At 42.8% G+C, this 56553-nt stretch carries 51 protein-coding genes and 2 tRNA genes; 17 read left to right on the top strand and 36 right to left on the bottom strand.

Annotation, left to right across the window (positions count from 1 at the left end; translation table 11 throughout):
• Nucleotides 1-115: 115 nt before the first annotated feature.
• The 3 genes from A136_RS14165 to orn all read right to left on the bottom strand — a co-directional run bounded on the left by A136_RS14165 (nucleotide 116) and on the right by orn (nucleotide 1046).
• A tRNA-Gly gene (locus tag A136_RS14165) sits at nucleotides 116-191 on the bottom strand.
• Nucleotides 192-244: 53 nt separating this feature from the next.
• Nucleotides 245-320: transfer RNA gene (locus A136_RS14160), tRNA-Gly, on the bottom strand.
• A gap of 180 nt (nucleotides 321-500) precedes the next feature.
• Nucleotides 501-1046 (bottom strand): oligoribonuclease, encoded by a 546-nt coding sequence (gene orn, locus A136_RS14155; RefSeq protein WP_010434065.1) that lies wholly within the window; start codon nucleotides 1044-1046, stop codon nucleotides 501-503.
• 150 nt (nucleotides 1047-1196) lie between these two features.
• Between orn and rsgA the strand changes: the two genes are divergently transcribed.
• The 4 genes from rsgA to A136_RS14130 all read left to right on the top strand — a co-directional run bounded on the left by rsgA (nucleotide 1197) and on the right by A136_RS14130 (nucleotide 6023).
• Nucleotides 1197-2252 (top strand): small ribosomal subunit biogenesis GTPase RsgA, encoded by a 1056-nt coding sequence (gene rsgA, locus A136_RS14150; protein ID WP_017063173.1) that lies wholly within the window; start codon nucleotides 1197-1199, stop codon nucleotides 2250-2252.
• A 125-nt stretch (nucleotides 2253-2377) separates the two neighbouring features.
• On the top strand, nucleotides 2378-3298 hold the full coding sequence (gene asd, locus A136_RS14145; protein WP_017063172.1) for an archaetidylserine decarboxylase: 921 nt from the start codon (nucleotides 2378-2380) through the stop codon (nucleotides 3296-3298).
• A gap of 308 nt (nucleotides 3299-3606) precedes the next feature.
• Nucleotides 3607-5022: an SLC13 family permease gene (locus A136_RS14135; RefSeq protein WP_017061303.1), complete on the top strand. Its 1416-nt coding sequence runs from the start codon at nucleotides 3607-3609 to the stop codon at nucleotides 5020-5022.
• Nucleotides 5023-5135: 113 nt separating this feature from the next.
• Entirely contained in the window at nucleotides 5136-6023 is an 888-nt protein-coding gene (locus A136_RS14130) for a DMT family transporter (RefSeq protein ID WP_017063171.1), read from the top strand.
• A 58-nt stretch (nucleotides 6024-6081) separates the two neighbouring features.
• Here the strand turns inward: A136_RS14130 and epmA are convergent, their stop codons facing one another.
• Complete coding sequence (gene epmA / locus A136_RS14125; RefSeq protein WP_017063170.1) at nucleotides 6082-7053, bottom strand: elongation factor P--(R)-beta-lysine ligase; 972 nt, start codon at nucleotides 7051-7053, stop codon at nucleotides 6082-6084.
• Nucleotides 7054-7503: 450 nt separating this feature from the next.
• Between epmA and frdA the strand changes: the two genes are divergently transcribed.
• The 4 genes from frdA to frdD are packed head-to-tail and all read left to right on the top strand — an operon-like array spanning nucleotide 7504 to nucleotide 10893.
• Nucleotides 7504-9345 carry a fumarate reductase (quinol) flavoprotein subunit gene (gene frdA / locus A136_RS14120; protein WP_017063169.1) on the top strand — a complete coding sequence of 614 codons (1842 nt, stop codon included), beginning with the start codon at nucleotides 7504-7506 and terminating at the stop codon, nucleotides 9343-9345.
• Nucleotides 9345-10109, top strand: a complete 765-nt coding sequence (locus A136_RS14115) for a succinate dehydrogenase/fumarate reductase iron-sulfur subunit (RefSeq protein ID WP_009847917.1) — start codon at nucleotides 9345-9347, stop codon at nucleotides 10107-10109. The genes frdA and A136_RS14115 overlap by 1 nt, the downstream gene beginning before the upstream one ends.
• 1 nt (nucleotide 10110) lies before the next feature.
• Entirely contained in the window at nucleotides 10111-10494 is a 384-nt protein-coding gene (gene frdC / locus A136_RS14110; RefSeq protein ID WP_017063168.1) for a fumarate reductase subunit FrdC, read from the top strand.
• A 12-nt stretch (nucleotides 10495-10506) separates the two neighbouring features.
• On the top strand, nucleotides 10507-10893 hold the full coding sequence (gene frdD / locus A136_RS14105) for a fumarate reductase subunit FrdD (RefSeq protein WP_017063167.1): 387 nt from the start codon (nucleotides 10507-10509) through the stop codon (nucleotides 10891-10893).
• 281 nt (nucleotides 10894-11174) lie between these two features.
• Here the strand turns inward: frdD and efp are convergent, their stop codons facing one another.
• Complete coding sequence (gene efp, locus A136_RS14100; protein ID WP_017063166.1) at nucleotides 11175-11741, bottom strand: elongation factor P; 567 nt, start codon at nucleotides 11739-11741, stop codon at nucleotides 11175-11177.
• A gap of 33 nt (nucleotides 11742-11774) precedes the next feature.
• Here efp and epmB point away from each other — a divergent pair, with 33 nt between their 5' ends.
• Both epmB and A136_RS14090 read left to right on the top strand, forming a co-directional pair.
• Nucleotides 11775-12797, top strand: a complete 1023-nt coding sequence (gene epmB, locus A136_RS14095) for an EF-P beta-lysylation protein EpmB (protein WP_017063165.1) — start codon at nucleotides 11775-11777, stop codon at nucleotides 12795-12797.
• A 203-nt stretch (nucleotides 12798-13000) separates the two neighbouring features.
• Nucleotides 13001-13489, top strand: coding sequence for an MgtC/SapB family protein (locus A136_RS14090; RefSeq protein ID WP_017063164.1), 489 nt, complete (start codon nucleotides 13001-13003; stop codon nucleotides 13487-13489).
• Nucleotides 13490-13575: 86 nt separating this feature from the next.
• Here A136_RS14090 and A136_RS14085 read toward each other — a convergent pair whose 3' ends face one another.
• Both A136_RS14085 and A136_RS14080 read right to left on the bottom strand, forming a co-directional pair.
• Nucleotides 13576-15054, bottom strand: a complete 1479-nt coding sequence (locus A136_RS14085) for a sensor domain-containing diguanylate cyclase (RefSeq protein WP_017063163.1) — start codon at nucleotides 15052-15054, stop codon at nucleotides 13576-13578.
• Between the two features lie 237 nt (nucleotides 15055-15291).
• Nucleotides 15292-15849, bottom strand: coding sequence for a VC2662 family protein (locus tag A136_RS14080; protein ID WP_017063162.1), 558 nt, complete (start codon nucleotides 15847-15849; stop codon nucleotides 15292-15294).
• 441 nt (nucleotides 15850-16290) lie between these two features.
• Here A136_RS14080 and A136_RS14070 point away from each other — a divergent pair, with 441 nt between their 5' ends.
• Nucleotides 16291-18711: a hybrid sensor histidine kinase/response regulator gene (locus A136_RS14070; protein WP_017063161.1), complete on the top strand. Its 2421-nt coding sequence runs from the start codon at nucleotides 16291-16293 to the stop codon at nucleotides 18709-18711.
• 152 nt (nucleotides 18712-18863) lie between these two features.
• Here the strand turns inward: A136_RS14070 and groL are convergent, their stop codons facing one another.
• Together groL and A136_RS14060 are read right to left on the bottom strand one after the other, a co-directional pair.
• On the bottom strand, nucleotides 18864-20510 hold the full coding sequence (groL, locus tag A136_RS14065; RefSeq protein ID WP_017061290.1) for a chaperonin GroEL: 1647 nt from the start codon (nucleotides 20508-20510) through the stop codon (nucleotides 18864-18866).
• Nucleotides 20511-20716: 206 nt separating this feature from the next.
• On the bottom strand, nucleotides 20717-21007 hold the full coding sequence (locus A136_RS14060; protein ID WP_010433998.1) for a co-chaperone GroES: 291 nt from the start codon (nucleotides 21005-21007) through the stop codon (nucleotides 20717-20719).
• A 218-nt stretch (nucleotides 21008-21225) separates the two neighbouring features.
• Here A136_RS14060 and A136_RS14055 point away from each other — a divergent pair, with 218 nt between their 5' ends.
• The 3 genes from A136_RS14055 (at nucleotide 21226) to A136_RS14045 (ending at nucleotide 23499) form a co-directional block, all read left to right on the top strand.
• Complete coding sequence (locus tag A136_RS14055) at nucleotides 21226-22575, top strand: MATE family efflux transporter (protein ID WP_017063160.1); 1350 nt, start codon at nucleotides 21226-21228, stop codon at nucleotides 22573-22575.
• A 141-nt stretch (nucleotides 22576-22716) separates the two neighbouring features.
• Entirely contained in the window at nucleotides 22717-23202 is a 486-nt protein-coding gene (locus A136_RS14050) for a methylated-DNA--[protein]-cysteine S-methyltransferase (protein WP_017063159.1), read from the top strand.
• A 108-nt stretch (nucleotides 23203-23310) separates the two neighbouring features.
• On the top strand, nucleotides 23311-23499 hold the full coding sequence (locus A136_RS14045) for a hypothetical protein (RefSeq protein ID WP_017063158.1): 189 nt from the start codon (nucleotides 23311-23313) through the stop codon (nucleotides 23497-23499).
• Nucleotides 23500-23514: 15 nt separating this feature from the next.
• On the opposite strand, the gene A136_RS14040 is transcribed toward A136_RS14045, so the two are convergent.
• The 21 genes from A136_RS14040 to A136_RS13940 all read right to left on the bottom strand — a co-directional run bounded on the left by A136_RS14040 (nucleotide 23515) and on the right by A136_RS13940 (nucleotide 45518).
• Nucleotides 23515-23838, bottom strand: coding sequence for a nucleotidyltransferase family protein (locus A136_RS14040; RefSeq protein ID WP_017063157.1), 324 nt, complete (start codon nucleotides 23836-23838; stop codon nucleotides 23515-23517).
• Nucleotides 23828-24274, bottom strand: coding sequence for an HI0074 family nucleotidyltransferase substrate-binding subunit (locus A136_RS14035; protein ID WP_017063156.1), 447 nt, complete (start codon nucleotides 24272-24274; stop codon nucleotides 23828-23830). The genes A136_RS14040 and A136_RS14035 overlap by 11 nt, the downstream gene beginning before the upstream one ends.
• Nucleotides 24275-24634: 360 nt before the next feature.
• Nucleotides 24635-26167 (bottom strand): 2,3-bisphosphoglycerate-independent phosphoglycerate mutase, encoded by a 1533-nt coding sequence (gene gpmM / locus A136_RS14030; protein WP_017063155.1) that lies wholly within the window; start codon nucleotides 26165-26167, stop codon nucleotides 24635-24637.
• Between the two features lie 226 nt (nucleotides 26168-26393).
• A complete protein-coding gene (locus A136_RS14025; RefSeq protein ID WP_017063154.1) occupies nucleotides 26394-26576 on the bottom strand; it encodes a hypothetical protein in 183 nt (60 codons plus the stop codon).
• 130 nt (nucleotides 26577-26706) lie between these two features.
• Nucleotides 26707-28644: a polysaccharide biosynthesis protein gene (locus A136_RS14020; protein WP_017063153.1), complete on the bottom strand. Its 1938-nt coding sequence runs from the start codon at nucleotides 28642-28644 to the stop codon at nucleotides 26707-26709.
• Between the two features lie 133 nt (nucleotides 28645-28777).
• Complete coding sequence (locus tag A136_RS14015) at nucleotides 28778-29944, bottom strand: nucleotide sugar dehydrogenase (protein WP_017063152.1); 1167 nt, start codon at nucleotides 29942-29944, stop codon at nucleotides 28778-28780.
• An 85-nt stretch (nucleotides 29945-30029) separates the two neighbouring features.
• Nucleotides 30030-31448, bottom strand: coding sequence for a phosphomannomutase (locus A136_RS14010; RefSeq protein ID WP_017063151.1), 1419 nt, complete (start codon nucleotides 31446-31448; stop codon nucleotides 30030-30032).
• A 77-nt stretch (nucleotides 31449-31525) separates the two neighbouring features.
• A complete protein-coding gene (locus A136_RS14005) occupies nucleotides 31526-32287 on the bottom strand; it encodes an IS5 family transposase (RefSeq protein ID WP_026028612.1) in 762 nt (253 codons plus the stop codon).
• A 128-nt stretch (nucleotides 32288-32415) separates the two neighbouring features.
• Complete coding sequence (locus tag A136_RS14000) at nucleotides 32416-33852, bottom strand: mannose-1-phosphate guanylyltransferase/mannose-6-phosphate isomerase (RefSeq protein WP_029235111.1); 1437 nt, start codon at nucleotides 33850-33852, stop codon at nucleotides 32416-32418.
• A 64-nt stretch (nucleotides 33853-33916) separates the two neighbouring features.
• Nucleotides 33917-34516, bottom strand: coding sequence for a sugar transferase (locus A136_RS13995; protein WP_017063148.1), 600 nt, complete (start codon nucleotides 34514-34516; stop codon nucleotides 33917-33919).
• Entirely contained in the window at nucleotides 34509-35672 is a 1164-nt protein-coding gene (locus A136_RS13990; protein WP_132744615.1) for a DegT/DnrJ/EryC1/StrS family aminotransferase, read from the bottom strand. The genes A136_RS13995 and A136_RS13990 overlap by 8 nt, the downstream gene beginning before the upstream one ends.
• Before the next feature lie 43 nt (nucleotides 35673-35715).
• Entirely contained in the window at nucleotides 35716-36933 is a 1218-nt protein-coding gene (locus tag A136_RS13985; protein ID WP_017063146.1) for an oligosaccharide repeat unit polymerase, read from the bottom strand.
• A complete protein-coding gene (locus A136_RS13980; protein WP_017063145.1) occupies nucleotides 36930-37496 on the bottom strand; it encodes a hypothetical protein in 567 nt (188 codons plus the stop codon). The genes A136_RS13985 and A136_RS13980 overlap by 4 nt, the downstream gene beginning before the upstream one ends.
• Nucleotides 37474-38646 (bottom strand): hypothetical protein, encoded by a 1173-nt coding sequence (locus A136_RS13975; RefSeq protein WP_017063144.1) that lies wholly within the window; start codon nucleotides 38644-38646, stop codon nucleotides 37474-37476. The genes A136_RS13980 and A136_RS13975 overlap by 23 nt, the downstream gene beginning before the upstream one ends.
• Nucleotides 38643-39488 (bottom strand): hypothetical protein, encoded by an 846-nt coding sequence (locus A136_RS13970; RefSeq protein WP_017063143.1) that lies wholly within the window; start codon nucleotides 39486-39488, stop codon nucleotides 38643-38645. The genes A136_RS13975 and A136_RS13970 overlap by 4 nt, the downstream gene beginning before the upstream one ends.
• Nucleotides 39472-40692, bottom strand: coding sequence for a hypothetical protein (locus A136_RS13965; protein ID WP_017063142.1), 1221 nt, complete (start codon nucleotides 40690-40692; stop codon nucleotides 39472-39474). Before A136_RS13965 ends, A136_RS13970 begins: the two co-directional genes overlap by 17 nt.
• 26 nt (nucleotides 40693-40718) lie before the next feature.
• Entirely contained in the window at nucleotides 40719-41465 is a 747-nt protein-coding gene (locus A136_RS13960) for a glycosyltransferase family 2 protein (protein WP_017063141.1), read from the bottom strand.
• Between the two features lie 4 nt (nucleotides 41466-41469).
• Entirely contained in the window at nucleotides 41470-42483 is a 1014-nt protein-coding gene (locus tag A136_RS13955; protein WP_017063140.1) for a hypothetical protein, read from the bottom strand.
• A gap of 61 nt (nucleotides 42484-42544) precedes the next feature.
• A complete protein-coding gene (gene wecB / locus A136_RS13950; RefSeq protein WP_029235109.1) occupies nucleotides 42545-43669 on the bottom strand; it encodes a non-hydrolyzing UDP-N-acetylglucosamine 2-epimerase in 1125 nt (374 codons plus the stop codon).
• Nucleotides 43670-44066: 397 nt separating this feature from the next.
• Nucleotides 44067-44387 carry a hypothetical protein gene (locus A136_RS13945; RefSeq protein WP_017063138.1) on the bottom strand — a complete coding sequence of 107 codons (321 nt, stop codon included), beginning with the start codon at nucleotides 44385-44387 and terminating at the stop codon, nucleotides 44067-44069.
• 123 nt (nucleotides 44388-44510) lie between these two features.
• Nucleotides 44511-45518 carry a helix-turn-helix domain-containing protein gene (locus tag A136_RS13940; RefSeq protein WP_017063137.1) on the bottom strand — a complete coding sequence of 336 codons (1008 nt, stop codon included), beginning with the start codon at nucleotides 45516-45518 and terminating at the stop codon, nucleotides 44511-44513.
• A gap of 286 nt (nucleotides 45519-45804) precedes the next feature.
• Between A136_RS13940 and A136_RS13935 the strand changes: the two genes are divergently transcribed.
• The 3 genes from A136_RS13935 to A136_RS13925 all read left to right on the top strand — a co-directional run bounded on the left by A136_RS13935 (nucleotide 45805) and on the right by A136_RS13925 (nucleotide 47379).
• A complete protein-coding gene (locus tag A136_RS13935) occupies nucleotides 45805-46278 on the top strand; it encodes a hypothetical protein (protein ID WP_017063136.1) in 474 nt (157 codons plus the stop codon).
• Nucleotides 46230-46835: an N-acetylmuramoyl-L-alanine amidase gene (locus tag A136_RS13930; protein WP_029235108.1), complete on the top strand. Its 606-nt coding sequence runs from the start codon at nucleotides 46230-46232 to the stop codon at nucleotides 46833-46835. The genes A136_RS13935 and A136_RS13930 overlap by 49 nt, the downstream gene beginning before the upstream one ends.
• A 208-nt stretch (nucleotides 46836-47043) precedes the next feature.
• Nucleotides 47044-47379, top strand: coding sequence for a hypothetical protein (locus A136_RS13925; RefSeq protein ID WP_017063134.1), 336 nt, complete (start codon nucleotides 47044-47046; stop codon nucleotides 47377-47379).
• Between the two features lie 365 nt (nucleotides 47380-47744).
• On the opposite strand, the gene A136_RS13920 is transcribed toward A136_RS13925, so the two are convergent.
• The 6 genes from A136_RS13920 to A136_RS13895 all read right to left on the bottom strand — a co-directional run bounded on the left by A136_RS13920 (nucleotide 47745) and on the right by A136_RS13895 (nucleotide 56440).
• Complete coding sequence (locus A136_RS13920; RefSeq protein WP_017063133.1) at nucleotides 47745-49916, bottom strand: polysaccharide biosynthesis tyrosine autokinase; 2172 nt, start codon at nucleotides 49914-49916, stop codon at nucleotides 47745-47747.
• 164 nt (nucleotides 49917-50080) lie between these two features.
• A complete protein-coding gene (locus A136_RS13915; protein ID WP_017063132.1) occupies nucleotides 50081-50521 on the bottom strand; it encodes a low molecular weight protein-tyrosine-phosphatase in 441 nt (146 codons plus the stop codon).
• Nucleotides 50522-50637: 116 nt separating this feature from the next.
• A complete protein-coding gene (locus A136_RS13910; RefSeq protein WP_017063131.1) occupies nucleotides 50638-51771 on the bottom strand; it encodes a polysaccharide export protein in 1134 nt (377 codons plus the stop codon).
• A gap of 725 nt (nucleotides 51772-52496) precedes the next feature.
• Nucleotides 52497-54764 carry a YjbH domain-containing protein gene (locus A136_RS13905; protein WP_017063130.1) on the bottom strand — a complete coding sequence of 756 codons (2268 nt, stop codon included), beginning with the start codon at nucleotides 54762-54764 and terminating at the stop codon, nucleotides 52497-52499.
• A complete protein-coding gene (locus A136_RS13900) occupies nucleotides 54764-55711 on the bottom strand; it encodes a capsule biosynthesis GfcC family protein (RefSeq protein ID WP_198929248.1) in 948 nt (315 codons plus the stop codon). The genes A136_RS13905 and A136_RS13900 overlap by 1 nt, the downstream gene beginning before the upstream one ends.
• 24 nt (nucleotides 55712-55735) lie before the next feature.
• Nucleotides 55736-56440 (bottom strand): YjbF family lipoprotein, encoded by a 705-nt coding sequence (locus A136_RS13895; RefSeq protein WP_017063128.1) that lies wholly within the window; start codon nucleotides 56438-56440, stop codon nucleotides 55736-55738.
• Between the last annotated feature and the right edge of the window lie 113 nt (nucleotides 56441-56553).

The raw sequence follows: 56553 nt of genomic DNA, 5'->3' as shown, positions 1-56553 counted from the left end.
TTCGGGTTATGAGCCCGACGAGCTACCAAACTGCTCCATCCCGCGTCCGGATGCATTGTTTAAGACAATGAGACTAAACCATTTTCATCTTCAGCATAAAGCGTGAGAGAGAATTTGGAGCGATACATCGGGTTCGAACCGATGACCTCAACCTTGGCAAGGTTGCGCTCTACCAACTGAGCTAGTATCGCATTATAAAAGGTCTTTCACCTTTCGATTACCGCTTTCGCCGTAACCTACAAATTGGAGCGATACATCGGGTTCGAACCGATGACCTCAACCTTGGCAAGGTTGCGCTCTACCAACTGAGCTAGTATCGCAATCTGAAAACGTCTTTCTCCGTTCAGGGCTGCGAATTATAAGAGCATTTTTTTGTGATGCAAGTCCTTAATGCAAAATTACGAAACTTTTTACTCAACTGCTGTAAAAGCACACAGATTTGCAAAAAAAACGGCTCTTATGTCCCTGAAAAGTTAGATAAACGTGATCATTTTATTCGACTAGATGTTAATAATCGTTTTTCGGTAGTACTGCAGCTCGGCGATCGACTCTCGAATATCGTCTAACGCAAGGTGACTTCCCGACTTAGAAAAACCATCTAACACTTCAGGTTTCCAACGACGAGTCAGCTCTTTCAGAGTGCTTACGTCAACATAGCGGTAGTGGAAGTACTCTTCTAACTCTGGCATGTGCTTGTATAGGAAACGACGGTCTTGACCAATGCTGTTGCCACAAATTGGTGACTTACCTTTTGGTACCCATTTTTCAAGAAACTCAATGGTTTGTTGGATGGCATCTTGCTCTGAAACCGTGCTTTCTTGAATTCGCTTCACGAGGCCGCTGCCAGTGTGAGTCGTTGTACACCACTCGTCCATCTTGTCCAATTCACTCTGAGGTTGGTGAATAGCCAAAACAGGTCCTTCAGCCAGGATGTTAAGCTCACTATCAGTAACGATAGTAGCAATTTCAATGATTTTATGAGTTTCAGGATCAAGTCCTGTCATCTCTAGATCAACCCAAATAAGGTTCTGATCGCTAAAGGACATAAGGCGTCGCCTATTTGTTTATGTGTAAAAGAGGTACTATACCCAAATAACTATACTCAAACTAGCTTTAGGACCATCGAAATCACGTGGTACCAGCAACATCCTGTTTGAGTCCCCAATCATCAAGTTAGATGTGTTAAGTGAAAAATTGTGGCTAAAAAAAAGAAGTTAACCAAAGGTCAAGTACGTCGTGTACGTAGCAACCAGAACAAGCGACTCAAGAAAGAAGATTCTATCCAATGGGATGAGAACATGCTTGGCGGAACCAAAAGCGGACTCGTGATTACGCGCTTTGGCCAACATGCTGATATCGAAGATCTTGAAACTAACGAAGTTCATCGTTGTAACTTACGCCGTAGTATCGAGACTTTAGTTTCTGGTGACCGAGTGACTTGGCGCGCAGGCTTAGAATCAATGGCCGGTATTTCTGGCGTTGTGGAAGCGGTTGAGCCGAGAACTTCAATGCTGACTCGCCCTGATTACTACGATGGCCTAAAGCCAGTAGCTGCGAACGTCGACCAAATGGTTATCGTATCGGCTGTGCTACCAGAGCTATCACTTAATATTATCGACCGTTACCTAATTGCTTCAGAAACGGTAAACATCGCGCCGCTTGTTGTACTGAACAAGGTCGATCTACTGGCTGATGAGCAGATTGCTGAATACCGTGAAACACTTAAAGAGTACGAGAAGATCGGCTATAAAGTGATGTTCGTGAGTAAAGAGTCTGGCTACGGCATCAAAGAGCTGGAAGCTGAACTCAAAGACCGTATCAACATCTTTGTTGGTCAATCGGGTGTGGGTAAATCAAGCCTAGTGAATGCATTAATGCCTACGCTAGACATTGAAGAAGGCGAAGTCTCTGAGAACTCAGGTCTTGGTCAGCACACAACCACGGCAGCTCGTTTATACCACTTCCCTTCTGGTGGTGATCTGATTGATTCACCAGGAGTGCGTGAATTCGGCCTATGGCACCTAGAGGCCGACGAAATCACTGAAGCCTTTATCGAGTTCAAGCCTTACCTTGGCGGTTGTAAGTTCCGTGACTGTAAACACATTGATGACCCAGGCTGCATCCTGCGCGAAGCGGTAGAAAACGGAAAGATCAGTCGATTACGTTTCGACAACTACCACCGCATCATTGAAAGCATGGCGAGTAACAAAGATAACCGTCAGTATTCACGCAACAAAAAAGCCGATCTCTAATCGCGTTTTTGTGAACAAATGTGTGCATTTACTGACAATTGGCGCGAATTTAAGTAACATCTCGCGCCCTAAACCGTCATCGACAGATTTAATTGAAAAACAATTAGCATTGGAAAATTAATACAATGGATAAGATTAAAGTTGGATTGCAGTACTGGATTCCACAACATGGATTAACTCGCCTAGTCGGCAAACTTGCGTCTGCTAAAGCGGGCGGCTTAACGACAGCGATCATCAACTGGTTCATCAAGCAATACAAAGTGAACATGGATGAAGCTCTGCATAGCGATCCAAAACACTTTAAAACATTCAATGAATTCTTCGTGCGTGAATTGAAAGAAGGCATGCGTCCTATCGCTGAAGGTGAGTCTGTTATTGTTCACCCTGCAGATGCACGTGTGAGCCAATTTGGCCCAATTACTGACGGTCAACTGATTCAAGCGAAAGGCCATAACTACTCAGCTCGCGAGCTATTGGGTGGTGATGCTGCGCTAGCGGATGAATTTAAAGACGGTGAATTCGCAACGCTTTACCTGTCTCCAAGTGATTACCACCGCGTGCACATGCCATGCGACGGCACACTGCGCCAGATGATCTACGTTCCAGGTGACCTTTTCTCAGTTAACCCGTTAACGGCAGAAAACGTTCCAAACCTATTCGCACGTAATGAGCGTGTCGTTTGTATCTTCGATACGGAATTTGGCCCAATGGCACAAGTGCTGGTTGGCGCAACGATCGTAGGTAGCATCGAGCAAGTATGGGCAGGTACCATCACCCCACCTCGTGGTAACTCGGTTTACAAATGGGATTACCCTGCACAAGGTGACAAAGCAATCATCTTGAAGAAAGGCGAAGAGATGGGCCGCTTTAAGCTTGGTTCAACCGTTATCAACCTGTTCGCTAAAGATGCGATCAAGTTTGACGACACTATGCAAAATGGCGAGAAAACGGTTCTTGGTACACCTTTCGCGCACATTGCTGGCAAAGAAGCGCAAGCAAATGACGATGTTGTTACCGATTCTGCTGAGAACACTGACCAAGCTTAACAATTTGAGTTAACTCATTTAAGCTTTCAAGGCGCGTTACTTTTTCTATTTCAGAGAAGAACGCGCCTTTTTCTTAACTCTACCGATTCATTTGCTACTCAAGCTCTAACAACTCAATCTTTCAAACCCTGCCCAGCCACCTGCTGCTTCTCACTCTTGTCTCTAATTGCCCAGATAAAAGATTGACCAAAAACAAAACAACTGTCGAAACCTTAAACAACTTTTTGATTTTCCAACCCGTCTCCAAGTACCAGAAATCCAGATAACTTACTCTATTTGAAGATATTTTATTTATAGGGTCTTTGTACATGCCTAAACTCAATGTTGGCGTTCTGGTCAAGCTGTTGATTTGTTTTGCGATTCCCTTAGGCGTGTTATTCATGCCGATAGATTCAATACCAATCGATGATCTCACGCTGATTCAACACCGCCTGTTGGCGATATTCTTATTAGCAGCCCTGCTGTGGGTGCTTGAACCTGTTCCGGTATTCGCCACTTCCATTTTGATCATTGCGCTTGAACTGGTGATGATATCTGACAAAGGTTTACACCTATTTAGAAATCCACCAGCGGGGCACGATCTCGGTGAGTTAATCAAATATACCGACATCTTCGGTGCATTTTCATCACCAATCATCATCCTTTTCATGGGTGGCTTTGCTCTTGCGATATCCGCATCCAAGTACGAACTCGATAACAACCTAGCTCGAGTGCTTCTCAAACCATTTGGTACAGAGCCGCGCTTCATTATGCTCGGCTTAATGCTGATCACCGCCGTGTTCTCAATGTTCATGTCAAATACCGCAACGACGGTAATGATGCTTGCGCTGCTCGGCCCTATCGTGGCATCTGCACCAAAAGGCGATATGGGTATCAAAGCGCTCGTGTTGTGTATTCCAATTGCTGCCAATACTGGCGGTATCGCAACCCCAATCGGTACACCGCCCAATGCCATCGCGCTGCAATACCTAACGGGTGAAAATACCATCGACTTCCTCAGCTGGATGATGATGGGCTTACCCTTTGTGATCATCCAACTCACCATCGCTTGGTTTCTTCTACAAAAACTCTTCCCTTCTAAAGAAAGAAACATGGTGCTCAAGCTTGATGGACAATTTAGAAAGAGCTGGCGAGCGATTGTGGTTTACATCACCTTCGCTGCGACAATCTTATTGTGGATGACCACCAAACTGCACGGCATGAACACCTATGTCGTGTCTATCATTCCACTGGCTGTGTTTACGCTCACTGGCATCATGGGCAAAGAAGAACTCAAGCTGATTAACTGGGATGTGTTGTGGCTGGTCGCAGGTGGTATTGCGATTGGTATTGGCTTAGATAAAACAGGCTTAGCCGCTGCACTCGCACACGCAATTGACTATGAATCGCTGTCACCTGCAGCTGTGGTACTGACATTGTCTATCGTGTGTTGGTTAATGGCGAACTTCATGTCAAACACTGCGACGGCCAACTTGCTGATGCCGATAGCCGCTGCAATTGGTGCTTCCATGGAAAGCCTAGTTGCGATTGGTGGTCTGCAAGGCTTGCTGGTTGTGGTCGCCTTCTCTGCGTCACTTGGCATGATTCTGCCAGTATCGACACCACCAAACTCACTGGCCTACTCGACCGGGCTTATCGAAAGCAAAGACATGGCGAAGATGGGCATCATCTTAGGTATTGTGGGCTTGCTGATGGTTTACCTCGCCCTGTTTATCATCACCTAGCACGTTAATCCCTACTAATGCCCTTCCAGATAGTAATCACGTCTTTGCTATCTGGAAGGTTTAGTGCATATTGAATCACCCACTTCTACATTTTGACACGGACGTACACTTCAATGGGATTCGAATGGTTGGCTCTTGCTGCCGCTTTTCTTTGGGCTATCGCGAGCCTGATGTCAGTAAAGCCTGCTCAACACTTAGGTTCTTTCGCCTATAGCCGCTGGCGCATGGGTTGCACCGCTATCATCTTATCGAGCATGGCTTGGTTTACTGGTGGCTGGTCAACTGTCGAAGCAGACCTAGTCACGCCGATGATGCTATCTGGGCTAATTGGCATCTTCATTGGTGATACCGCCCTATTTGCTTGTTTGAACAGAATGGGACCGCGCCAAGCAGGTTTGCTGTTCTCTTGTCACGCCGTGTTCTCGGCAATTCTTGGTTACTTCCTATTTAGCGAAAGCATGACTTCGGTGGAGCTGATTGGCTCGGCTTTGGTGTTCAGTGGCGTTTTAACCGCGATATTCTTTGGTCGTCGAGGACAAGCCAACAACCAACTCGAAACCATCAAGGGCACCGTGTGGATTGGTGTAGCTCTCGGAATCACTGCCGCTATTTGCCAAGCCTTGGGCGGTATTATTGCAAAACCCGTGATGCAAACCAGCATAGACCCTGTTGCCGCTTCAGCGATTCGTATGATTACCGCTTTTGTTGCTCACTCCGCATTTCGTCTAACTGGCGCTAAGCTCTCACGCGCAATCAACCCGATGAATGGTCAAATATTTGCGATTACCGCAGTGAACGGATTTTTAGCGATGGCGGTGGGAATGACGCTGATCTTGTATGCGCTTCAGGAAGGCAATGTCGGCATGGTTGCTCTGTTATCTTCAACCACACCAATCATGTTGTTACCAATACTTTGGCTGTACACCAAACAGAGACCAAATGCCTACGCTTGGATCGGTGCCATTGTTGCCGTTATTGGCACTGGTATCCTAGTAAGATAGTGGCACTGGGATTCTGGTCAGTTAGCCAAACAGTAAGTAAGACTAACTGAATAGAGAGCTAAGAGCGCAGGAACGGAAAAGCCGTCACGTCATCGATGTGGTCATAACCTAACGCCAGCATGATCAGACGATCAATACCTAAAGCAACACCCGCACAGTCTGGTAAGCCCGCTTTTAATGCCTCAATCAAGTGATGGTCAATCGGTTGAGGCGATAAGCCCATCTCAATACGTTTGGCATTGTCATCTTCAAAGCGCTTGAGCTGCTCTTGTGGCTTATCTAATTCATGGAAGCCGTTTGCCAATTCAATCCCTTTAAAGTACACCTCAAAGCGATCCGCCACTCGCGGGTCCTCAGGGTTAATCTTGGCTAATGCAGCTTGTGAAGCCGGAAAGTCATAAACAAACGCAGGCACTTGTTGCCCTATCTTCGCTTCCACCCCAATACTAAACAGCAACTGCAGCAAGGTGTCACGGTCTTGTTCTGGATCTGCAATGTCGCTGAGCCCAAGTTTTGCTGCGGCTTGCTTTAGCGTAGCCATCGAATCTTCCAGTGGACACACACCTAACACGTCAATAAAGGCTTGTTGGTAAGTCATTCGCTCTGCTGAGCCCGATTTAAGTACCTGCTGTAACAGCAAATCCATTTCATCCATCAGGTCATGGTGATCAAAGCCAACGCGATACCACTCCAACATGGTGAACTCAGGGTTGTGGTAACGGCCATTTTCTTCGTTACGGAAAGACTTACAAATTTGGTAAATACAGCCACTGCCCGCCGCTAATAGACGTTTCATATGAAACTCAGGGCTAGTCATAAAGAACAGAGGCTGACCGTGCGCATAACCCGGCCCTACGAATTCAGTTTTGAAAGTATGCAAATGCACGTCCGTCACCGTGGCGTGGCTCATCGCAGGCGTATCCACTTCCATCACGTTTCGCTCAGCAAAGAACTGACGAATTTGATTAAGGATATCAGCACGTTGCTTTAACTGTTTAATGGTTGCGGCCGGTTGCCATGTAGAGTGCATTATTGAGTTCCATATTACTGAATTCTAGGCGACGAAAATTACCACCTTTCATCGCTTTTGTAAGCTTCTATCTTTCTATAGATGGAAGCAAAATGTTGCTTTAATGAAGCCAGAAAATTACGTTCTACAATACAATTATCAATACAGCTTTCACATCCACATTGATAACAAAAATCATACTCAACAAGCCGTTAACACAAGTCTTGTGGGTTAATCGTTATCAACAATTCATTGCCGTGATTGCAGTCACATAACCTATAATTTCTATGCCTCCATATGCACTACCGACCTAAAAACCCAAATGCATCAACTTTTCGAATACCTTCCTCTCTTACACTGAACCTACCACTTAAGGCTTAGGGGTGATAAACGGTTGATGCCGTTTAAGTACTCTCTAAATGCTTTTTATAATAACAAGCGGAATACTCCGCATCACACTGGAGAATAACTGTGAAGACAATTACCACAGATATCGCAGTCATCGGCGCAGGCGGCGCTGGTCTTCGTACAGCTATTGCTGCGGCTGAAGCTAATCCTGAACTGGAAGTAGCACTGATTTCTAAAGTTTACCCAATGCGTTCGCACACGGTAGCGGCAGAAGGCGGTTCAGCAGCGGTAATTAAAGACGAAGATAGCCTAGATAACCACTTCAACGATACTGTTGGCGGTGGCGACTGGCTATGTGAACAGGATGTTGTTGAATACTTTGTTGAAAACTCGACTCGCGAAATGATCCAAATGGAACAATGGGGCTGCCCATGGAGTCGTAAAGAAAACGGTGAAGTAAACGTACGCCGATTCGGCGGTATGAAGGTAGAGAGAACGTGGTTCGCAGCGGATAAAACCGGCTTCCACATGCTTCATACTCTGTTCCAGACTTCGATGAAGTACGACACAATCAAACGATTTGATGAGTACTTTGTGGTGGACCTTCTCGTAGAAAACCAGAGCGGCGTTGAAGATGGCGAAGTACAAGGCCTAATCGCGATTCACATGTCTGAAGGTGAGCTTGTTACCATCAAAGCAAAATCTGTTGTTCTAGCAACCGGCGGCGCAGGTCGTGTTTACCACTGTAATACCAACGGCGGCATCGTAACTGGCGACGGTATGGCAATGGCTTATCGCCACGGTGTACCACTGCGTGATATGGAGTTCGTTCAATACCACCCAACAGGCCTACCGGGCACTGGCATCTTGATGACCGAAGGTTGTCGTGGTGAAGGCGGTATCATCGTCAACAAGAACGGCTACCGTTACCTGCAAGATTACGGCATGGGCCCTGAAACTCCAGTGGGCGAGCCGAAAAACAAATACATGGAACTGGGTCCACGTGACAAAGTTTCTCAAGCATTCTGGCACGAGCAGCAGAAAGGCAACACCATCAAGCACCCACTTGGTGATGTCGTACACCTTGACCTTCGCCACCTTGGTGAAGAGTACCTGCAAGAGCGTCTACCGTTCATCTGTGAGCTAGCAAAAGCGTACGTAAACGTAGACCCAGCAAAAGAGCCGATCCCAATACGTCCAACCGTTCACTACACCATGGGTGGTATTGAAACTAACGGTACCTGTGAAACTCGTATTAAAGGCCTATTCGCCGTTGGTGAATGTGCTTCAGTTGGCCTACACGGTGCAAACCGCCTAGGTTCTAACTCACTGGCTGAGTTCGTGGTATTTGGCCGCGTTGCTGGTGAAGAAGCGGTGAAACGCGCTGCTGAATTCAAAGGCTGGAACGAAGAGTCTATCGCTAAGCAAGTGAAAGCGGTTGAAGAGCGCATCGCAGGTCTACTAAACCAAGAAGGCGACGAGAACTGGGCTGACATCCGTACTGAAATGGGTCACACCATGGAAGCGGGTTGTGGTATCTACCGTCAAGAAGACTTGATGCAAAAGACCATCGACAAAATCACTGAACTGAAAGCTCGCTACAAGAAGATCAGCATTAAAGACAAAGGCAAAGTGTTCAACACTGACCTACTTTACGCTATCGAAGTGGGTTACGGCCTTGAAGTTGCAGAAGCGATGGTTCACTCAGCGATTCTTCGTAAAGAGTCTCGCGGTGCACACCAACGTCTAGACGACAACTGCACAGAACGTGATGACGTGAACTTCCTGAAACACTCTCTATCTTTCTACAACGAAGATGCAGCACCAACCATCGACTACAGCGGCGTTAAGATCACCAAATCTCAACCTAAAGCTCGTCTGTACGGTGAAGCTGCAGAGAAAGCCGCTGCCGCTGAAAAAGCAGCAGAAGAGAATGCTAAGAAGAGCGAAGAGGAGCAAGCATAATGTCAGCGAATCGAATCCAAAAAATTGAAATCCTGCGTTATGACCCTGAGCACGATGCAGAACCTCACTTTCAAACCTTTGAAGTACCATTTGATGAAACCATGTCGGTACTTGATGCGATTGGTTACATCAAAGATAACCTAGATAAAGACCTGTCTTACCGTTGGTCTTGTCGTATGGCGATTTGTGGTTCTTGCGGCATCATGGTTGATGGCGTGCCAAAACTGGCGTGTAAGAGCTTCTTACGTGACTACCCGAATGGCTTCAAGATTGAGCCTTTAGCTAACTTCCCAATCGAAAAAGATTTGATTGTCGACATGACGCCGTTCATCGAGCGCCTTGAAGCGATCAAGCCTTACATCATTGGTAACGACCGTAAGCCAGAAGACGGCACGAACATCCAAACTCCAGAGCAAATGGCGAAATACAAGCAGTTCGCTGGCTGCATCAACTGTGGTTTGTGTTACGCAGCATGTCCTCAGTTTGGTCTAAACCCTGAGTTCATCGGCCCTGCGGCACTTGCTCTTGCTCACCGATACAACCTAGATAGCCGTGACAATGGTAAAGCTGAGCGCATGAAGCTTATCAATGGCGACAACGGCGCTTGGGGCTGTACGTTTGTAGGTTACTGTTCTGACGTTTGTCCGAAGAAAGTAGACCCAGCGGCTGCAGTAAACCAAGGTAAAGTTGAGTCTTCAATGGACTTCGTTATCTCGATGTTCAAGCCAGACGGATCGCAAGTAAAAACAGCAGAGGAGGCATAATATGAGCAATCGTAAGCCTTATGTTCGTGAGATGAAGAGAACGTGGTGGAGCAACCATCCGTTCTACCGCTTCTACATGCTACGTGAAGCGACTGTACTGCCTTTGATTCTATTCACTCTGTTCCTAACCTTCGGTTTGGGTGCACTAGTGAAAGGGCCTGAAGCTTGGGCTAGTTGGTTGAGCTTTATGGCTAACCCTATCGTTGTTGGTATCAACATCGTGGCACTGCTAGGCAGCTTGCTGCACGCTCAAACCTTCTTCAGCATGATGCCTCAAGTAATGCCAATCCGTCTTAAAGGCAAATTGGTTGATAAAAAAATCATCGTACTGACCCAGTGGGCAGCGGTGGCTTTTATTTCTTTAATCGTTCTTGTTGTGGTGTAAGGAGCTTTCGTTATGAACACAAATTACAAAGTAAAACCTGTTAACCACAACCCACAACGCTCTGATGAGCCAATCTGGTGGGGCCTATTTGGCGCTGGCGGTACTTGGTTTGCGATGATCACACCAATCACGGTTCTAGTGTTAGGTATCTTAGTGCCAATGGGCATCATTGATGCTGACGCAATGAGCTACGAGCGTGTGTCTGAATTCGCCACCAGCATTATCGGTGCGCTATTCATCATCGGTACGCTAGCACTGCCAATGTGGCACGCAATGCACCGTCTTCACCACGGCATGCACGACCTTAAGTTCCATGTCGGTGTTGCGGGTAAAGTTGGCTGCTACTTCGTTGCAGGCCTAATCAGCGCGCTATCTGTTATTTTCATCTTTATGATCTAAAAGCAGATACGGGATTCGAGTAATCGAGTATCGAAGAGCTTAAGAGCAGAAAAACGAAAGCAGAGCTAGGTTATCCAGCTCTGCTTTTTTGTTATTTGTTGAATATCTTATCTCTCTGACTCGGCTCTGATCTTCCTGCTTTTCGTATCTCGCATCTCGTTCACACATATCTGCTCTTCCAGCTCTTCGTATCTCGCATCCCGCATCTCGTTTACGCGAATCTGATCTTGGGATACAAAAAAAGGCCGCCTAAGCGACCTTTTTCAGATACTTGAAGTCAATTACTTCACACGACCAACGTATTCGCCAGTACGAGTATCAACTTTAACAATTTCACCGATTGCGATGAATAGAGGTACGCGAACTACCGCGCCAGTTGCTAGAGTTGCAGGCTTACCGCCAGTACCTTGTGTGTCGCCTTTAAGGCCAGGATCGGTTTCTGTTACTGCGATCTCAACAAAGTTTGGTGGAGTTACTGTGATAGGGTTATCATTCCACAACGTTAGAGTACATACGTCGTTTTCAACTAACCATTTAGAAGTCTCGCCTACTGCTTTTGCATCAGCAGCGATTTGCTCGAATGTTTCGTTGTTCATGAAGTGGTAGAATTCGCCATCGCTGTATAGGTAGCCTAGTTCAACGTCTACAACGTCCGCTAGTTCTACTGTATCGCCTGACTTAAATGTTTTCTCTAACACTTTGCCTGACAGCAGTTTACGAAGTTTAACACGGTTAAACGCTTGGCCTTTACCTGGCTTAACGTATTCATTTTCGATAATTGAGCAAGGCTCGTTATCCATCATGAATTTTAAACCGCCTTTGAATTCATTGGTGCTTACTGACGCCATGATTTTCTCTTCCACATCTTTGAGTTAATTTCAATGCCGCATATCATAACCCGAAAAGTCGAATCTGTTGAGCAAAACTGGCTCAAACAACTATCGAATGCGATCTCTGACCCGACAAAACTGCTTGAGGCATTGGAAATAGACCCAACACCATGGCAAGCAGGCTTCGCTGCTCGTGAGTTATTTGCACTTCGGGTACCTCTTAGCTTTGTCGAACGAATGGAAAAAGGCAACCCACACGATCCATTGCTACGACAGGTTTTACCGCTAAGCGAAGAGTTTGAGGTACACCAAGGCTATTCCGCTGATCCACTGGAAGAGCAAGACAACGCCATTCCTGGGCTACTGCACAAATACAAGAACCGTGCACTGATGATTGTGAAAGGCGGTTGTGCGATTAACTGCCGCTACTGCTTCCGTCGTCACTTCCCTTACCAAGATAACAAGGGCTCGAAGTCTGTTTGGCAAACCAGTCTCGACTATGTGGCTGCTCACCCAGAGATCAACGAAGTTATCTTGTCGGGTGGCGATCCACTGATGGCAAAAGACAGCGAACTAGAGTGGCTAATTCATGCTATCGCACAAATTCCACATGTGAAAACAGTTCGAATTCATAGCCGATTACCGGTTGTGATTCCAGCGCGAGTGACTGACGAACTCTGCCAAACATTGACTAACACTCGCCTTAATGTAGTGATGGTGAGCCACATTAACCATGCTAACGAAATCAACTTAGAGCTCAAACAAGCCTTCCACAAGCTTAAGTTAAGTGGTGCTACTCTGCTCAACCAAGGCGTGATGCTTAAAGGCGTAAACAACAACGCTAACTCATTGAAAGAATTAAGCGAAAAGCTATTCGACGCCGGTATTTTACCTTACTATATGCATGTACTTGATAAGGTTCAGGGCGCAGCGCACTTCTATATTTCAGATGAAGAGGCGAAGCATCACTTTAAAGGATTAATCTCTGAGGTTTCTGGCTACCTAGTACCTAAGTTAACCCGTGAGATTGGCGGCCGCACTAGTAAGACACCACTCGACCTACATATTGAATAACTCTATCTAGAGCAATGGTCGCTTCTTATCGTATTGAGTACCAAGAAGCGACAGAGACCACGACACCAGCCTTCACCTTAACAACAAGCGGCTGCTAGGTTTTAAGTAATCTTTATCAATCGTTAAGACAAAAAGTTTTTGTTCGATCGTCCGGTCTATTATTAGCATACTCGGCTCTATTCTAAATTTTTAGGAGGGGTGATATGTCAAAATTTATAGAACAAACTCTCAACCTTGCCCCCTTTAGCTGGGCAGGCCTCGCTGCATGCATGCTGTGTGGTTCTTTAATCGGAATCGAAAGGCAAACACGCGGTAAACCCGTCGGAATCCGAACGTCGATTCTGATCATCAGTGGTACCTATTTCTTCCTCACCATGGCGATCAGCCTATCCCCTAACACACTCGATCAAGCTCGTGTGCTTGGTCAGATAATTACGGGTGTTGGATTTCTTGGGGCTGGTGTAATGATGACACTGGATGGCAAGATTCATGGCGTGACTTCAGCCGCAATTATCTGGGTACTCGCAGCATTAGGTATGATGATCGCACTAGGGCATCTTTCCCAATCGGTCATTATCACGCTAATGGCGCTAGTGATTCTGCTTGGTGTCGATAAAGTGGAAAACAGCTTCCAGAGCCTGCGTCGTGGTGTGCATCAGAAGTGGATGAGAAAAGGCCGCGTGAAGAAATAGCGCAGCACTTGATAGCCTTAGTGGTAATGCCAATGATACAAAGAAGCCTAGTCAAACGACTAGGCTTCGCATTATTTTGGGAGAACTTAATACACCTGAATACACACCTGATTCTTACCCGCAGCCTTTGCCTTATAGAGCTGCTCATCAGACGAACGAATACTCTGGTTTTCCCACAAGTGCCCTACGCTGTCGAACTTATACAAAGAGTAAAGCGTCGCGCCACCAGACACTGAGATACTAATCTTGTCACCCGTAGGGCATCGATAACTCTGTAGGCTAATGTCGTTTTGAATTCGCTCAAAGATCGATGAAAGCAACTCAGACGATTCACCCGTAATCGCGACAACAAACTCTTCGCCACCAAATCGAGCCACGATATCTTGCTGTCTAACGCTGTTCAGCATCAACCGAGCAACATGGCAAATCACCTCGTCCCCCACTTTATGGCCATGCTGATCATTAACGACTTTGAAATCATCGATATCAAACACGCCAACACCAATAATCGGCTCTTCATCTTGCGCCAGTAATCGAGCCTCAAAACCACGTCGATTCAGCAAGCCCGTTAATGGGTCGCGCATTGCTAGCTCATTTAAACGCTGGTGCTCTTGTCTTGTATAGAAGCGCCATAGCCATAAAACCGAGAGCAGATACAAAACCAACAGTATCGAAAGCTGAATCTTCTCCATCTCCAATACATGCAGAAAGTGCTCGCTCTTATCTTCTTCAATACTCAGATATAGCTGGGTGTTAATGTCATCAACATACAGAGGCTTGGAATACGTAAAATCCATAAACCCGTATTTGTTTGCGCCTCGAGTACTGGTGACTTTATAGCCATGGGTAGGGTTCGATACTAGGTTCGAGACATAACCATCGACACCCAACACCCCTTTAAACTCACCATTAACGTAGATTCCTTTGGTTAAGGTCACCACTTTCTGACCTGTCAGGTAGTCATCATATTGGCCGGTATACACCACTTGGTCTTGCCCTTGAGCTAAGCCAAAGCGAATCGTATTCACCCAATAAGGCCTGCTATTCACAACCGAATCAAAGGTGTCGCCCTTAATGTAACTGGCAAAATCAGAAGGCGAAGAGATAATGAATTTCTCTTTTGAAATGAAATAAATCGCAGAGATGGTATCAATGGTATTGGCAAAATAAGCCATGGTCGGCGCGATGAACAGGCGCTTACCCGCTTCGGTATAAAGGTCCGATTCCGGGTTGCACATCTCGCGAGGGCCAGAGAACATAAAATCAAAACGAGGGGCATGTTGCTCCTCACTGGTGAAGTAACACGTCTCACCCTCGATCTTTTTGTCATGCGAGAATACGTAGGTATCCCCATGCAGTGGATAAAGCGCAGTGATGTTGTACTCAAGCGCATTTATGATCTGTGTGAGCTCCGCTAAAGAGCGTGTTACGCCTTGGTTCTCCATTCCATACTGTTTATCTGATTCTTCCGCTGAATCAACGAGCAACAAGCTCAAAACTACTAAAAAACTGGCGGTCAGGCCTAAGAAAGCCTTTTTAAAATCGACGGTATGGTGGTTAATCAAAGCATATAAATCATCATTGGGAATTTATCGCACATTGCACCTATAAATTCAAACATCGCAACAACAAATATAAAACAACATGCTTATTGGGTAATTTGAGAAGTTTATCGTGGAAGTAGAATTGAATGTAATAACGCCCAAACAAGGGTTTAGGCGTTGATAGGCTTAGCGCTTAAAAGCTAATGCACTAACTGAACGTTGCTCGCCAATGGGAGAACCAAAGGCTAAACGACAGCGTTATTTAGCAAAGTTTACAATCGGGAAGCACGGGAAGAAACCGTTGTCAGCACAGTTGATCAGACCAACTTGTACGCCTTCGATTTTGTTGGTTTTGTTGAAGATACCAACCTGAACCGTAGACACTTCTGAAAGGTTCGCAGCGCCAACATCAACCATAGTGTTACCTTCTGAGTAGTTGACGAAACTCACGTTCGCGCCTTTCACATCATTAGTAATGTTCACAGCACCAAGGTTAACACCCGTTGTTTTACCCGTGTTCCAGTTGAAGAAACCTAGAGATGCACCGGTCATTTCTTGGTTTACTTTATGCGCACCCAAAATACCCAGGTTCACACCCGTCGTGGTTTGTGTTTCTGACATACCCACAACCGCAAGGTCGACACCTTTAACGTCGTTCACTTGTCCGTGAAGCAAAGCCAAGCGTACACCACCAACCGCATCTGAATCCGGAGCATTGAAGCCGTTGATCGTTGAAAACATAACAGGCGAAGAAGCAAATGCTGCCGGTGCCATTACTGCTGCCGACACAGCAAGTACTGAAAGTAGTTTTTTCATTGGGGAGTCTCCACTGACTTATTGTTGACTTGATTAATCCATTTTTAATCAAGCATTTATTGTCCTTTATTCAACAGCTACCCATGTTAAATCAATGTAATAACTGTACTGTTGAATATAAGCCGCTAAATCATAAAGAGCAATGGTTAAGAGCAGATGCGGGATTCGAGTGAACGAGATGCGAAAAGCAAAAAAAACAGAGACCGAAACCTCCGCTCTAACGCTTATTATTCCAAACAAAAATCTAGGCGAGAAAATCAACATGTTTCACAAGCTTATAGCCCACACACTTATTGCCGCATCTAAAGCGATGTCATCCTAAAAAATTTATTGATAAAAGCTCAACAGACCTCAGGTATTCAAAAACTAATGTTCGTAAAATTCTGAAAATAAACTAAATTCTAATATAGGAATAGAACGATATGAAACAGCGGGAATAGCATGGTTAAGGAACCTACGAATAAACAGACCATTAAAGCGATTATTTCGCGTGGTTTTTTGGCTATCGTGTTATTTTTAGGCCTCTATATCTATGTTAGCCATGCTCTGAAGAACAAAGAGCAGGACATGATTAATCTCCAGCTCAGTCTTTCTGAAGCTTATAGCGTTATGCTCTCTGTCAGACGACAAGAGCAGCAGTTTGTTTCCACAAGGCAACCAGAGATTCAAGAACAACTCAATATAAAGCGAAGTCAGCTGATCGAAAAGCTGGCTGAGATCGATGGGAAAATCGTACGAAGCGACCTCAATATTTCTTTTAATTATGCCAAAGTTGTCGAGTATCTCGACGAGTACCACACCGCCTTTACATTATTAGCCCTTGAGTTAGTCAGCATACATGGCAAGAGGGACCAAATTGGGCTCATTGAGAAACTAAAAAATGCAGCGTTGACACTTGAGCGCTTCGTACATGAATCCAATAATGTGCAGCTTGAAGAATTGACTTTAGAAACACAAGATCTCATGTATCAGTTCTTTACCGATTTTGATCAGACAACATTAGATAAGATTGTCGATTCATTGTTCAAAATCCAAGATGAAATAGAACAGAATTCCCGAACGATCAGTGCATTAGCTTCGTTTAATAATTTTAAACGCCACTTTTGGCGATTGCAGCGAGGGTTAAAGAGTGTCGGGTACAGCTCTGATAGCGGCCTCAAAGGAGAACTCACCAGCAGTATTTATCATGTTGAAGATGAGCTCAACTTACTTTTCACCGAAACACCCAAGCAGATCGCAGAGAGCCTGACGCAGATAAAGTCGTACAGCTACTTATCGACAGCCGCATTAGGAGGGGTGACGTTACTGGTGCTGCTTTATGTTGTGTGGCGTGCCAGTCAACTTGAAACTCAATTGATTGTTTCACAAGAGAAAGCACGACAAGCAAACCGTGCAAAAAGTGCCTTTCTTGCCAATATGTCTCATGAGATACGGACACCGCTTAATGGCATGATTGGTATGTCAGAAATACTGGCAGAAACCAAACTATCCGCAGAACAGAAAGACTGCCTTGGGACTATCTATACCTCTTCTCAAACCTTACTTATGTTGATCAACGATGTTCTCGATCTGTCCAAAATTGAATCGGGTAAACTGGAAATTAATCCACATACGACAGACTTAAGAGAGCTGCTGTTTGATAGCGTGACTCTGATTTCTTCTAAAGCTTATCAAAAGCAGATTAAGTTGGAAGTTGAAATTGATGGCGAGCTCCCAGAGTACATTCATGTTGATGGGAATAAAATTCGCCAAGTGTTGATGAATTTAGCCTCAAATGCGATCAAATTTACAGAACAAGGCTCTATCGTATTCACCGCTAAACGGCTTCCATCATTGGAAACAGAGTGTGTGGTCGAGTTTTCTGTTCGAGATACGGGTATTGGTATCGCAGCAGACCAACAAGAGCACATTTTCAAAGCGTTTTGCCAAGAAGATACCAACATCACCTCCAATATTGCGGGGACCGGATTAGGGCTTAGTATTTCGTCACGTATGGTGGAAATGATGGGAGGCTCGATAAACGTTGAGTCAGAGAAAGACGTGGGCAGTTGCTTTCATTTCCAATTAACCGTAGTGCCATCAGATCATTCTGAACATAAAAATCGTAAACAAACCGTTGTCTATTATTCAGATGCGCCATCGAAACTTTTACTCGATGACTTGTTCCGCCTTGGTTACTCACCACAACTAAAATCAATCGAAACAAACTTGGCGGCAACTGATCTCCCAGAGATCGCTTTGATGGAAGATATTAACCAAGCCAAAACACTGCATCGCTTAGCACCAGAGGTGAAAATCATCATAGTGAAAGATAATCTTAGTGATCCTATGAGTGAGTGTCATTTTATCTCAGGCTATGTGACTCTTCCTATGCTCGGTTCCCGCTTAAGTAGCATGTTGAACTCCGTGCTTGAAAGGTCACAGCCACAACCCCCTCAACATCAACCTGAGCCGATAGAAGCGACTGTACGTCAAAAAGTCCTCGTAGTTGAAGATAACCGCGTAAACCAGAAGGTGGTATGTATCAATTTAGATAAGTTAGGGATTGAATATTGGGTTGCCAATGATGGACAAGAAGCGATTGATTTATATAAAGGGCATCATCAAGACATCGGCCTTATCTTGATGGACTGCATGATGCCGAATGTAGATGGCTTTGAGGCAACAGAGCGAATCAGGCGCTATGAAGAAAACCTGCAACTTCAGGCAACACATATCCTCGCTTTAACGGCATCCGTGCTCGATGATGATATTAAACGTTGCTTCGAGTGTGGAATGAACGATTATCTTCCAAAACCATTTAAGCGTGACATGATGCTGCAAAAAATTGATGAACAACAGTTTACGCACAAGGCAGGCTGACCAAGGAGCTTTGGAAAAAAGGGGGATGGTGAAGCTGAAATACAGATACGGGATGCGAATAAATAAGGCTTAAGAGCAAAAAAACGGAGACCGAAGTCTCCGTTTTCTAAAGCTTATGTGTGACTTTCTCTGCTATAGAGAAAGGGGGATGATTACATCATGCCGCCCATGCCACCCATACCGCCCATGCCACCCATATCAGGCATTGCAGGGCCAGAATCTTGTGGCTTATCAGTGATCATCGCTTCTGTTGTGATCATAAGACCAGCAACTGACGCTGCGAACTGAAGTGCAGAGCGAGTTACCTTAGTTGGATCTAGGATACCCATTGCAATCATGTCGCCGTATTCGCCAGTCGCCGCGTTGTAACCGTAGTTACCTTCGCCAGCACGAACGTTGTTAGCAACAACAGATTCTTCATCACCTGCGTTCTTAGTGATTTGACGGATAGGCGCTTCCATTGCACGTAGTGCAACACGGATACCGACGTTTTGCTCTTCGTTGTCGCCTTCAAGGCCAGCAACTTTAGATGCAGCGCGGATAAGTGCAACACCACCACCAGCAACCACACCCTCTTCAACGGCAGCGCGAGTTGCATGAAGTGCATCTTCTACGCGGTCTTTCTTCTCTTTCATCTCAACTTCAGTTGCAGCGCCTACTTTGATTACTGCAACACCGCCAGCTAGCTTAGCTACGCGCTCTTGAAGTTTCTCTTTGTCGTAGTCAGACGTTGCATCTTCGATTTGTTGACGGATTTGAGAAACACGACCTTGGATCATTGTTTCTTCGCCCGCGCCATCGATGATGGTTGAGTTTTCTTTAGTGATAGTTACACGCTTAGCTTGACCTAGGTCTTCTAGCGTTACTTTCTCTAGGTCTAGGCCGATCTCTTCAGAGATAACCGTACCGCCCGTTAGGATAGCGATGTCTTGCAGCATAGACTTACGACGGTCACCGAAACCAGGCGCTTTAACAGCAGCCACTTTAACGATGCCACGCATGTTGTTCACAACTAGAGTTGCAAGCGCTTCGCCTTCTACATCTTCAGCGATGATAAGAAGTGGACGAGATGCTTTTGCTACAGCTTCTAGAGTCGGAAGAAGTTCACGGATGTTCGAAACTTTCTTGTCGATAAGAAGAATGAATGGGCTTTCTAGATCAACAGAACCCGCTTCTTGGTTGTTGATGAAGTAAGGAGATAGGTAACCACGGTCGAACTGCATACCTTCAACTACGTCTAGCTCGTCTTGTAGAGCCTGACCTTCTTCAACCGTGATTACGCCATCACGACCTACTTTTTCCATCGCTTCAGCAATGATGTTACCTACTGTCGAATCAGAGTTCGCAGAGATAGTACCTACTTGCGCGATAGCTTTTGTATCTGCACATGGAACAGAAAGGCCTTTTAGCTCTTCAACTGCAGCGATAACTGCTTTGTCGATACCGCGCTTAAGATCCATTGGATTCATGCCAGCAGCAACGGCTTTTAAGCCTTCAGTGATGATTGCTTGAGCAAGAACTGTTGCTGTAGTCGTACCGTCGCCCGCCGCGTCATTCGCTTGCGAAGCCACTTCTTTAACCATTTGCGCGCCCATGTTTTGGAACTTGTCTTCAAGTTCGATTTCACGTGCAACTGAAACACCATCTTTAGTGATCGTTGGTGCGCCAAATGATTTGTCTAGAACAACGTTACGGCCTTTAGGACCTAGCGTTACTTTTACTGCGTCAGCCAGAACGTTTACACCTTCTAGCATTTTAATACGTGCGTCATTACCAAATTTAACGTCTTTAGCAGCCATCTTAATTTCCTTTCAAATTCTTTGTTTCGGGGCGTCTCAGCGTTATCGCGTCATTCTGAACAGTGAGGGACGAACGTGATTCAGAATCTACTCAAATCGCACTCTGTTTAGATTCCAGATAATTCGTTCCTCATTTCTGGAATGACGATATGAATCATCCAATACTGGCTCTGATAACTTTTACTGAGAGTTAAATGAAAAATAGATTACTCGACGATCGCCATGATGTCGTTTTCAGACATAATCAGAACTTCTTTGCCGTCGATTTTTTCAGTTTTCGTGCCGTAACCTTCAGCAAAGATAACGGTATCGCCAACTTTTACGTCCAACGGTTGCACTGAACCGTTTTCTAGAATGCGGCCTTTGCCGACAGCTAGAATGATACCGCGAGTCGATTTTTCTGCGGCAGAACCAGTTAGAACGATGCCACCAGCAGATTTAGATTCAACTTCTTGGCGCTCAACGATAACTCGGTCATGTAGAGGACGGATATTCATCGGTCTTATCTCCTGATAATTTCCATTTAAATTTTGATAGTTGCCACGATTAGCGTGGGTCAAACAATATGTTGGGGGCGATGTGAAAGATCCCAAGGGGGGAACGAAAAAATTGTGAGCTAAAGTGCAGATTCTCACCCCTCATCTTTCCCTGCTTTTCGTTTACTCGTATCCCGCATCTGTTTATCCTACGCTTTTGGTTTCTATCGGCGTTTTGCATGCAAGATAAGCACGGGCTATTAACTGCCCCAATTGAGAGTACATTGCGTACCATGACCATACCGACCATATTCGGTATGGTGGCGATCTTGATGTTTAACTTGGTCGATACCTTCTTTATCTCACTGCTCGGCACCCAAGCCTTAGCCGCGGTGAGTTTTACCTTTCCAGTCACCTTTGCGATTAACTGCATCACCATGGGGATTGGTATTGGCTTGTCGACATGTATCGGTCGATTGCTTGGCCAAGGCAGCGCACAAAATGCAGCACGCTTTACCTGTCATGGCTTATTGCTGGCTCTGCTTCTGGTCGGCTGCGCGTCTACATTAGGTATTATCGCCTTAGAACCTATGTTTACCCTGCTAGGAGCAAAGCAAGAGTTGTTGCCGCTGATATCGGAATACATGTCGGTGTGGTATCTCGCGATCCCATTTTTGGTCATCCCCATGGCAGGCAACAGCGCTATTCGTGCCAGTGGCGATACCAAAACGCCTGCTAAAATCATGATGCTGGCAGGGTTAATCAACGGCGTTCTCGACCCTTTGCTTATTTTTGGATACGGCCCCTTCCCTGAACTAGGGATTCAAGGTGCTGCAATTGCAAGTGGTTTCAGTTGGTTTGGTGCGTTGTGTGGCTCACTCTACGTATTGATGGTGCGAGAAAAACTGCTTGCGCCGCCTAAGCTGACAAACATCGTCAGTGACTGGCGACAGATCTTAAAAATAGGCACCCCAGCGGCTTTGTCTAACGCTCTGAACCCACTTGCCGGCGCTATCATCATGATGATGCTGGCCAAACAAGGGACTGAAGCCGTGGCGGCGTATGGCGCAGCGCAACGTATCGAGTCCATTCTTATCATTGTGTTGATGTCTCTTACTTCGGCGCTTACGCCTTTCATGGCGCAGAACTTTGGCGCAAACAACCCACAACGCAGTTTTAAGGCACTGTTTCTGAGTATGCGTTTTGCTGTGATGTTCCAAGGTTTGATTTTCTTAATGATGGTGCCGTTGAGCATTCCTTTGGCTGCCCTGTTCTCTCAAGAAGAATCCGTCCGAGGCATATTGTGGCATTACCTGTTAGTCGTGCCCTTTAGCTATGGATTCCAAGGCATTGTGATGATGCTGATCAGTGGGATGAATGCCATGCATCAACCACTCAAAGCCTTTCAATGGAGCTTCATGCGTTTGTTTGTCTTTACCTTGCCATTCGCTTGGATAGGCAGCCAAATTGATGGTGTCGAAGGGCTGTTTATAGGCTTAGCCTTGGGGAACATTTTCGGCGGTATTTCAGGGTACTTGTTTGCGCTTCGTGTAAGGGGTAAAGCAGATGCGGGATACGAAAAGATATAAGAGCAGATACGGGATGCGAAAAGATATAAGAGCAGATACGAGATGCGAGTAACCGGGATGCGAAAAGATTTAAGAGCTTAAGAGCAGTTACGAGATTCGAAGAGCTTGAGAGCAGAAAAAGACTAAAAAAAGGAAGATGACATGGAAGACACCACTTACAAAATGTTCTATGACGCACCAATTGGCAAGATGATCATTGTTAGCAATGGTGTGTCGCTTATTGAAATTGACCATGTAAATCACGAAGAGCTAATGATTAGCAATCCAGATGACCTTTGCCAACTGGCAGCGAAACAGTTAGATGAGTACTTCGCAGGTCATCGAATAGAATTCGATTTGCCATTAAGAGCGATAAAAGGCACTGACTTTCAAAAAGTAGCTTGGCAAGCTTTAACAACCATTCCTTATGGCGAAACCATCAGTTACGGTGAACAAGCGAAAATAATGGATAACCCAAAAGCAGTAAGAGCTGTGGGTGGTGCAAATGGCAAGAACCCATTTAGTATTGTTGTGCCTTGCCATAGAGTCATCGGCGCGAATGGAACATTAACCGGCTACACCGGCGGTATGAATCGCAAAGAGTGGTTGTTAGATTTTGAGCGTTCGATCTTAAATAAAAAGAAGTAAACCTTATCTCACTAGATCAATGATATAAAATTTCGCCATCAAGAAGCGCCATTATCACCAGACAACACATAGTCTATATTTAAAATTTCATACAAAGAGGTGATAGTAATGTCCACTGATACGATTGAATCTTATGAAGATCGAAAGCGTAGAGATGGAGCTATAGCGCTAATGAAACTATTATCGTTTTCTATTGATGATAAAAAACATGACCGAGTCAATTCAGGTACTCAGATTCGAGATAAACTGGCAAAACGTAAACAATCGGTTCAAGAATCAACATCACCGTTACGCTGATAATAATACGTTCGGTTACTTTAGTTTAATCCCATAAGTGTCAATATGGGCAAGTAACTCGCTTGATGTAATTCTATGCTTAACGAGCAAGTCAACCTTGAATGGAAGCGACGACTGTTCTAAACGATCTTGCAAGCCTGCGACGACACTTAACGAAATCCCATGCCCCTCGATAACAATATCGATGTCGGAGTTATCTTTATAAGTTCCAAGGGCTCTAGAACCGAATACCCAGGCATGAATGACTGCGGCATGACTCAAAACAATATCCTCAATCAACTGATACTGATGAGGCTTAAGGCCGACCGAGTCTGGTTTAACCAAATAACTATCGATCACATTTAACCTCTTGTTCGCATTGACCCTCTTGATCACATTTAAGCTTTAAATAGAGTGTGACTTGCCCTATCACTGGTGAAAATGACTCTAAGATCAGTGACTGAGCTTCAAGGACATTTTCCTCATAATAGGTGTGGGACAATAAATTTCGTTTTATGAGTGCTTCAAGCATAATCTCACACTGCTCCGAAGACAGGTGCTTAGCTTCTAAGGCCGTACGAAAAACGCTCCTCGGCGAAGCCACATCAAACCCTTCAAACTCAAGTAAGTCTTTAAGGGTCTTCCATGTAAGTTCGAAAGAAAATTCAAAAGTTTGTACTAACCCAGCGAGCTCTAACTCATTGTAGCTATCTTGTGAGCACGCTCTCTCAAGCCTTTGCTGCGCTTTCATTAAGTTTTGCAGTCGTTGCTTCCAACGGTCTGGGTTTGAGTTCATATAAACAGCCTAAATATAAGGTAAAAGACAAGTATAGTATGAGCCTTAAGCTACCTAATCATTCAAGAAATGTCACTCTTTCGATATATATCAAGGCCGTTCTTTTCGTCTTTTGTTTAAGGTCGTGTCCTTCTGTTCTCCCCTACCTGTATCCTGCATGTTTTTCTCACCCAATACCTGCCTTAAGCTCTTCGCTACTCGTTTACCCGTATCTCACATCACGCATCCGTTCTTAAGCTCTTCTCATCTCGCTTACTCGTATCTCACATCTATAAAAAAGCCCGCACTTTGAAGTGCGGGCTTTCAAAATCGTTAAAGCTCAACGTGAGCCGCTGAGCCAAACAACTATTTAACTACTGACTATTTAACGATCACATCACCTGACATTTCAGCCGGGATTGCGATACCAGATAAAGAAAGCATCGTTGGCGCTAAGTCAGACAGTTTACCGCCCTCTTTGAACTCAACGTCTTTGTTACCTACGTAGATAAGTGGCACTGGTAGGTTCGTGTGCGCTGTGTGGATGCCGCCCGTTTCTGGGTTTACCATCATTTCCGCGTTACCGTGGTCTGCAGTGATAAGCAGTTGGCCATCGGCTTCTTTGATTGCTTCAACCACTTTGCCAAGACATTCGTCTAGCGACTCTACCGCTTTAACTGCTGCATCGTAAACGCCAGTGTGGCCAACCATGTCACAGTTAGGGAAGTTACAAACGATAGCGTCGTATTTACCGCCTTTGATCGCTGCAACTAGCTTTTCAGTGAGCTCTGGTGCGCTCATTTCTGGCTGTAGGTCGTAAGTTGCTACTTTTGGAGAAGCAACAAGTTGACGCTCTTCGCCTTCAAACTCGTCTTCTTTACCGCCGTTGAAGAAGAACGTCACGTGCGCGTACTTCTCTGTTTCAGAGATACGTAGCTGCGTTTTGCCTTCTTTCGATAGCCACTCACCGTAGGTGTTCTCTAGAGAAGCCGGTGGGAATGCACATAGAAGTGGGATGTCTGCTGCGTATTGAGTCAGCATCACAAAATCGATTGCTGGGAATACGTTACGAGCAAAACCATCGAAATCAGGCACGAATGCACGTGTAATTTCACGAGCACGGTCAGCACGGTAGTTCATGAAGATAACCGCATCGCCATCTACGATAGCGGCAGACTCTTCGCCTTCTGCTTTGATTTCAGTCGCTTTTACGAACTCATCGTTTTCGTCACGAGCGTAAGCCGCTTCTAAGCCAGCAACAGCTGTGTCGAATGTGAATTCTGCTTTTGCTTGAGTCAGCAGGTCGTAAGACTCTTGAACGCGATCCCAGTTGTTATCACGATCCATTGCGTAGTAACGACCAATAAGCGAAGCCACACGGCCTTTACCTAGCTTAGCGAACAGTTCTTGGAAGCGTGCTAGTGTGTTTTCTGCGCTACGTGGCGGCGTATCACGGCCGTCTAGGAATGCGTGTAGGTAGATTTTCTCTGCGCCACGTTCTGCTGCCATTTCAACAGCTGCGTAGATGTGATCTTCATGAGAGTGAACGCCACCTGGAGACATAAGGCCCATGATGTGAACCGCTTTCTCAGCTTTCACCGCTTTATCGATAGCGTTCACTAGCGTTTCAGTTTGGCCGAATTCGCCGTCTGAAATTGACTTAGTGATACGAGTAAGATCTTGGTATACCACGCGACCCGCACCAATGTTGGTGTGACCCACTTCAGAGTTACCCATTTGGCCATCAGGTAGGCCTACATCTAAGCCAGAAGCCGAGATTAGCGTGTTAGGTTGGTTAGCAATAAGACCGTCTAAAACTGGAGTCTTAGCGTTCGCGATAGCGTTGTCTTGGTTGTCTTCACGGTAACCGTAACCGTCAAGGATCACTAGAGCCATTGGCTTCTTAGCTGACATAGGACTGACCTCGTTCAATTCAAAATAAATCGGTATAAAAACAAATTAGCGTAATTTTACTACAGTTTATAGTCAAAACTGTAGCGGAAGATCAAGAAAGGGCGCAGGTAGGATGATCGAATGTGAAAAAAAGCGTCATTTTAGAAGGGAGTAAAGTAGGGATATGAATACTTATATCCCCACCATCCATATTGAAAAAGCGGAACAACGGTAGCCTCACGGCTCTTCAGTTTAGAAGATTAATCTCAGTGTCATGCTCTTCATCATCGTCCTGTGATTTTAGATCATGCACTGCTGGTTGCTCTATCACTGTGGTTTTGTTGGTAACATATTGAAAGCTAAAATCATCCCACAATATTTGATCCAAACTTTCTTCAATTTCTTGATTAGATGAAATATCTATTATCATGATTACTGCCTAATATCGCTATTAAAGCTCACAGTAATTATGGACAATAAACAGAACATCTTCGAAAAAATTGTGTAAAAAACACGCTAACAGAAGGTCATAATTCACATACCCGAACCCAATATCGGTTCTAGGTTCTAGGTTCTAGAAGGAGCGCCTCTTTGTGCTGAGCAGCATTCCAAACTAAATCCCCTACCCCATCTGTCGGCTTAAACCCGGTTGGTGCATCGAGAAGAAGCTGGCGAATCGTATCATGTTGTAGGTTATGACAAGCAAAATCCAAAGATTCAAGTAGCGTGTCATATTCATTAATCGGTAAGAACACTTCTTGCGCGGTCATGATTCGCTCATGAGCGGTTGGGGATACGTTATCGCCAATCAATAACTCTTCATACAGCTTCTCACCAGGACGCAGGCCAGAGAATTGGATCTCAATATCACCATGAGGGTTCTCTTCATTCTTAACAGAAAGCCCGGAAAGATTAATCAAGTTTGCTGCAAGGTCTGTGATTTTGACCGATTCGCCCATATCAAGAACAAACACATCACCACCTTTACCCATAGCGCCCGCCTGAATCACCAATTGCGCCGCTTCAGGAATGGTCATAAAGAAACGGGTAATATCGCGGTGGGTAACAGTAAGTGGGCCACCGGCTTTAATCTGCCTTTTAAACAGAGGAATGACCGAGCCAGACGAGCCAAGTACATTGCCAAAGCGAACCATACAGAAACGTGTACCGTGCTCTTTTTGGTTCTCTTGCTCAGCCAAAGCTTGCAGGCCTAATTCCGCCATACGCTTGGTGGTGCCCATCACGTTAGTTGGGCGTACCGCTTTGTCTGTCGAGATAAGCACGAAAGACTCAACACCCGCTTCAATAGCGGCTTTAGCCGTATAGTAAGTGCCGTAAACATTATTACGCACACCTTCGACAACGTTGTACTCGACAAGAGGAACGTGTTTATAAGCCGCGGCATGATAAACCGTTTGTACACCAAAAGACTGCATTGAGGTCAATAAGCGATGTGAGCGCTGAACGGAACCTAGTAAAGGCACGATTTCAACATCGTAACCTTTGGTTTCTTTAACTAAAGAAAGCTCACGATCAATTTGGTACAAGCCAAATTCAGACACTTCAAACAACACTAATGTTTTAGGTTGTTGTTTAAGGATTTGACGACAAAGTTCAGAACCAATAGAGCCGCCAGCACCGGTCACCATCACCACTTTATCTTTGATGTTGGCTTCCATCAGAGCTTGCTGAGGCGCAACCGCATCACGACCCAACAAATCTTCGATAGGTACATCGGTAAGCTCATCAATTTTTGCTTTACCTGACACAATATCGGCCATCTCAGGGACAGTTTGAATCTCAACGGGCAGCTGCGCCAGCAAATCCAATACTTGCTTACGGCGAGCGCGAGAAGCGCTTGGGATCGCGAGCAAGATTTTAGAAACGTCGTGCTTTTCAATCAACCTTTCCGCTTTGCCTAATGCAATAACGGGCAAGCCCAAAATCATCGTATTGGTGAGCGTTTTGTCTTCATCAATGAACGCACGTACTCGATAGTTTTCAGACGCTCTTAACGCGACAGCCAATTGTCGGCCGCCTGAGCCCGCACCGTAAATCAATACTTCTTGACGTGAATCTTTCGACGTCGTCGCGACAAGATTGCGAACCACCAAACGAGAGCCGCCACACAACAAAGCTAAATAAGCACCGTAAATAATAGGCACCGTACGAGGGATTGGTTCTTGCAAATAATACGCAAACAGAGCCAAAGAGATTGCCGACAATATTGCGCCTGCCGTTACCACAAACAGCGCTTGAAAGGTGAGATACCTAAGTACTGCGCGATAAAGTCCTAATTGGGTAAATATAAGCACTGTTATTATTACCGTTAAACCTGTTAGTAGTAAGTTATCACCATCATTCAAAAACTGAAAATCACCTAACCTTGTCCACAACGCAATATGTAGAGCAAACAGAATAAGTAAAGTATCAATAGAAACACTGATAACTCGCTTTTTCAAACGAGATAGTTGCCATATAAAATGTAGACGTTGCATAAAGTTATTCTTATTTATTAGTATTTAATAAACCACAGAGACTGCAAGAGTGGGGCGTATAGAACATGGTTTAAATTCGCAAGGAGAACTTGCAAACAACACCTCCATTACCAGTCACTTTGTTATTTAGTCCTTAATCAGAACCAAATAAATCGCGTGTATATACTTTATCTTTCACACCCGCCAACTCTTGGGCCATGCGGTTTGAGACAATTACATCGCAGCTTGATTTAAACTGCTCGAAATCCGTTAGCACTAATGAACGGAAAAACTCTTTTTCTTTCAGCTCTGGCTCAAACACCACCACTTCAATGCCTTTTGCTTTCAAGCGTTTCATAATGCCTTGAATGCTTGAAGCTCGGAAGTTATCAGAACCAGACTTCATCACTAAGCGATAAATACCTACACGTTGTGGGTTTCGTTTAATAATCGAATCAGCAATAAAATCTTTACGTGTGGTATTCGAGTCCACAATCGCACCAATAATATTGTTTGGTACATCCGAGTAGTTAGCACGCAGTTGCTTGGTATCTTTTGGTAAGCAGTAACCACCGTAACCAAATGAAGGGTTGTTGTAGTGTGAACCAATACGAGGGTCTAAACTTACACCATCGATAATTTGGCGTGTATCTAACCCATGAGATTCGGCGTAGGTGTCTAGCTCATTAAAGTAAGCGACGCGAAGTGCCAAGTAGGTATTAGAGAACAGCTTTACGGCTTCGGCTTCTGTTGAATCGGTATACAGGATTTCAACGTCTTTTTTAACCGCGCCTTCTAACAACAAGTTAGCAAAAACTTGTGCACGCTCAGAGCGCTCACCCACGACAATACGAGATGGATGCAGGTTGTCGTACAAGGCTTTACCTTCTCGTAAGAACTCAGGTGAAAACATCAGGTTTTCACATTCAAGTTCCTGTTTAATACGTGCGGTATAACCGACAGGCACGGTAGATTTGATCACCATCACCGCATTGGGATTAATCGCCATTACATCTTTTATCACCGCTTCAACTGAAGAGGTATTAAAGTAGTTGGTTTCAACATCGTAATCCGTTGGAGTAGCTATGATAACGTATTGCGCATTAGAATAAGCCACCTCTTTATCGAGTGTAGCTGTGAAGCCTAAAGACTTATTTGATAAGAAGTCTTCAATTTCAGTATCAACAATTGGCGACTTCTTATCATTAAGTAACTGTACTTTTTCTTCCACAATATCTACAGCAATAACTTCATGATGTTGTGCAAGAAGCATCGCGTTCGACAGGCCTACGTAACCCGTACCTGCAATAGCAATTTTCATCTAAATCCCTAAATACTATGTCGTTGGTATATGAAAACTTAATAGCCAAGCTAAATAGAAAAAGAAATGGCTTGGCTAATATAGTTTAGATTAATTGAATTTTCGCTAAGATCTTATCAACATACTTCTTGGCACTAGCGATACTCGTAGATTCTGAATAACAACGTAACTCTGGTGCATTACCTGAAGGACGAAGATGAATTACGTCATCATTATCAAGCGTTAAACGTAATCCATCAGTAACATCAACATTTTTAATTACTGCCGAGTCAAAACCTAGCTTAGCCAATAATAGTTCTGGGTTAGCCTGACCATCAGCTAAAATTAGCAGGCTTTTTTCGGTTGCAAAGTTTTGAATACGGTCACTGTCAGTCACTCGTTGAGGTAAGGCATTAACAAGTGGAGAAATACCACCTTTCCCTGCAGCAGCAAGCAGCATCAGAGCGGGTAAAACGGCATCACGAGTTGGCAGTGCTTTAAGCGTTTTTCCATTCACTTGAACATCACTGCCCAGTAAATAGCCACCATTAGCCTCAAAACCAGCAATAGACGCGTACGTCTTCGCCAGTGACGTGAATTCGGCAATAACATAAGGCGAACCAATCTTTGTACGCTCAACATGATTAAACACATCTAAGCTCTCAACCACGGTATTGCAACTAACGGGGATTGCAAGTGCTTCAATGTTCATCGCCCTTGAACATAACAGGCCAAGAATGTCACCACGCAGCCACACACCGTTCTCGTCGGCAACTAGCGGGCGGTCACCGTCGCCATCAGTCGAGAAAATAGCATCTAGTTGATATTGCTTGGACCAATTTAATGCTTTTAGCTTATCTGCATCAGCTACAGCTTCAGTATCGATAGGAACAAATTCATTACTACGCTCTAATGAAATAACTTCAGCGCCAAAGTTAGTAAATAGCGGTGCATATAAATCACGGCCAGCACTTGAATGCTCATAAATACCAATACGCTTGCCGCTAAGTAACGAAATATCGAATAACTCCGTGTAACGAGCAATATAGTCCGTTGCGGCACGTTGGTTAACGATCAGTTCAGGCAAATCACTGATTGCAGTAAATGCCGCATCAGCGTTTAAAATCGCTTGCTCATCAGCTTTAGTAATTTCACCGTCAGGTCGGTAAAACTTAAGACCATTACGATCGAAAGGAATATGGCTACCAGTAATCATAATGCATGGAATATTGTCTTGCATTGCCACATAAGCCAGCGCTGGTGTTGGTACCACGCCATAATAAACGGCTTCAAGACCTAACAGCTTTAAAGCTTTTATACAAGCTTGTGCCATCGCAGGGCTACTCGGTCGATTATCAATGGCAAGCGCAACTGTTTTGAAATTAAACTGCCCTTGCATGCACTGTATAAATGCATGGGTAAAGGCTGCACAGGCGTCAGCCGTAAATTGTTCGACTAAACCACGCGCACCACTGGTACCAAACTGAATGCCAGATTCTTTAATAACTGTTGAACTAATTAACATATAAACTCTACATATCTGATGAGTATTGAATAAATTAAGTGATTAGGGCGTGTTGATCTTTGCTGTACATTTCGCGTTCAACAATACATCGGTAGCCACATTAACATGAATGCCAGCGATAACATGCTGGCATAATTCCTTTCTAGCTTGTCATATCTACTTGAAATAGCTCGATAATGCTTAATTCTCCCAAAGGCATTTTCGACCAAGTGACGATACTTGTATAAACACCAATCCATACTGTCTTTGTCTATATCTTGTCCGTAATTGCGTTTAGCAATTACCGTTTCTCCGCCACGTTCCTTAACAAAAGTACGGAAAGGTTCGCTGTCATATCCTTTATCACAAACGATGGTATTAACTTCATCGAGTTGCTCAACTAAGCTTTCGGCATGCACTATATCGTGGCGTTGTCCCTCTGATAAATCAAAGCAAATCGGCAGGCCACCACTATCTACGGCTAAGTGAATTTTGGTTGAGTTGCCCCCGCGACTTTTTCCTATTTGCTCTGAACTTTCAGTAGCTGCACCTGTACTATGCTGATGTGCTCTAACTATAGAGCCATCAAGAAATACCCATTCAAAATCAGCCATGTTAGATAAACTTTTGAAAAGATTATCTAAAATCCCTTTCTTTGACCAAAGATTAAATCGTCTGTAAACGGTACTCCACTCTCCGAACTCAGAGGGTAGATCTCGCCAAGGAATACCTGTTCTCATTCGATAAAGTATTCCTTCAAATGTCATTCGATGTTCAGTTTTATCGTAAATACGACCTGTACTTTTCATAACTTGGAGTAGCAGTTCCCAGCGAATATCAGTTAGCATTGTTCTTGGCATGGTATTGGTTATGGTTTTACTTTTGGCGAAGCAAATTATAACTCTTTACCATGCTGTTCAAAAAACACTCACGAAAGATCAACACGCCCTAGAGACAGCTTAATTTAAGGAAAATGTCATTCGCACTCCTAGGCGCGACCATATCTATCCTCAAAGCGAACAATATCATCTTCACCAAGATATGAACCAGTTTGAACCTCAATCATTTCCAATGGTATTTTCCCAGGGTTCTCGAGGGCATGAATCGTACCTAAAGGAATATAAGTCGATTGGTCTTCAGTTACTAAAATTACGTTATCGCCATTGGTTACACTTGCTGTACCGGCAACGACAATCCAATGCTCACTCCGATGAAAATGTTTTTGAATCGAAAGCTTTTGACCCGGGTTTACTGTGATACGTTTCACTTGGTCACGCGCACCAAAATCAATCGAGTCATACTTACCCCAAGGGCGATAAACTTCACGATGGATCTTATATTCAGAACGACCTGTGTCTTTTAATCGCTGCACAATAGCTTTAACATTCTGCACTTGTGATTTGTCTGCAACCAGAATAGCGTCTTTAGTTTCAACAATGACTAGATTATCTACCCCTACAGTAGCTATCAGCTTATTTTCGGAATATACGTAGTTATTTGTCGATTTAACTGCAATCACATCGCCCTTATGTGCATTGTTGTCACAATCTTTTTCAGATACGTCCCATAATGCAGACCAAGAGCCCACATCACTCCAACCTGCATCCATTGGAACAACAACAAGGTTACCTGAACCATTAACTGAACAAACAGGCTCCATGACAGCGTAGTCAATAGAATCAGATGGACAAACTTCAAAAGCTTCTTTATCTACACGTACAAAGTCTAAATCGGCTTGGGTTGCACTCATAGCTTTTTCACAAGCTTCTAGTATGGCTGGATTATTCGCTCTCAATTCTTCAATATATTGAGAAGCTTTAAACATAAACATACCGCTATTCCAGTAATATTCACCCGAATCTAAATAAGCTTGAGCTGTGTTTAAACTCGGTTTTTCTACAAAGCTATCAACTTTATAGGCTGTGTTGCTCTGTAAAACTCCTCGTTTAATATAACCATACCCCGTTTCTGCTGAAGTAGGCACAATACCAAAAGTGACTAACTGGTCTGCTTCTGCATAAGATAAGGCCTGATTCACAGAAAACTGAAATGCCACTTGGTTTTCAATCAAGTGATCAGCGGCAAGCACCAACAATATAGGATCAGCATCTGAATCTGCTACTTGCTTTAAAGCCTGAAGGGCTGCGAGCGCGATAGCTGGTGCAGTATTACGACCCACTGGTTCTAAGATAATGCCAGAATGTTCAAAGCCCCCCAAGCGTGTCTGCTCTGCTGCAATGAAGCGATGTTCTTCGTTACAAATCAATAATGGTGGCTGATGATCAAGACCTTGCAAGCGAGCAAAGGTTTGTTGCAGCATTGACTCGTTACCTGCAATTTTTAAAAACTGCTTTGGATATAGCTCACGAGATAAAGGCCAAAGACGGCTACCAGAACCTCCGGCCATTATAACTGGAAAAATCACACATAACTCCATTAAAATATAAACCAAAAATACTTACTACAAACTTATAATAAAAGATTAGAATTTATCTATTTCTACCAAAAATTTTGGCCACTGTTTTAATTATCAAAAAAACATCATGAACAATATTATTATTTTCCACGTAATCTAAATAATACTTCTGCTTGACCGGTAATATATGCTCTATATAAGCGGCTCTAGGATCACTATAATTAGATAAAATTTCATTTTCATCGACCATTTCAATCGAGGCTTCGTCCGTTATTCCTGGGCGAACAGACAAAATTTTATCTCTAATTTCTATCTGGTAATGATCCATAAATTCAGGGACTTCAGGTCTTGGTCCAACCAAGCTCATTTTCCCTATGAATACATCCATTAGTTGGGGTAGTTCATCTACTTTAGATTTACGAAGGAAATGTCCAGAACTGGTGATTCTATTGTCTCTACCTATAGTTAAACGGCCTGAGCGTTCAGCATCGACACTCATTGTGCGAAATTTATGAATAGAAAAGTCCTCGCCAAAAAGACCTACTCTTGTCTGGCGAAAGAAAATAGGACCTCTAGAATCTATTTTTATCCATATAGAAACAAATATAAATAATGGAAGCAAAAGTATTAAACCGATTGCGGAAAAAAAAATGTCAAATAAACGTTTACTCATCTAACAATACCTTTCTTACAGCGTCTACAACACGTTTCAAATCACTATCAGTCATCTTTGTATAAAGAGGTAGAGAAACTTCTTGTTCAAAGTTTTTTTGGGCAACTGGGAACATTTCAGGCTTAAGATCATAAGTGTCTCTCCAATAAGGATGAAGATGCAGCGGAATAAAATGCACAGAGCAACCAATACCTAAATCAGCCATCAACTCAATAAATCTATTTCGAGTAATAGAGGCACTATCATTAATCTTAATTGGGAAAAGGTGCCAAGCATGCATATCCCCCTTCTTTGGTTTAGAAGGAAGGGTAATAGGTAAATCTTTTAACTTTTCGAAGTAATAATTAGCCATTTCTTCTCGTTTTTGTTGGAAGCTTGGTAGCTTGACCAACTGATGTATTCCTATCGCAGCTGAAATATCTGGCATATTATATTTATACCCAGGAGCGACAACTTCATACGACCAAGAGGGCTTGGTGGATACGTATCTGTCAAAAGCATCACGACTAATCCCATGCAAGCGCATAACCCTACAGCGACTAGCAAAATCTTCATTTCTTGTTACAACCATACCGCCTTCACCGGTAGTCATCGTCTTATTAGCATAAAAACTAAACACCGTGATATCACTATCCAATGAGCCAATAACCTTTTTGTTGTAAGTAGCCGGCAAGGCATGCGCTGCATCTTCTATGACAAAAATATTATATTCTTGTGCTATGCGAATAATATCATCCATATCGCAAGACAAGCCTGCGAAATGAACTGGGATTACAGCCTTAGTTGCGCTAGTAATTACGGACTCAAAAGCGGTCGCTGTCATATTAAACGTATTTACGTCTACATCAACCATTATAGGTGTTGCACCCAAATATCGAACTATCTCCGCGGTTGCTGTAAATGTGTAAGTAGGTACGACTACTTCATCACCAGGCCCAACTCCTACGGCTTCAAGAGCCAAATGTAATCCAGATGTTGCAGAGTTAACTGCAATCGCATTTAAGCTACTATCACCAAGAAATCTAATAAAATCTTGTTCGAAGCGCTTAGCTTTAGGACCAGTAGTTACCCAACCGCTTCGCAAAGAATCAACCACTTCATCAATTTCTTCATCACCAATTTCTGGTAAAGCAAATGGAAGAAAATCGTTCATCATAACACCTTACATATATAATATTATTTAGAATAAGTAATACAGATTAACTAGTTTTTTTACTATACCCTGCATATAAATAAGTTAAATATATTAACATTATCTGAATAAATGGAGTTTCTCCTCGAAAATAAATCAAAGACAAACAAGCTATATAAAAAGAAAAAAACTCCCCTCCATTCAAACTTTTAAATGAATAGAAAAGTCTACTGAATAAAAAAATGTAGAAAATAGTTTCTAGAACCACACCTAAGAAGTATAACTGCGTATAACCGGTACCAAAAATTGTATATGTCCGAACAGGGTTCCATAATGACAGTTCTTTCCCTGTAATATCTACTGTTAAACGATTGGAAAATGACGTAACTGGTTTCCCTTCCCATATAAACCTAGGAATCACATTTCCAAACGAGGCCAATAGCCAACCAGAACCATATTCCATCTTTTGGTAATCATCATAAAACAAATAAAGCTCGTTTATATATTTATTATAGTCTAGCTGTTCTGCAATTATCTTAGTAACATTTACATCCACTTTCTCGTCGTCTATACCATGCCTGAGATTATTAGCGAGAACCAAATAAGTAGGTAAAACTGTAAAAAATATTAGCGAGATAAAAGCAATCCGCTTAAATTTTAGCCCTTTACTATAACAATAGAATGACAAAAACACTACAACAGGAATTACCACTGAAAGTCTTGTATTCGCATAAACTGCTACACAAAAAACGTAAAGAATAACAACAGCAAGTCCAATTTTTTTTATCTTATTATTTTTAACGGACAGTAACTGTCCCACATAAAAATAGAAAACGAACTGAGTTAACAAATGCAACGTTCCAAGGACTGCACCTGAACCGATATTAGAATTCAAATAATCATCTAAACGATTTCTAAAAAACGCCCCCAAAAAGCCATGCACTTTAATTATATCAAAGGACCACTTAAATGTAATAAACACATGTACAACAAAAAGTAAAAAGAAAACAAACTCAATTATCTTTATATTTTTCAAGTGTATTAATCGAAATCGTCGCTTAAAAGAAGAAGGTATATAAAGGCAGAAAAAAGAAACCGTAACTAAACCAACCACTGAAATAGGTGATATAACAATGTCAGAATTTAGCATAGGGGGTAACATCAATAGCAAAAAAGAAACTAATGCCAACCCACTAACCGGAGTAATGAGCAATGAGTCATTCCAGTCCCTGTAAACCCTATAAGCTAAGATTGAAATAAATAGGAAACCAAATAAGAATATCATTTTTCAACCATGAACATTTTACCATCAATACTCCCTTCAACGATGAAGCCATTATTGATATAAAAGTTAATTGCGTTAATATTTTCAATCTTTACTGATAATCCAACTATTTTAGATTGATATAGATTGTTACAAATATAGGAAATAAGCTTATACCCCACTCCCTTTTTTCCTGAACTCCTATCTGATACGATAGAAAGCAATCTAACGTCGGAAGCTGATTTGAAGCCATGAGAACGACTTCTAACTCTTGAAAAAATAAATTTCAATACATCTACAGCGTTTAAAAAAGAAAACTTTATCACTTTAATTTTATTTTCTAATATCAATTTACTCATAACACCAGAAAATGAATTTCCGAGAAAAGCAAAACCCACAATAGTATCGCCATCTTTTGCTAGAACAATAGAATCTGCCAGTTCTGAAATTATTTTGTAATAATCAAATAATAACTCAGTATCGAACCTTTCAGTTAAATGACCAGAAGGGTAATTTCTCTTATGAACACTAGCAACTGCTCTTAATTCACTTTCATTCAACTCAACGACTTTCTTTACAATCATTAATCAACTCCTCCAGCTGCCTACCAAGTAAATAACTTTCATAATTGGAAAATTCACTAATACCTTCTGATTTAACTTCTGAATTTATTAACAACTCAAAAGCATCGAAAATACTTTTAGTGTTATTATCGCATGTCATCATATTTTTGTGAGATTCGAGGATATCAAGAGATTCATCCATCTCTCTTGAGCACTGACTAATATATAATATTCGTTCACTTATAGCAGCCAATGCGAATATTTTACCCGGTACTTGCCGTCCATCTTTATTACCAACAATAACGTTTATTTTTGATTTCTTCTGTATCTCTAAAGCTAACAAATAATCGACCAGGTCATAATCGATAAAATTCTTCAAATTAACTTTGTTCGCCATTTCTGAAAAAGCTAGAGACCTTCTACCTGCCAAGATAAATCCAGTATTATTATTTTCCTGGGTTAGTTTGATAGCTTCAATTAGAGGAATTAAGTTTCTATCATTACTGAATGCAGTGCCTATGTGTGATATATAGTCCACCTTTTCGAATGGTATATTTGTCAAATTACCACTCAACTCAATCTTACTTTTGTCATACCCATAACTAATCACTGAAGACTTAGGCCCACAGAAAAAAACAGAATCATATTGCTCTTTAGTTGATTTGGTCGTAAATATAACTTTAGATGCATATTTAATTATTTCCGCTTCAATAGCCTTGATTCTACTCTTAATATCATCGCCAACCAAGCTATATATAGGATCTCCGTAATCCATGATTAATTCTATGTCAAATTTTTTTGCCAAATTATAAGCGGCAATGTGTGACTCTATACTCCCAGAAGCACTAATTATCACATCAAAATCAAAGTCACCTTTAAAATAAAGTTCTAATCTTTTAGAAAAACCTGAAAATCTATCAGGAAACAAAAGATTCTTCGTCAAATTTGCATATAACCTATAGGAGTATTTTGTTTTCCTTTTTAGAAATGAAGATAATTTCAAGAGAAAACCAGGCTCTATAGCTAAGTTACCATCTAAGTCCTTATGGCTTCCGGGATAACAATACGTTACAGAGTATTTTTTTTGCATTTGGGAAAATAAGTTAGACAATCTTACCGTGTGAGAATCCGCATACTCTCCAAAAGATGTAGTAACAACTAAAATTTTCATTCTTCATTTCCTAGAATACTGTTTAGTTCACAAATAGAACGACAGTTAATTATATTTTCAGAATAAATAGATGCAAAATATATAAAACCTAAACATTCATTTGTTATCACTTTTAATCCACTCGTTAAAGAGGGATAACACAAACCACTTTGAATCCCTTTATAAAATCCAGGATCGTAATAACCCCAAATAACATCGCAATCTTCAATATTTTCTTGAAACGGTCTTATAATACAATTGGGCTCATCAATATCTTGATCACAGTAAATATAAATATTGAACCCATATCTAGCCTTTAATTCGATCAGTAAGTCAAAATTTTTCCCAGCAACAGGCTTACCTATAAAAGCTATATTTCTAATTGCGCCAAAATCCTTGACCTTACTTTTCTTAGTTTCTTTCCACATATCTAAATTAATAACTGAATTATTTGAAAAACATTTATCAGCTTCTTCAAAACTCAGCGAAGAAAGACCAAATTTTTCAAACATAGTATATAGACCATTAGTGAACTTTCTTCTCTTTCTTGTACTTAAATTATATTTATGTACAACATAACTAGTTTTCTTACCTAATAGCATACAAAATAACACAAGAATAAAGTACTTATTAAGTAACACTAAAAATGTCACCTCATCACTGGAAACTATATATTTGATTAATTTGAAATAATCAACATTGCCATCAATTTCTAACGATTCTCTGCTTGGGATATTATTAAAATAGGATGCGTTCTTATTACCCACGATGAGGTCTTTTTTATCGGTATATTCACTTATAAACTGAATATTAAAGTCTTTATGAACCCATCCTTTTGAAAACAAATCAATTACTAATTTCACTTTTTAACCTTTTCAAATAATTAACGCTAATCATTGCATGAACTACATAACTGATAGTTAAAGACAGCATAATAAATTCAATATGTAATCCCATAATCATACTAAAATAGCATAAGGTGAGATATAAGATGGCCCAAACAAAGTTCATAAACATACTAAAATAATATCTATTCATCGTTATCATTATTTGACCGACTGGAGCAACAATTGACGATATACACCCCGCTAATACCGTATAAACAAATATATTTCTAGCGCTATCAACATCAAAAGAAAAAAGTTCAGAAATAATATCACCTGCCACAAATACAGCTATTAAAAATGGTAATGTAATAATGAAATTAATAAGCATATTTTTTTTGATGAAGTTGATTTTATCATTATCATTAACTTCCCCAAGGTATGGCAACATAACCCGCTGTATACCAGATGGGATAAATAACATAGCTCTAAAAATATACATAGCAATCACATATACTGCGACACTACTCGCATCATAGAAGACAATTAAATATGTACTAATTATTATCTGTGGAATTGAACCTAATAACTGGCTTAATATTGAAGGTACTATTTTATCAAATAGCACTTCACTAAAACTAAGGAAGTCATAAGGCTTTGACGATAATCCAGCACTCCTAATAACCAAATGATTATAAGCTACACTTAATGCCATCGTCACTAGCATGCCTTTCAAGAAAAATGAATCAAATTTCACGCTGTACATAATAAATGCACTAATCCAGCCTATAATTGTAAAAATCAAAAAGCTAATAGATGCTCTTTTTATCATTTTTCTACCGATTAAAAAGCTCCTATTACAATTATCCAATATATAGAAAGATAAAATTAGACTGGCAACAATTAGCTGTTCAGGTCTCACTTTAAGTATATCAGAAATCTCTACTGAAAGGATGGTCGCAATTAACACACAAAAGAAAACCAATGTGCATGAACATTTCATAACTTTCTTATAAAACTCATCCTTATAATAACCATTAGTAGATTGGACTTCATTAACAACTTTTCCAACTCCCAACCCAAATATTGACCCTATAATAATTGAATTAGAATACAAATATAGTTCTTGACCGTAAGAATCGATGTCTAGAACTCCGCTCAACACTTTAAGCCCTAGTATATTTATTACGCTAACTAAAAAGTTACAGATAATTGCCCAAAACGCACTATTTTTAAATGACATTAGCAGTAGCCCATGACAGTATTCTTTTACATTCTTTTCTTAAACCCATTTACTGTATAAAACATGAAATTATACAACCTTTCCCATAAAGAAATTTCCTTTACGGTCATATACAGTTTAAGTGTTCTAAATCCGACTGATAACTTATTTCGGCTGATTTGACCTTGCCTTACCCTGTAGTAAACAAGCTCGTTGTCTATTCCCTTTGACGTGATTCCTTTTGCTAATAAAGTTAACCACAGCTTTGTATCTTGCCTAGTTCGCATCGCATTAAACTGAAAATCTCCAACTTTTTCTTTATTAATTACAGCTGTTGACATACCAATTTCGGTATTCTTCATATAACTATCTAAGTCTACGCAATCGGATACTAACACTCTCCCTTTTGCCTTCGTTCCATCTTCATTAATAAAAGAGTAACTTGTATGAGTAATATCGAAATCATGTTTACTCATAACATCTATCTGAACTTCCAGCTTATTTTCATGCCAAATATCATCAGAGTCAAGAAATGCGATATACTTCCCCTTAGACTGAATAAGACCATTATTCCTTGAGACACCAGCCCCTGAATTCATCTCGTTTTCAAAAATATGAATACGCTTATCATGACCAAATTTTTTCTTGATAATTTTCACAGTATTGTCGCTAGAACAATCATCAACAATGATAAGCTCCCACGACTCAAATGTTTGTTTTACTACTGAATTTATTGTATCTAGAATAAAACTCTCTGAGTTATATGTAGGCATAATTATTGAGACTATAGACATTCTACTAACCTTGACAATTATTAAACCAAGTCATAAATTCATTTTCTTGGTTTTTTATCTTTTCATTTAAAATATCAGTGGAAAATTCATACTGATTTTTAAGCCCTGAATCCATTTGCTCACAAAACAAGCTAAATTTTTGTGAGCAAACACTAAAGCCAGACCCCTCTTTATCAACAACTTCTCCTAGATAAGTATTATTAGCAACAATTATTGGCGTTCGATAAAGAGTACTTTCATATAGTTTATTTGGCAGTGCAAGTCGGACATTTTCTTGGCTAACATCATATACGCTATATACAAAGTCTGTAACACTATAAATATCATCTAAATCTGACTGAATAAACCTTCCATAAAAGTTGACATCTATATCATCTCTAAAGGAGTTTATATACTGTTTCAACTCTGAAATAGGACCTTCAGGGCCACCATAAAAATTCACTTTAATATTTCGTAAAGACGCGTATTTTATCAACATTTTCATTTGCGGAATATATCGAATAACCCCAACAAATGATATATTAATTTTTTTATTATTGGTTTCTTTTTCCTCTATGAACTTAGGGTAGTTTGGTAAATTTTCACACTCAAAATAGTCTATATTTTTCGGAAGCTTTCTTTTAAAAGCTTCCGACGTAATAACAACTCTTTTGAACAATATAGAAACCAGAGAGCTGAAAAAGAAACCAATCAATCTATTTTTAATTTCTGATTTTTCTCTCAACGGTAGATCTGGTATTTCATAAACAACGTCTTTCTTTAATAACCTTGCCAATGCGAAATATAATGCATGGCTTATTATTACTCTTCCACCACTAATATATATTTTGTCATTATTTATTATATCTGAAATTTTCAAACTCTTTAAGTCAAGTTCTTCAATACCCTGATTGCTAAAATGCCCCCCTCTTGTCTTATCAACATATACGGTACACTTACTTACTTTTTTCTCTATCCAGCTTTTTCTTTTAACTAATCTTGGATCTAGATGATGATCACAAACGAAAAGTAAATTCATAATAGGGAACCTAATATTAAATCATTCAATAAAATTTCTCAGCGAATGCAACTTACAATAATTATACAAAGAGCTTATCAATAATTCGTTTGCAAGCTTGGCCATCTCCGTAAGGATTATGTGCAAAGCTCATTGCTCGATATGCAGCTTCATCGGTAAGTAATGTATGTAAACTCGTTGTAATCGTATTTACATCAGTTCCAACTAGCTTAACCGTTCCCGCTTCAACCGCTTCTGGTCGCTCGGTCGTATCGCGCATTACCAACACAGGTTTACCTAAAGAAGGCGCTTCTTCTTGAATACCACCCGAGTCGGTCAAAATGATGTGCGCGCGGCTCATTAAATAGATAAATGGTAGGTATTGCTGCGGTTCAATAAGGTGAATGTTATCAATACCCGCAAGAATACGATTCACAGGTTCACGAACGTTTGGATTAAGATGCATCGGATACAGAATTTGCGTATCTGGATGCGCTTTAGCTGTGATAGCAAGTGACTCACAAATACGCTCAAAACCACCACCAAAGCTTTCACGGCGATGTCCAGTAACCAAAATAAGTTTTTTACTCTCGTCTAAAAATGGGAACAGAGCAGAAAGTGTTGCGTTCAAATCACTATCAGAATCAATTTTATCTTTTACCATCAACAGCGCATCAATCACTGTATTACCAGTAACGCTAATGTCTTCTGGATTAAAGTTTTCTTTAAGAAGATTTTCTTGTGAGGTTGTCGTCGGTGCAAAGTGGTATTTGGTTAACGCTCCCGTTAATCGGCGATTACCTTCTTCAGGCCACGGCGAGTAAATATTGCCCGTACGAAGGCCTGCTTCCACATGACCTACGGCGATTTGCTCATAGTAAGCGGCTAAGCTAGCCGCGAACGTTGTTGCCGTATCACCGTGCACTAGGACCACATCAGGTTTGAATTCTTCGAGTACGGGCTTAAGCTCTAACAAAATACGAGCAGTCACTTCGTTGAGTGTTTGCCCTGCTTTCATCAAATTCAAATCATAATCGGGTTTAATTTCAAACAACTCTAATACTTGATCAAGCATTTCACGGTGCTGTGCAGTTACACAACATTTTGCTTCAAAGCGCTCATCAGCCGCTAGAGCATGAACAAGCGGTGCCATTTTGATGGCTTCTGGACGTGTGCCAAAAACCGTAAGAATTTTTTTCTTAGTCATTTTATTGAATTTCCAACCAACTGATGAAATTAAAAGATGTGATTTGTTTAAACTTACTGCCTCAACTTCTTTGAAGCCACTGAGACATTTTTCATTCACTTTGAGACACCCTGTTGCAGGCTATCCCTTATAAAACCTAGATTTTGCGTACTTTATTAAACCGCCCAATAGGCCGCGAAAGCAGCCTTTTTTTGTGGCTTGCAGCGCGTGTGACTTGCTAGCCAGTCGCATTTAGGTACGCTACCGCCCTTAGGTTTGGCTCCTACAGGCAATGAATCACAATTTTTCACTGTGTTTCAGGTTTATGCGTTTTTCATACGGTTTTAATTTGCTGCGTAGTCTAGCAAATCAAGTGCATATTGACCAGTTTGCAATTTACCTCATTCTGACAAGTGCCTCACAAAGCATTGACCCAGCGGAAGCATTGTACGTCTTGTAGATACTGAGTCCCTATGTGGTACCTGTTTTCTTGTGCTGCGTCGCAGTAGCGTTTCTCTATATCAATGAAAATATTGCCGTTTCTGTACAGCGAGACGAAGCTCGGGTTATTGTTTACCGCCAATAACGCTTTAATCTCAGTGCGTGTTAGCCCTTGTGGGTAGTGGTTAACCAGCAGTTTCAAGAACTCGCCAATGCGCCCTTCCACTCGCGCTATCTCTTTTTCTAAAATGGTGACTTTTTCTTCCGTTGTCAGTTTTTTTAGGCTGATATCGTCCATTTGCCCTCTCCCTAATTCTACTTTTGTATCTTGATGTTTTTTGTCTGTATTCACGTTGGGCCTGCCCTAGCTTTGGACTATGTGAACAAGCGCTTAGTCTGTGAATAATTGAATGGTCACTGCTTAGGAACCTGTGCCGGGCGATTTGGATTGAACTAGGGCCTTGATACGTGCTTCGAACGGGTTAGTGGTGCTTTTGGCTTTGTAGTCCGCTAGGGCCTGAGAGACAGGCGTGGGTTGTTGAGGTTTGCTTTCTGCTTGATTGCTTTTGCTTGGTTGCGCTAGGTTTGAAGCGGTTGTGGGCGCATCTGCTTTTCTTGCTCCTACGGCTTTTGTCGATTGAGCTTTCTTTGAGGGTTTCACCGCTCTGGTTTGCTTGACCGCTTTGGCTTGGGCGCTTCTTCTTAGCCAGCCATTCACAAAGTGGCCAATGTGCTCAAAGGGTTTGCGCTTATCGGGGTTGATGTACAGCCACGCTTGCATGGCATGCAGTTCTTGCAGCACATCTAACTTTGGGTAGGTGCGTTCTAATATGGTGGTGAATTCATGATAAATCGGTGCGCTGCCCTCTTGGGTGAGCAGGTGAATCACAGCTTCGCTCTTGGTTTTGATTTCGGGTTTGGAGGTGAAGGGGGAGCTCTCATGTTGTTCAGAACAGATTGGGGGATCAAGAACATCGGCGTCATCTAAGAGGCCGTTTTTCAAGCTCAGCTCTGTTTTATGTTCTTTATGAAAGATTATGTGTGCCGGATGATCACTCTCCGTGCTGGATCTTGAGTCACCCTGGTAGGTGTCTGAATGGTCAGTTTGATCTAAACCTCTATCTGCTTGGTCTAAATCGGCCTGCTGAATGTGACTGTCGCTGGGTAGGCGCAGCTGATAGATATTGCTGCGCTGGCGTCCTGAATCATCAAAGCGCTTTATTCGCTTCACAAAGCCTTGCTTTTCGAGCTCGTTAACGTGTCGTTTCACGGTTCTTACCGACACTTCACAATATTGTGCTAAGTAATTTAGAGAAGGAAAACACACACCACGCGCGTCGGCATTGTCGGCCAATTTTAATAGCACCAACTTGCTGATGGGCGATCCGGTTTTTAATGGGATAAAAGAAAGAATAAGAGAAACACACATGGTTAACGCTCCTTGTTAAATGACCATTCGTACTGAAATCCATTGATATAAAGGGCATTAACAACACTTTTTGGCGCTTTAGGGGCGAAAGGCCCATGAGATAAGTTGTAAGAAAAGATGTTTGGTTAATCGCCTCGGATAGATATGCAACACCAACCTTATAAGGCAGTAACTTTTCGAAGCACCTCTCACTTTTCTGTATTCCTCTGTTTTCGTGTTATTCCCGCCAACCCCAATCAAGAATGTTGAAGTACATTGCCCTCCCCATGCAGCAATAAGGTGCTTAATGAAGGCGATAGTTTCTCTTTTTATTTCAGCGTATCAACCCGGAATGGCGAGCATCGAGTGCCGTGCTAACTCCCTCACTCAATCACGTCAGCCGTTATTTTTTAGTGATAGTGATGGGTTTGGCCAAGTACTGAGCTATGAAGTTAACGGTTATAAAGAAAGCCATTTAGAAGGTTGTTATTTTAATGAGGATGAATGCGGTGACACCCCCAGCTATGACGATATTTGTTGGATGATCAGCCGAGCACGGCGTAAGCAGCCTCTGGGTTATTACGTGATGCATTTACGTTATGTCAGCCACCACCCCGGCTATGAAAAAACCGTAGCCACCAGTCTGCGACAACACATCGCATTGCACCCTGATTTAAATGAATCGCTATCAACGTCTTTAATCGCCTATTTACAACAACACGAGGATTTATTTTGTCAAACACTCCACCAGCAACTGATCGAGTTCCAAATCAGCCGTTAGAAGCGTCTGTTTTACAAGAGCGGGCTGACACCAAAGAACGAATTGATTCGGAAGAGCAGGCTAGCAAGATGGAGCTTATCCCTTCGTTAGAGCCTTGTTTACCTTCAGCATCCTATTCATTCAGCCTGGTTTCGGTTTTACTCCGCTTACCTCATTGCCCGCCATATTCCTTTATTACTGTGCATTGCAGCGCCACGCCGCCACAGCAAGATGTAGGCGTAGCCGAGATTCGTCGATGGCATAAAAAGAAAGGCTGGCGCGATGTGGGGTATCACTTTGTTATTCGTCGCAATGGGGATGTCCAATTGGGCAGGCCGCTGTCGCAAACTGGCGCGCATGTGAAAGGACACAACAAGGGCAATATTGGGGTTTGTTTGGTCGGTGGCTGTAATGCCGAGCTGCAACCAGAAGACAACTTCACACTTGCGCAGCGTAAGGCGCTGTTTGGTTTGATGGCTGCACTACAAGAGCAGTTTTTGATTTCAGATGAGAATGTTAAAGGGCATAAAGATTGGGGCGTGAATAAGGCGTGTCCTGTTTTGAAGATAAAAGCTTAAGAGCAGATGCGGGATTCGAGTAAGCGGGATGCGAAGAGACTAAGAGCGGGTGCGGGATTCGGGTAAACGAGATGCGAAAGGCTTAAGAGCAGATGAGAGTGGCGGGTAGCGAGATTCGAAGAACGGAAAGCAGAGATGAAGAGTGAGAGGGTTATACAGTCAAAGGCTATACATGCGGTCAAAGCCAATCAATCAACCAAGGAGCAGTATGACATTGTTCGGAAGAATATTTGGGAGCCAGTCTTCCATTAACAAAGGGTTAGATGCAATCACCAACACAGGAGATGCGATGTTTTTTACTGATGAAGAAAAAGCGAAGCACAAGCTGGCACTGCTTAAAGCGTATGAACCTTTTAAGTTGGTACAGCGCTACATTGTGTTGTTGTTCACCATTCCTTATGTGGCACTGCATGTGATGGTGATTCTGGGCTGTATGCACGGCTACGATTGGAAGCCATTAGGGGAAATGACCAATGAGGCGTTTGGCTATCCGGTGTTAGCGGCGATTGGATTGTATTTAACGGGTGGCGTGGTGAAGAAGTAGAAAAGCAGATTCGAGTAGCGGGTAAACGGGATGCGGAGAGATTAAGAGCGAGGAGAAGAAGATGGTTGTTGTGCTTTTAGCTCCTCCCCTTTATCACGACTGTTACTTGGCAGAAAATATCAATATAAGGGGAGGCTGGGAGGGGTTGATTAGGCATCGCTAGCAACCCCCTCTAACTCCCCCTTCTATTAACACCATCACTCACAATAGTCCGGTGTTCAAGGGGGAGAACCAAAAGCTAAATCTTCGAATAATTTGAAGATTGGATAAAGAATAGATGCGGGTGACGAGTAAACGAGATGCGAAGAGCAGCGCTTTTCGTATCTCGCCACTGGAATCCCGCATCTCGTTACTGCTCTTTAACTTTATTTCTTGTCGCTCGAATACGCATAGTTGTAATAACCGTAGCCGTAAGAGCTAGATGCTTTCTTCTCGATGGCGTTGAAGATAACGCCTTTCACTTCGATGCCCGATTGTTCGAAGCGGTTGCGAGCTACATCGATCTCTTTAATGGTGTTTTGACCGTAACGCGCGACCATTAATGTGGTGCCAGCGAAGGCGCCGACAATGCTTGGATCGGTTACCGCAAGTACGGGCGGGGTATCGACAATCACCAAGTCATATTCTTTTGATGCCCATTCCATTAGTTCTGCAAAGCGCGGGTGCATAAGCAGTTCAGATGGGTTGGGTGGTACTTGCCCGCGGGTAATGATTTCTAGGTTTTCTACTGGTGTCGACTTCACTGATTGAGCGAACTCTTGCTTGCTGCTCAATACATCAGAAAGGCCGTTATCCCAGTTCACACCAAAGCTTTGTTGTAGGTAACCTTTACGCATATCGGCATCAATCAACAATACCTTTTGGCCTGTTTTTGCGGCTACTGCGGCAAAGTTAGTCGAGATGAATGATTTACCAATGCCTGGCGCAGGGCCTGAAATCATCAGAACGTTGTTTTTCGCTTCTAGCATTGCGAAGTGCAAGCTGGTACGAAGGCCACGCAATGCTTCAACCGAAAGATCGGCAGGGTTCGATTCAGCAAGTAGTGCTTGAGTCCCTTTAGTTTGCTTCTTCTTCGATTTAAAACGGTTAGTGAGCTCTACCTGCAAATCAGATTTTGGTACCGCTGCATAAACAGGCAGGCCAATTTGTTCAATTTGGTCTGGGCTTTCAACACCTCGGTGGAACGCTGCTTTTACTAACACAAACGCGACACTTAGCATGCCACCCAGTAGCGTTGCTAACACAACAATCAGCGGCTTCTTAGGTTTAACGGCGCGAGCATAAGCTTGAGCGTCATCTAAGATACGAACGTTACCGACCGTACCGGCTTTAATAATGCTTAGCTCTTGAACCTTGTTTAGTAACTGGATGTAGATCTGTTGGTTTACTTCAACATCACGTGTCATACGCAGTACTTCACGTTGTGTTTTCGGCAGCTTTTGCACTTGCTTGTTCAGGCGCTCTCGCTCGCCCAACAACGTTTTACGCTTATCAATCAGTGACTTATATGCCGGGTGATCTTTAGTGAAACGCTGACTGATATCACTTTCTTTAAACGTCAGTTCATTCAATTGCGCTTCAAGCTCGACCATTACCTTCAAGGTTGATTGTGCTTCTAAGCCCAAGTCGATCGATTCGTTCTTTTGGCGATAATTGTTGAGTGTGTCTTCATAGCCAGTTAACTCAGATTTAATACCAGGAAGGTGACTCTCTAAGAACTGTAGGCTCTTCTCTGCTTCCGCTGAATTACGTTTCACGTTTTGTAAAAAGTAGATCTGGCTAATATGATTAAGGATTTCAGAAATCTGTTGCTTGTTTTCACCTTCAAAGCTTAGCTTCAAAATACCGGTTTGCTTACCTTGCTCAGACAAAGACAAAGAAGCTTTCAACCATTCGATCGCTTCTAGTCGGCTACGTTGACTAATAGAGAATTCAAAATCGTTATGTGATTCAAAACCTGCCACAAACAAGCTGTAGTCGTCTGCTGTTGCTAGCTCACCCACTTTGCCTTTTAGGATAACGCGCTCATCGTCGCGAACTAATTGGTAAGTGCCCTGCTCGGCATCTAGGATCTGGATCGTGTGCCCGTAGTCGCTCGCATAGCTTGGCATGTTGAAACGGCTAACCGCAATGTGGTTGATGTCGCCGGTTAAGCGTGCAAAGCCTTTGCCGACGATTGGCGCATAGTTAGGTGAGGTTACAGTGGTTAAGTTAAACTTATCAACCGTTTCACCCAAAATCATACGAGATTTGATGATCTCGACTTCGGTTGTAGCTGAAGATTCTTGAGAGAACAATTCACCCATATCACCAACCATAGAAGAGATGCCACCAGAGCTTTTCTCTTCAATTTGAATCAGTGCATCCGCTTTGTATATCGGCGTCGAAAGCAATGCAAACGCAATACCAAACACAGCAAAAGCAAATGTGGTCAGCATGATTAGCCATTTAGCATCTAATAAGATGCCAAGCAGTTTTCCTAAATCTATCTCATCAGAGTTATCTGTATGCGATTGCTGAGAGGGTTGTGTTGTCATTTGTTTGCTACTTCCTAAACTAGTTTTTTGAAGAGAAATACGCTCCGCGCACTTCTCTTTTATATTATTCCGTTGGTGGCTTTGCCATGCCTACATTTAGAGCATGACATTTAAAAAGCTGTCTATTTAAAACCTACTGCATCTAAAATCTATTGCATTTAAACCTACAGTTTTTTTGCCCAAGCTTGTGCAGCTTCGTCAATCAGCTTATAAGCGTGTTCAAAGGCTTCACGGCTTTGACGATAGGGGTCAGGAATGTCTTTTTGGCCAATCCACTGACCAAACAGCATCGTTTTACCACGTGCCTCTGGCGATATTTGAGTAAGCGCTTCTAAATGGCCCTTCTCCATCACCAAAATCAAGTCATACTGAGCACAAAGCTGTGGCGTGACTTGTTGAGACTGATGATTTTCAACATCAACCCCATTTTCAGCGGCGATTACAATGGCAGTGTCGTCTGCAGGCTTACCAATTAAACGGCTTTTCTCAGCAGCGATACCGGCAGAGGCCACTTCTTTGTTGGGCAGCAAGTTTTGTAAAACTCGCTCTCCAGTCGGGGAACGACAAATGTTGCCCACGCATACGACTAAAATTTTATTAAACATAATGGTCTCTAATTGTATTGGGCCTATAAGCTGGGTTTACTTCTAGATGTAAAAATCAGGTTACACGTACAATGCAACCTGATGATTAATTAGGGTTTATTACAAACCAGGGCTTATTACCAATTACGAACGCGCAACATACCTTCGGTTAGGTCGTTGAAGCCTGAAATGGTTGGTACAAGCTGACCGATTACACGGTTCCAGCGGCTGATTGGCGCTGCCGTTACGTAAACAATATCATAAGGCTTTAAATCAAACTCGGTGCCAATGACTAGGGCTGAGGCGTCTTCCATATTGAGTTGGTAGATGTCTGCCATGCGTTCTGATTTATCATCAGAAGTTCGGATCACAAACACACCCGTTGCATCTGCCGTCAGCTGGTTAATACCACCTACGTTGCTGAGTGCTTCGGTTAGGCTCATCCCAACGCGATCAATCTTAAGTAGTTGAGGATCGTTCACTTCACCCATCACGAACACTTTCTGGTTGTCATTACGCGGTACGTGAACAATATCACCGGCTTGCAGTAAGCGGTTTTGGGTTAGGTCACCACGTTGCATTAAACCGTAAAGTGAAAGGTTCTCTTCCACGCCATTGCGGGTTAATGAAACATTACGCCAATCAGCATCTTCAGACAAACCGCCAGAACGGTTCACGGCATCCAGTAACGTTAAAGGGATATTAGTGATTGGCTGCTGGCCAGGTTTTGAAACCTCACCCGTAATGTAGGTTTTCTTAGAACGGAAGGCCGCTACGTTCACATCGACTTGAGGGCTTTCGATGTATTTCGCCAAACGTTCCGCTATATCAGAACGAATTTCACGAACCGTTTTTCCTGCCACTTCTACTGTACCAATGTATGGGTAGAAAATAGTGCCGTCAGCATGAACCCAGTTACCCGCTTCAGTACTACTACGGTAAGAGCCCGCAGGAATGGTCAGTTCAGGGTGATCCCAGATCGTAATATTTAAGATATCGCCCACACCGACTTTGTATTCATACTTTGCGATGTCTACGTCGAGTTCAGGGTTGGCTTGTGACACCGACAATGTACCCGTTTGGTAAGTCGATACTGATTGAGCTGTCAGTGGGTAAAGGTTAACCACATCAGAGATATCAGATTCTTGCTGTTCCTCTGAAGGCTGAATCACATTCTTGTTGCCAGTAGAAAGGTGAGTTCCTGGAGTAGTACACCCTGCAAGCAATACAGGAAGGAGCGCTAAAAGGAGACGATTTTTATTAATCTTCATGTTAACCAAGTCATAGAAACGGAATGTGTCGTGATATCCCAAAGGACACCCAAAGAAGTTAGAACAAACAATTTTATCAGCTACGCAGTATTTAATAGAGTTAAGGAGGGCTATTACTGTGATATCGCTCCCACTTAATATCAAAGATAGGAACGCTACCGCCCTTTGATATTCCGCGACATCACACTGCGTAGTTAATCTGCCCCTATCAATATGGAATTTGAATAGGCGTATTTTGTCTAAGGCGTAGCAAAAAAGTGCGCTTGCATACGGTTAGTTTAATCCGTAAGCATTATCCACAAATTGTGGTTATTATCAACCTAGTTGAATGGTTTAGGAGCAGATACGGGATGCGAGTGAGCGAGTGGCGAAGAGCTAAAGAGCTAAAGAGCAGATGAGAGTAGCGAGATACGAGTAAACGAAGAGCCTAAAGCCGTGTCGGGATGCTTTTGGCTCCTCCCCTTTATCACAACTGTTGCTTGGCAGAAAATACCAACATAAAGGGAGGCTGGGAGGGGTTGGTAACACATAGATTAATATCCCCCTCGAACTCCCCCTTTGATGAACATCACCGATCAAAAACGAACGGCGTTCAAGGGGGAGAACCAAAAGCTAGACCCAATGAATATCACGATATCTTAAGCTATTCGTTATTCGATTATTCGAGACTGCTCTTTCCCCACTCTTCGCATCCCGCTTACTCGTCACCCGTATCTGCTTTCGATCTACTTAACGCTACTCGGTCTTTGGAACCAAGGTGAGCGAGCATCGGTTTGATCGAACAAGTTGTATTGCTTATTCAACACTTGGCCGCCGTCACGCGTGATCGGTAACCAGGTAAAACCTGCGCGGCTTGAGCTTGGTTTCACAGTAACAAGATCGAACGGAATCGATACATAGAAGCCTTTGGTGTAGCTGCCTTCACCGTATTCTTCGGTTGTCATGTCGGTTAAGCTAACAAACGCACCAGCAATCACGCCGCTCTTGAACTGCTTAGAGAAGTCGACACGAGTCCCGACATCACCCGCAAGAAATTTACCGACCCCCACTTTGAGTAAGGTATCGCTCAAGAAATCCCATTGTGGGGTGTAATAACCAGTGATAAAGCCAGTAGTGCCTTTATCGATCACTTTGTACGTTCGGTTGCTGTTATCAGGATTGACTTGGATCTCTTCATCAAACGTGCCAAACCAGCTTTCTGGATCGCGCTGGCTTATTGCTGTCATGTCTGCGCCAATCGCCCAGTTTTGGTTGAATGGACGATACAGGATTTCGCCACCCACACCCGCGAACATGCTCTCTAGGTAACCGCCGTAAGCTTGGGTGTAGATACCGCTGCCATAGTCTTCAAACCACGTCAGTTGTAAACGGTCTAAACGAACCGGATCATCAACATAAGAGCGGAACAAGGTTCTTACCCTTGGCGTTTGGTCAGTGCCGTCTGATGGGACGGTATAGTTAAACTTGTCGTAGTTATCGACTAAGTTAACGTACAAAGAGCCCGACAGTTCAACATTGTTTAACGCCCAGAACGAAGCGTTGGTGTATAAACCCAAACTGTATAAATAGAAGTTTTCAGCCGAACCGAACGATTGCGCTAGGTTTGGTGAAATCGACACATCGAATCGCTCACGCCCATCATGATAAATAACGGATTTCTTACGCTCTAACTCGTGAGTATCGGTTGCATCACTGGTTTGAGCATTGAGATAACTGTTATTAGCCGCCGCTTTGAACGCTTGTGCATCTACCGTTGTCTCAGTGAGTTCCATCGATTTATCATTTTCGATGATTTTGTAGGTGTCTATGTAACTCGGGACCGCGTTGGCAATCACGGTCGCACCGCGCTCAAGCGCGATATCTCTGTCTCGGTATTTAACCTGAGTACCCTTGACCACAATGCTGTTATCGTCGACCAAGATTTGCGCTTGTTCATAGCCCGCGATCGTTTCAAGTTCTTCTGCAAGGGCCGCCATATCAATATCGTCAACCGTCTCGACACCACTTGGGCGCAATTCTGCTGTTTCGGTATCTCGCCACACAGAATACATTTCATTGAAGTTGGTAGAAAGATCGAAGCCAAGGGTTAAAGTATCGCCTCGCTCATAGCTCACTTTCGCCGAACCCCAATCAGTGAAATGGTACACAGCACCCACGTTCCATGGCGTGTGCTGTGTCATGTCGACACCACCACGTACTACTGGAAAGTCTTGAGAATAATCGTTGCCATCGTATTCAAGCTTCAAAGTTAACGGCTTATACGGGGTTTGATATTCAAAGCCGCCATAAATTGCCGCATCGCCTTTAAACCAACGCTCAAAATCGACACTGCCGCCATTGCCTTTATAATCAGACGGGCGTTCACAATACTTGTCACTGGCTTTACACAATGGGTTAGTGAAATTGCCACTGGTGCCCATGTATCCCCAAGCCATGCCCAAGGTAAAATCAACTGGGCCAAAACGTTTGGTCGCCGCAACAAACTCGCCATCAAATAAACCGGTACCACCAAAGTCACGCACACCGACCGACACTTCTGGTAAGTAATACCCTTCTTCGATTAAGCGTACTTTAAAGTCGATACCTTTATCGGTGTGCTTAGTACAACCACTGAATGAGTTTTGAGAGCAGTCTTGATTGCCACTACCGCTATAATAAAGATCTTGAGTTTGTGTATAGCGAATGGTGGTTTCAAGCCAAGGCATCACCTGCAGGCTCACATTATAAAAATGGTATTCATTGTTGAACGAAGCACTAAAGTTGAACTCGCCTTCTGGTGCCATTCGGCCTGTCGGCATTTGCATTAAGCCAACACCACCAAAGTTCATTTGCGACGTTCTGTATTCTGTGTCGTCGAATGATGATTTTTCTGCTCGAATTGAAGAGGAATCAATGATTGTTTCTGCTCTAGTCGACATGCTATTGGTCATTAATAAAGCACAGGTAACCGATGCACACACTGCCGATAGAGGGAATGATTTCTGTTTCAGCATTACAGGCCAACCTTATGACGTATCAAATCGACAATATCTTGGTTCAACGTTGAGTATTCCGATGGCAAAGAGTAGAACGCCATAAATACGATGGCACCTGGTGCTAAGTAAACCGGCTGTTCGTTCCAGTATGCGTATTGAATGGTTTGCACCACGCCATCTGGCTGAACAACATACGCCACACTTTTATCTGCAGATTCACCAATAAAGCCGTTCGGTAATGCATCGAGGTAATCATTCAACGTACCATGCTCAATCAGATTCATTGTTACCGACTCTTTCATTGCGCCCATCAACTGAATTGACGTTGGTCGTTGTGGTAAGTACAGAGAAAAGGCTTGAGTTTCACTAGTCGACACTCTTTTAATGGCAGCAGACGACGGCTTGTTAATATGAGAACTTGAAACAAGCAGTGGGTTCTTATCTGATTGAGAGATAACGGCATTACGGTCTAGCTCAATAAAAACTCGATTGAGGTATTGGAAAGAGGCTAACTGTTGGCGCACTAAGTTTGCTTCTGGCTCTTCTACTGCGAAAGCTTCAAGCTGGTTCAGTACATTGCGCTTTTTGGCTTCGATAGCTTGGTTAGCTTCTTTAAATCCAGTAACTGCAGTCGCTTCAGTATTGGTTATATCAAACAGTTGAGCCGAAAGGGGGAAGTAACCAATAGTACCGTTAGCGTTAGAGCTCGCATTCGCGTTTGCGTCGTCTAATACACGAAGCAGTCGAACGTTAGTTTGATACTCAAGCGTCACACCTTGAAGAGGAAGCTCGATTGTTGTTTTAATCGACGAAGAGCGTTCAGGCGTAACAAGATCAGAAGCCGAAGAAGCGGAGCTCAAAGCAAACAAAGCGCTGATCATTAACAGAGCTCTCATCGTTAATAGAGCTTTCACCAATGGCAGCCGACGTCCCGTCATTTTTGATGCGTGACTCATATAATTCATCATTTTAGTTCATTACCCTGTTCGTTAATTGCTTTGATAATGCTTAAGGACGGTTAACTCAAGCCTTGTCATATCAGGGCCTAAATACTGTATGGTTTTTACCACTTTGCCTTCGCTGTCGACCCAATATTCGTTGGTGATGTCTTGTTCTAATATTGGGAATTGAATTTTTTCTTGGAATTTCTTGGTATCGATAGACGCTAACGGAGTTTCAACCGTGTCATTTCCCACATACGTTCGGGTGATGTTCGCTTTATAGCCGAATCGATAGTTAGGTTGCCAGTCGTAAACCGCTTGCCATTTTTGAGCTCCGGGGTTGGCAGACACATCAAACGCAGAAGAAGAATCGGCTGACGAATTGTTTGCAGAAGAGAATGCATTCAACGGTTGGAATGCCAAACCAGAAAGGTTTTCGTAAGGAAGCAATAGCGTTTGTACGACACGTCCATTTTCAGTGACGATCATCGCTTTGTCAGAAGACATCCACTTTAACTGCTCTGCGCCCGTTTGCGGGTTTTCACCGACGTACGCTAAGACCATGAAGATCTTACCTTGGTCATTCACTTCGGCATAAATGCTGGAATAAGGTAACGTTTGAATGTATTCCTTGGATAGCTCAACATCGGAGCTTCCAAAAAAGGCTTCATCAAAAGTAGAGTTAACGTCTTGAAACTGCTGAGAACAACCAGCAAGAAAAAGACCAAGAGATATGATTAGAGGTTTAAGCATGATGAGTTCTGCTTCCTAGCAATCTTGTTGCTGATGTCCAATATGAAAATCTGATATAAAAAAACCACTTTATGCTTTCACACAAAATGGTTTTGAACATACTCTAACAATAA

Origin of the sequence: Vibrio crassostreae 9ZC13 (assembly GCF_000272045.2) — a bacterium.
In the GTDB taxonomy this organism is placed as follows: Bacteria; Pseudomonadota; Gammaproteobacteria; order Enterobacterales; family Vibrionaceae; genus Vibrio; species Vibrio crassostreae_C.
The sequence above is the reverse complement of the archived record's forward strand: the minus strand, read 5'-3'. Positions and strand labels throughout refer to the sequence as shown.

Bases quoted from the DNA above. Each gene is read 5' to 3' on its own strand.
- A136_RS13995 (WP_017063148.1), bottom strand. From the start codon at position 34,516: ATGAGTAAACGTTTATTTGACATTTTTTTTTCCGCAATCGGTTTAATA.
- epmB (WP_017063165.1), top strand. From the start codon at position 11,775: ATGCCGCATATCATAACCCGAAAAGTCGAATCTGTTGAGCAAAACTGG.
- A136_RS14080 (WP_017063162.1), bottom strand. From the start codon at position 15,849: ATGAAAAAACTACTTTCAGTACTTGCTGTGTCGGCAGCAGTAATGGCA.
- A136_RS14020 (WP_017063153.1), bottom strand. From the start codon at position 28,644: ATGCAACGTCTACATTTTATATGGCAACTATCTCGTTTGAAAAAGCGA.
- frdD (WP_017063167.1), top strand. From the start codon at position 10,507: ATGAACACAAATTACAAAGTAAAACCTGTTAACCACAACCCACAACGC.
- A136_RS13920 (WP_017063133.1), bottom strand. From the start codon at position 49,916: ATGACAACACAACCCTCTCAGCAATCGCATACAGATAACTCTGATGAG.
- A136_RS13905 (WP_017063130.1), bottom strand. From the start codon at position 54,764: ATGCTGAAACAGAAATCATTCCCTCTATCGGCAGTGTGTGCATCGGTT.
- A136_RS13965 (WP_017063142.1), bottom strand. From the start codon at position 40,692: ATGTCATTTAAAAATAGTGCGTTTTGGGCAATTATCTGTAACTTTTTA.
- A136_RS14025 (WP_017063154.1), bottom strand. From the start codon at position 26,576: ATGATAATAGATATTTCATCTAATCAAGAAATTGAAGAAAGTTTGGAT.
- wecB (WP_029235109.1), bottom strand. From the start codon at position 43,669: ATGACTAAGAAAAAAATTCTTACGGTTTTTGGCACACGTCCAGAAGCC.
- A136_RS14055 (WP_017063160.1), top strand. From the start codon at position 21,226: ATGCAAGATAAGCACGGGCTATTAACTGCCCCAATTGAGAGTACATTG.
- A136_RS14070 (WP_017063161.1), top strand. From the start codon at position 16,291: ATGGTTAAGGAACCTACGAATAAACAGACCATTAAAGCGATTATTTCG.
- A136_RS14090 (WP_017063164.1), top strand. From the start codon at position 13,001: ATGTCAAAATTTATAGAACAAACTCTCAACCTTGCCCCCTTTAGCTGG.
- epmA (WP_017063170.1), bottom strand. From the start codon at position 7,053: ATGCACTCTACATGGCAACCGGCCGCAACCATTAAACAGTTAAAGCAA.
- A136_RS13990 (WP_132744615.1), bottom strand. From the start codon at position 35,672: ATGATGAACGATTTTCTTCCATTTGCTTTACCAGAAATTGGTGATGAA.
- A136_RS13940 (WP_017063137.1), bottom strand. From the start codon at position 45,518: ATGTGTGTTTCTCTTATTCTTTCTTTTATCCCATTAAAAACCGGATCG.
- A136_RS13955 (WP_017063140.1), bottom strand. From the start codon at position 42,483: ATGAATTTACTTTTCGTTTGTGATCATCATCTAGATCCAAGATTAGTT.
- A136_RS13935 (WP_017063136.1), top strand. From the start codon at position 45,805: ATGAAGGCGATAGTTTCTCTTTTTATTTCAGCGTATCAACCCGGAATG.
- A136_RS14130 (WP_017063171.1), top strand. From the start codon at position 5,136: ATGGGATTCGAATGGTTGGCTCTTGCTGCCGCTTTTCTTTGGGCTATC.
- A136_RS14115 (WP_009847917.1), top strand. From the start codon at position 9,345: ATGTCAGCGAATCGAATCCAAAAAATTGAAATCCTGCGTTATGACCCT.
- A136_RS14010 (WP_017063151.1), bottom strand. From the start codon at position 31,448: ATGTTAATTAGTTCAACAGTTATTAAAGAATCTGGCATTCAGTTTGGT.
- A136_RS13915 (WP_017063132.1), bottom strand. From the start codon at position 50,521: ATGTTTAATAAAATTTTAGTCGTATGCGTGGGCAACATTTGTCGTTCC.
- A136_RS14005 (WP_026028612.1), bottom strand. From the start codon at position 32,287: ATGCCAAGAACAATGCTAACTGATATTCGCTGGGAACTGCTACTCCAA.
- A136_RS14135 (WP_017061303.1), top strand. From the start codon at position 3,607: ATGCCTAAACTCAATGTTGGCGTTCTGGTCAAGCTGTTGATTTGTTTT.
- A136_RS13900 (WP_198929248.1), bottom strand. From the start codon at position 55,711: ATGAATTATATGAGTCACGCATCAAAAATGACGGGACGTCGGCTGCCA.
- A136_RS14060 (WP_010433998.1), bottom strand. From the start codon at position 21,007: ATGAATATCCGTCCTCTACATGACCGAGTTATCGTTGAGCGCCAAGAA.
- A136_RS13975 (WP_017063144.1), bottom strand. From the start codon at position 38,646: ATGAAAATTTTAGTTGTTACTACATCTTTTGGAGAGTATGCGGATTCT.
- A136_RS13910 (WP_017063131.1), bottom strand. From the start codon at position 51,771: ATGAAGATTAATAAAAATCGTCTCCTTTTAGCGCTCCTTCCTGTATTG.
- gpmM (WP_017063155.1), bottom strand. From the start codon at position 26,167: ATGTCAGCTAAGAAGCCAATGGCTCTAGTGATCCTTGACGGTTACGGT.
- A136_RS13980 (WP_017063145.1), bottom strand. From the start codon at position 37,496: ATGATTGTAAAGAAAGTCGTTGAGTTGAATGAAAGTGAATTAAGAGCA.
- A136_RS13985 (WP_017063146.1), bottom strand. From the start codon at position 36,933: ATGATATTCTTATTTGGTTTCCTATTTATTTCAATCTTAGCTTATAGG.
- efp (WP_017063166.1), bottom strand. From the start codon at position 11,741: ATGGCGTCAGTAAGCACCAATGAATTCAAAGGCGGTTTAAAATTCATG.
- A136_RS14035 (WP_017063156.1), bottom strand. From the start codon at position 24,274: ATGAACTCAAACCCAGACCGTTGGAAGCAACGACTGCAAAACTTAATG.
- A136_RS13960 (WP_017063141.1), bottom strand. From the start codon at position 41,465: ATGTCTATAGTCTCAATAATTATGCCTACATATAACTCAGAGAGTTTT.
- A136_RS13895 (WP_017063128.1), bottom strand. From the start codon at position 56,440: ATGCTTAAACCTCTAATCATATCTCTTGGTCTTTTTCTTGCTGGTTGT.
- frdC (WP_017063168.1), top strand. From the start codon at position 10,111: ATGAGCAATCGTAAGCCTTATGTTCGTGAGATGAAGAGAACGTGGTGG.
- asd (WP_017063172.1), top strand. From the start codon at position 2,378: ATGGATAAGATTAAAGTTGGATTGCAGTACTGGATTCCACAACATGGA.
- A136_RS14015 (WP_017063152.1), bottom strand. From the start codon at position 29,944: ATGAAAATTGCTATTGCAGGTACGGGTTACGTAGGCCTGTCGAACGCG.
- orn (WP_010434065.1), bottom strand. From the start codon at position 1,046: ATGTCCTTTAGCGATCAGAACCTTATTTGGGTTGATCTAGAGATGACA.
- A136_RS13925 (WP_017063134.1), top strand. From the start codon at position 47,044: ATGACATTGTTCGGAAGAATATTTGGGAGCCAGTCTTCCATTAACAAA.
- A136_RS14050 (WP_017063159.1), top strand. From the start codon at position 22,717: ATGGAAGACACCACTTACAAAATGTTCTATGACGCACCAATTGGCAAG.
- A136_RS13945 (WP_017063138.1), bottom strand. From the start codon at position 44,387: ATGGACGATATCAGCCTAAAAAAACTGACAACGGAAGAAAAAGTCACC.
- A136_RS14045 (WP_017063158.1), top strand. From the start codon at position 23,311: ATGTCCACTGATACGATTGAATCTTATGAAGATCGAAAGCGTAGAGAT.
- groL (WP_017061290.1), bottom strand. From the start codon at position 20,510: ATGGCTGCTAAAGACGTTAAATTTGGTAATGACGCACGTATTAAAATG.